This is a genomic window from Pseudomonas sp. PICF6 (assembly GCF_009831705.1).
Lineage (GTDB): Bacteria > Pseudomonadota > Gammaproteobacteria > Pseudomonadales > Pseudomonadaceae > Aquipseudomonas > Aquipseudomonas rhizophila.
In genome coordinates, this window is record NZ_WUUD01000017.1 from 88,638 (window position 1) to 137,404 (window position 48,767).

Consider the following 48,767-nt stretch of genomic DNA (forward strand, 5'->3'; position numbering starts at 1 on the left):
TCTGATCCGCCTGCTGGTACAGCAGGGCGTGTTGAAGCAGGACCAGGCCGATGGCCTGATCGCCCAGGCCGAACGGGAAGCCGTGCAGGCCCGTCAGGCGGCCACGGCGGTCGTCGCAACGCCGGCTGGCGCACCGGGGGATGTGCGGGTGCAATACGTGCCAAACATCGTGCGCGAGCAGATCCGCGATCAGGTCAAGGCTGAAGTCATGGCCACCGCCAAGCAGGAAAACTGGGCTCAGCCCAACACCTTTCCGGATTGGGTCTCGCGGATCAGTTTTGATGGCGACATTCGTCTGCGCGATGAGTCGCGCTACTACTCGGGTACCAACAGCAACGAAATCGTCGACTTCGCCCGGCTCAATGACCGAGGACCGTACGACGTCAACCCTAACAGCAGCTCCAGTCTGCCGCCGTTGCTCAATACGCGCGAAGACCGGGAAAACCTGTTCCGCCTGCGCGCACGTCTGGGCATGAAGGCGGTGATCGCTCCGCAATGGACCGCCGGCATTCGCATCGGCACCGGCTCGGACAACAACCCGGTGTCCACCACCCAGACCCTGGGAGGCGGTTTCGGCAAGAAGGACATCTGGCTCGACCAGGGTTACCTGACCTGGAAACCCTCGGACGACTTGACCCTGACCGGCGGGCGAATCGCCAATCCGTTTTACTCCACCGACCTGTTGTATTCCGGTGACCTGAACTTCGACGGCGTGGCGGCGATTTTCAACCGCAAGCTCAATCAGGACTGGGGCCTGTTCGGCACCGTCGGTGCGTTCCCGGTGGAGTACACCAACGACACCAGCACCAGCAACGGTTCCGACAAAGAGGAGAGCGACAACAAGTGGTTGTACGGGGCGCAGCTGGGGGCCAATTGGGCGATCAACGACAGCAACCGCGTCAAGGGCGCGCTGGCCTATTACCGCTTCGACGATATCGAAGGCCAGCGCTCCTCGCCGTGCGAGCCGTGGGCCGGTGACCCGGGTTGCGACAGCGATGGCTCGCGCGTGGCGTTCATGCAGAAGGGCAACACGGTGTTCCTGCTGCGGGACATCACGCCCAATCCTCTCAACCCGTCCACCACGCCACAGCCGCAGTATGTCGGTCTGGCCTCGGAGTTCAACCTGCTGGACCTGAATCTGCAGTGGGACACCGATCTGCCGCAAGACCTGAAACTGCGCAGCCAGGCCAACTACGTGCATAACCTGGGCTACGACGAAGGCGAGATGCGCAAGCGCTCCGAAGGGCAGTTCGCCAACAACCTGGACGAAAACGGTGAGGTGGAAAGCGGCGCCAACGCCTGGATGCTCCAGTTCACCTTGGGCAACTCACTGGAACTCAAGCGCCAGGGCGACTGGAACCTGTTCGCCGGCTACAAGTACATCCAGCCGGATGCCTTGCCGGACGGTTTCAACGATTCGTCGTTTCACCTGGGTGGCACCAATGCCAAAGGTTACTTCCTGGGCGGCAACTACGGTCTGGCGAGCAACGTCTTCGCCACCGGTCGCTGGCTGAGTTCCGAAGCGGTGTACGGCGCGCCGTATGACATCGATGTCTTGCAGCTTGAAATCAACACGCGCTTCTAAGCGCAGGGAGGCCTCATGAAAAGGCGAGCCATGAACCATTGTCCGGTAGCGTTGCTGGTGCTGGGCCTGCTGTTAAGCGGCACGGCCCACGGCGAAGGAATGGAAGAACGCCTGCGGGCGCAATTGCGCAGCACCACCGCGCAGTTGCAAACCTTGCAGAGTGAACAGGCCCAGGCCAGCGCCGCCCGGCAGGCGGCGCAAGACCAGGCCCGGCAAGCCCAGGAGCAGATCAAGCAATTGACCGCGCAGTTGAGCAAGGCCCAGGCCCTGAACGAGCAATTGGCCGGGCACGAGCAGAGCCTGCGCAGCCAGGCCCAGGCCCAGGTGGCGGCCAGCAATGACCAGATCGGCAAGTTCAAGAAAGCCTATGACGAGTTGCTGGTCCTGGCCCGTGGCAAGGAAGCCGAACGTGCTCGTCTGGAAGCTCAACTGAGTGAGCGTGACACACAAGTGCAGCAATGTTCGGTCAAGAATCAGCAGATGTACGAAGTCGCCAAGACGCTGCTCCACGCCTACGAAACCATTGACGTCACCGACGTCATGAAAATCCGCCAGCCCTTCGCCGCCAAGACCCGGGTGCGTTTCGAAGAGCTGGCCCAGGGCTTTGGCGATGACCTCTACAAGAACCGTTTCGATGCGCCCCAGGCCTCGATCACCCATTGATAGCGCAAGGAAGAGTCGACCATGACTTCATTGATTGAACACGTCAGCCCAACGTCCCTGACCGAGCTGTTGCAAGCCGCCGGGTACCGGGTCAACGAAACGGAACAGAACGGCATCGTGCAACTGCTTAGCGCCAGCCAGGGCATCGGTTATGCGGTGCGCTTCGGCAACCTGTCGGCCGCGCCTGATCAGTATCTGGACTTCACCTTCAGCTGCGCCTTGCGGGTACAGGGTGAGTTGCCGGCCGGTCTGGCCGAGCTATGGAACGCTTCGCGGCGTTTTGCAAGGTTGTCGGTGCAGGGCGAGTTCCTGGTGATGGAAATGGATGTCGTGGTCGCCGCAGGTGTCAGCGCAGATCACTTGCGCAGCAACCTGGAGTTGTGGGATCGCCTGTTGCAGGAGTTCATCGTTTATCTGCGCGAGTACAGCCAGAACGCGGCACGGATGCAGCCCCAGGTTGAACCCGCCGAGCCGCCGTTGGAGGAGGCCACCGCATCGTGAAAAAACCGACTTTTGTTATCAGCGCCGCCGCGTTGGGCCTGGTCGCCGTGGCTGTTGTGCTTGGCCTGAGGCCGGGCAGCGATCCGGTAGCGGCGGTGCAGACCGTCAGCGTTGCCTCGGCCGATTCGCCGAGTCTGGCCCGCTTGGGCAACCAGCAAGTCAGCCCGCAAGAGCTCAAAGTGTTGCTGTCAGCGCTGGCGCCGGAAGTTCGTCAGCAGATGCTCGGTGACCGAGCGGTCCTGGAGGGTTGGATCCGTACGCGGCTGGCGGAAAAAGCCGTGCTGGAACAGGCCGATGCCCAGGGCTGGCGTCAGCGCCCGGAGGTGGAACGCCAGACCCGGGCGGCGGCCGAGCAGATCGTGTTTCGTGATTACTTGCAGTCGGTTAGTCAGGTGCCGGCCGAGTATCCCAGTGAGGAGGAATTGCAGCAGGCTTACGAGGCAGGGAAAGCCAACTGGGCAGTGCCGGCGCTGTACCGGGTCAGCCAGATATTCCTGGCCGCGACCGAGCCGCAAACAATGGAGGCGACGCGCCGCAGAGCCGTCGAGTTGAGCCAGAAAGCCCAGGCGTCGCCCGCAGAGTTCGCCGCCCTGGCGACCCGGTTTTCCCAGGATCGCACCAGTGCCGAGCGCGGTGGCGACAGTGGCCTGCAACCGTTGCAGCAATTGGTGCCGCCAGTGCGTGAGGCTGTGGCGCGTTTGAAGCTCGGCGCCGTATCGGGCCCGGTGCAGAGCGCGGCGGGCTTCCATGTGATCAAACTCACTGAACAACAGCCGCCCCGGGAAGCAACCCTGGAGGAAGTACGCGAGCGCCTGACCCAGGCCTTGCGTGCCCAGCGCCAGGAACAGATTGCCAAGGCTTACCTGGACGGCATGCTTGACACCGCGACCCTGAGCATTGATGGCGCGCAGTTGAGCAAGGTGCTGGAGGAGGCTCGCTAGCCAAGCCCGCACCAAGCTTTTGTGGCGAGGGAGCTTGCTCCCGCTGGGCTGCGAAGCGGCCCCAAAAAGCTATATCCAGATTCCCGCTGGAGGACCGCGGCAACCTCATTGGGGCTGCTGCGCAGCCCAGCGGGAGCAAGCTCCCTCGCCACGGGAATTATGCTTGGCTGGAATGTGCATCAACGCTTATCCCGTACAACCGACAGGGAGTCACCTATGTCATTCATCGAGCCCGCAGGACGCCAGGCTGTCACCGAGTATCGCTCACCGTCGCGCATCGCTGAGCCCTGGCTGGTCCAGGCATCCGGCATTTCGCCTCAGGTGGCGCAGTGTTTTTTGGTCAGTGCTCGTTGCGGCTGTTTCATGCAGGCGGCTCGCAGCCTGAACGTCAAAGCGACCTGGCTGCGCAAGCAGTTGGCGCAGCTGGAGGCGACGCTGCAACGCTCGTTGTTCAGTTTCCAGGGCAGCGCCTTGACCCTCAGTCGCGAGGGCCGGCAGCTACAGGCGCGATTGATTGCACAGGTCCACGAAAGCTCAGTGCCGCACAATGATCAACCACGGGTCCGCCTGGCCGTGGCCGAGTCGATTCTGCACGACATCCTGGGCCGTGACCTGATCTCTTTGCTGCGGCGCAACGCCAGTGTGCGGTTGCAGATTATCACCCTGGACAGTGAGCTGGCGCTGCAAGCCATCAGTGCCGACCTGGTGCTGTGGTTGAGTGATTCGCACGCCTTGGGACCGGGGCCGAGTTTCCCCACACAATCACCCGAACGACTGGCACGGCTGGACTATGTGCCACACATCGCCAAGCGCTACTCACGCCCGGCTACCCGCCCCGAGTGCCTGGACGACCTGAGCGACTACATGCTTGTGCAATGGCAGCCAGACGGTCAGGTGGACAGCTTCGCGCCGTGGAACGCTCTGATGGAGCAACGCCGCGCGGGCGTGGTGCAGGTGCAATCCTACGCGTTGATGCTGGAAATGATTCGTTGCAGCGCCTGCATCGGTCTGTTGCCTCAGTACATGAGTGGCTTGGACCGTGGCCTGATCGCGTTGCCGAGGGTATTCGAGCACCCGATGCAGCGTCAGTTATGGATGGCCGTGGGCAGTCACGCCCTGGACATGCCGCAAGTGCAGATGCTTGTCGAATTGATTCGGCACACGCTGGATGAGCGCAAAGAGTGGTTTCAAGTCATCCAGAACGATGCCCTATAACCACCTGGGTGTTGTAAAGAACGAGGCCATTTCCGAGCGGGCCAGGGCCGAGCCGAAGTAGGGGCCTTGTACGTGGTCGCAGGCCACGCTGCGCAATTGGCTGAATTGCCGGGCGTTTTCGATGCCTTCGGCGGTGACCATGAGACCCACGCTGCGGCTGAGTCGGATCATCGCCAGCACGCCTTCGCGATCGTGTTCCAGGCCCAGCTGTGACAGGATGTTGCGATCAAAGCGTATGCCATCGAACGGTTGGTTCAGTACCTCGCGAAGGGAGGCGATGCTGGTGCCGAACTTGTCGATATTGATGCGTACGCCCAGGTCCTTGAGCGCATGAAGGGTACTGGCGACCGCTTTGTGGTCGATCAGCAGAACCCCTTCGGCCACTTCCAGGGTCAGGCGCTGGGGGACCAGGCCACTTGTCTCAAGGGCCGTTCGCACCTGATTGAGCAAGAAGCTGCTGCTGAACCACTTGGGCGAAACCGCGACGGAAACGTTGACAGCGGTGGGCCAGGTCACTGCTTCTTCGCAGACGTTGATCAACATCCAGGTCCCCAGCTCTTCCAGTTGGCCAGACGCTTCGGCGATCGGGATGAAGTCCGCTCCACCCAGTTCACCTTTCTCGGGATGGTGCCAGAAAGTCTGGGCCTCGAAGCCGTGCAGTTGTTCGGCACACACATCGAAGCGAGGCAAGTAACGCAGCTCCAGTTGTTCGCGTTGCATGGCGTCGCGCAGTTGCTGCTCATAGCGCCGACGGTCGCGGGCCATGTTGCCCATGGCCTCCTCATAGACCCGCCAGGTGTTGCGGCCCGCCGCCTTGGCTGCATACAAAGCGATGTCCGCGTGACGCAACAATTCAGTGGCGCGCTCGTCACCGGGTTGCGACCAGGCCACACCGATGCTCACGCCCAGGTACAAGGTGTTGCCGTCCAGGTGCATGGGGCGCTGCATGCAATCGATCAGGCGCTCACAGAGTTGTTCCAGGTCCCGGGGACTGCCGGGATCGGGCATGACGATGACAAACTCATCACCGCCCAGACGGGCCACCAGGTCGGAACTGCGCACGTTCTGCTGAAGGATATGGGCCACTTCCCGCAGCACTTTGTCGCCTACGGCATGCCCCAGGGAATCGTTGACCGGCTTGAACCGGTCCATGTCCAGGTTCAGCACCGCCAGCGGTGCCCCGTCGGCCGGGTCCAGGTGTTCGCTGAGGCAATCGAACAAGCGGTTTCGATTGGCCAGCCCGGTCAGCGGGTCGTGCAGCGAGAGGTGCTTGATCTGGGCCAGCGCCCGCAGCTCCTCGGTAATGTCGGTGGCGGTGCCCCGAAAGCCCAAGGTGCCGGCTTCGATGGCGCGGACCGAAAGTTTGCACGTGCGGATACGCTGATTGCGCGCGGTGTACTCGCATAACAACGGTGCCGACGAATCGCTGTTGGCCCCGCCGAGCAGCCATTGGGCAATCGAAATCGAGCCACCGTGGGGATGGAGCAACCGATGCAGGGGCTTGCCCAGCCATTGTGTGGGGTTGAAGCCGGTCACTTGTTCAAAACGTTCCGACAGGTAGGTCAGCGTCCCGGTCGAATCCACTTCCCATAACCAGTCGGAGGACACTTCGGCAATATCCCGAAAACGTTCTTCGCTACGTTCCAGTGCCTTGCGGTGGGCCAACAGGCTGGCGTATTGACGTTCCTGGGCGCGAAGCATGACCAGGGCATGGCGCAGCACCGCCAGCGCGAGGATGGCCAACACCAGCAGCGCCAGGACCAGCAAGGGCAGCAGGGCCTTGCGCAGGTCGTTGCCGGGGGTCTCCGGACGCCACGCCAAAGCCTCGCCGGTCTGGCCGTCAAGGGATATCCGGGCCGTGCCCATCTGCTCCGGCGCATGGGTGATGTGGGCATCTGGCAGGGCAAAGTCTCGCGCCAGGTTTTGCAAAGAGGCGGCATCAAGGACTTTCACGAACAGCAGCAAACTGGGCGGCCCCGGGATTTCGGGCACGCTGTCGTCGGTGCCGACGGTGATGGCCGAGGCGGCGACGAACGCAGGTGCGCCGTCGTGATGCAGCAGCTCGACGATGACTTCATCGCGGTTCTGCGGGTCGCTGGCTTTCTTCGCCAGCCCTTGCAGGTCACCGGCCAGCCACGTGTCGGCGTCGACCTCACTCATATCGCCATTGATCACCGAATAGACGGTTTTGCCGGTCGGGGAAATGACAAACACCGCCTGGTAGCCGTAGAGCCCGAAAACGCTGCTGCCGACGTTTTCCTGGTCATAGGCCCAGTCTTTGTCCATTTCGACATGCAGATGCCGGTAGGCGTCGCTCCACTTGGAATAGTCACTCAGGTCCCGCCCGATGCCGGCGCGGATACCGTCGATGGCGCGCTGGGCGAAAAACAGGCTCTGTTCACGGGCGCGCCTATCCTGGGCCCCGGTAATGCTGAGCAACAATGCGATAGCCAGTGCTGACATGACGAACAGCAAAAGCATGATGGCCGGGAAGGTGCGACGGGTGAAGCTCTGGCTGGGCAGGCCTGGGGGCGAAACGGTGGAGTCGTTGCCAGCATCTTCAGTCATAAACAAGCCATCAGCTAAACGCGAAATATCCCGCACGTCCCTGTATCGGCTGTCGGCTCAATTAACTTAACCGTTCCGACAGTTGACACGGCGCAGAGGCGCTTGGCTATTGGCCTTCAGGCAAAACGGTCGTCGCAGAGGCCTGGCTCATTCCTTGTCCTGGCGATTCCCCGGCAGCTGTTTGGCGATCTGCATAACGATGCCGCGCTCGTTCGGATCGACCGGCCACGCGCGCATGGGCGTGTATCCCAGTGTGTAGCAGGGCGGCCTGGATACATTTGCTTGTTTTCACCTCGGCTGGCGACACAGCCCGGATACACATCGACGGTTAACTACGCCTGCCAGCCGACACCGATCCCCGGTGCCGGTGACTGGCGTATCTGAACTTTCGAGGAACACCCCCATGCTCAACTTCTCCAGCAGTTCGTCTCTTGCACTCGGTCTGGCCCTGGTCGGCGGCCTTGGCCTTTCCACCGCAGCCTCGGCCCTGACCATGAACGATCTGGCCCAGGGCTACACCCTGGCGGCGGCCGATACGGTGAAGAAACCCGCTGAGGGCAAGTGCGGCGAAGATAAATTCGCCAAGACCGATACCAACCACGACGGCAAGGTTTCACGCGAGGAGTTCATTGCGGCGGCGCCGGAGCGCGCGGCTGAATACGACAAGATCGACGCCAACCATGATGGCGGCATCTCGTTGCCTGAGGCCGAGAAATACCTGGCGGGCCAGGCCAAGAGCGCCGAAGGCAAATGCGGCGAGGGCAAGTGCGGGGCGGCTATCGAGTCCTGACTTTCACCGGTGGGAAGCCTGACGGGGCAGGCGCCAGTGATGCCCTGTCGAGCGAACAACTGTGGCCAGGGAGCCGCTCCCTGGCCACAGGGTTTGGTTTTTACAGACTGATTGGCAATCGCCCTTCATGGCTTCCCATCTCTTACCCCAAGGAGATGTGCCATGCCTCAACATTCAGGCCTGAAAGGCCCCGCCGTACAGGTCACCCCCTCAATTACCAAACCCTCAGTAGGCCTGGGTCTGCGCCGCGCCTTGCTCGATGAACTGCGCAAGGCGCCCGCCGGGGATTTCGACTTTCTCGAAGTGGCCCCGGAGAACTGGATCGGCATTGGCGGCGCTCACGGCGCCGCTTTGCATGGGCTGGCCGAACGCTATCCGTTGTCGTGTCATGGCCTGTCGCTGTCTTTGGGCGGACCGGCGCCGCTGGACCTGGCGTTTCTGGCGCAGGTGCGCGACTTCCTGGAGCGCTTCAATGTACCGATGTACAGCGAGCATCTGAGTTACTGCGGCGATGAAGGGCACTTGTATGACTTGCTGCCGTTGCCCTTTACTGAGGAAGCGGTGCATCACGTAGCGGCACGGATTCGGCAGGCCCAGGACGTACTGGGGCGCCGCCTGGCCGTGGAGAACGTTTCCTATTACGCCGCCCCGCAGCAAGACATGACGGAGCTGGAATTCACCCGCGCGGTATTGCACGAAGCCGATTGCGACCTGCTGCTGGACGTCAACAATGTCTACGTCAACTCGGTCAATCATGGCTTCGATCCCCAGGCATTCCTGGCTGGCCTTGCGCCTGAGCGGGTGGTGGGCATGCACGTGGCCGGGCACTACGACGAGTCCGATACCTTGAAAATCGACAGTCATGGCGCGCCGGTCAAACCGCTGGTCTGGGCTTTGCTGGCTCAGGCCTACGCGCGTTTCGGCGTCCAGCCGACCTTGCTCGAGCGGGACTTCAATTTCCCGCCCTACGCCGTGCTGGTCGCCGAACTGCAAACTATTCGCCGATTGCAGGATCAGGCCGAGCCGGGGCAGGCGGTGGCCCATGGCTGAAATCATGCAGACACTGCAGCAACAGCAGCAGGCGTTGACCCGCTACCTGCGCGATCCTGATCACTGCCCGATTCCGCCGGGCATGGACGTGGCTCGGGCGCAGGTGTATCGGGACCTGATTTTCGAAAACATGCGTGCGTTGCTCAGCGGCACATTCCCGGTACTGGTGAGCGTGCTGGGGCAGGAGGCGTGGCGGGCCTGCGTACGCCGTTTCTTGCGTGAGCATCGTTGCCTCGCCCCCCGGTTCGCAGACATTGCCGGGGAGTTCGTGGGGTATCTCGCGGCCCGGCAGTCGCCTGAGGAACCGGCGTTCATGGCCGAGCTGGCTCACTACGAGTGGGTCGAAATGGCGCTGCTGCAAGCGCAAGCCGAGTCGCTGCCGGCCAGTGACGAGGCAGCATTGCTCGATCAGCCTTTGCGTGTTTCACCTTTGGCCTGGCCGCTGGCGTACCTCTGGCCGGTGCATCGCTTGGCGCCGGGCCACCAGCCCACGACGCCACCGCCGCAACCGACGCTGCTGCTGGTGCGGCGAACGCCTGGGTTTGCGGTGCGCTTTTCCGAACTCAGTCCGTTGGCCTGGCGGCTGTTGCAGCGTATCGAGCAGTTTCCCGGGTTGGCTGGGCGCGACCAGTTGTTTGCGCTGGCGCGGGAGGCGGGGGTGGATTCAAACGAATTCATGGATAACGCGGTGATGTTGTTGCGCCAGATGCACAGGGAAGGGGTGGTCGGCGTGCAAGCGCAATCCGGCGGTTAAGCGCAGAACCTCCTTGTGGGAGCGAGCCTGCTCGCGATAGCGGTATTCCAGCCAACTTCGATGTGACTGGTCCACCTCTATCGCGAGCAGGCTCGCTCCCACAGGAGTAGGGATCAGGCGATGTTATCGGCGGTATCCCCGAGTGAGCAGCGCATCGACACTCAACTTCCCGGCCCCCTGCAACAGCAGCGGCAACAACGCCACCAGATAGATCAACGGCAGTTTGAAGTTGCCGTGACCTTTGTTGGTGATGGCGTACCCCTGGGCCAGTTCACTCAAGGTTGACCAATCCGCCGGCCAGTGCACGGCGGCGGTGGCGACGACCGTGACGACCATCAACACCAGCGCCGAAAGGCGAGTGCCCAGGCCCATCAGCAGGGCGAGGGCGCAGAGCAGTTCGGCCCACATCGACAGTTCCCAGTTCCAACTGGCCGGCAAGTGGTTGAAGGGGAAGGGGAACGCGGCCTGGATTTGGGCAAACCAGTTGTCGCCCTGCCATTTCTCCCAACCGGATTCGAAAAACTCCCAGGCCAGGAACAGGCGCAGGCCCAATGGCCCGAGCCACGTTCCGGTCTGATCGAGTGTTGTGCGCAGGCCTTTCAAAACATCTGCAGACATGATCGATCTCCCAGGGGCTCAATTCGAGCTGTCAGTGGCAACCAGAGGGGCGGCTGCGCGGCCCGACGGGGATGAACTCCTTCGGCGCGCGTTGGCCTGGGCGAGCTTGCCTACCAGACGAATCGCGATGGCGGCGCAGGTCAGGCCGAAGGGCAGCACGTACCAGGTACTCATGGGAATGCGCTTGAAGTTGGAGTAGGCAAAGATCGCCACCAGCACCCACATGCCGCTGACGTGCAGGCGTTTCCAGGCTTTGCCGCCAATCAGGCGCGCGGTGCTTTTGAAGGAGGTCAGGGCCAGCAGCAGGATGAATACGTATCCGACGGAGCCGGGGATATTGCCAACGGTGGTGCGACCCGGCCAGAACTCGGGGTTGAGCTGCCCATAGCTGTAGATCAGCACGGCGTGCACCAGATGGGAAAACGCGAAGGCCAATCCGATGAAACGTCGCTCGCGGACCAGGGACCGGCTCAGGGGCGACGGCACCAGCACGGCGAACGCCGAGGCGGTAAAGGCCAGCAGAAACAAGGCGAAGGATGAGCGGGCTGTGGCGCGGATGGCGCTGCGCACGCCCTCGGTCAGGTCCGGGTTGAGCGCCAGGGTCAGTGCGGTCATCAACAGCACCAGGGCGGCAAGCAGGCTGAACAGCGACCAGCCCTGGAAACGAAACGTGGAAGCAGGCATGAGAAGGCTCCTTGGGTGTGGGGCCCGGTCGTGAATAGCGACCGGGAACACGAGGGAGTTTTTCAAACGGGTGTAAGTGGGGTGTGTCTGGAATTCGGGCGTTTGCAAGCCTGTGTAACCGTGCCTGTGGCGGACACATTGGCATACAAAGCCCGAGTACATTAAAGCCTGGGGCTGAACCTTTGTGGGAGCGAGCCTGCTCGCGATAGCAGTGGTGCAGCTTGCACAGATGTCGGCTATACCGACGCCATCGCGAGCAGGCTCGCTCCCACAGGTGGATCGGGGTTAAATTTCCCGGCTGAGCCGCAACTCGGCACACAACCCGCCGCCGTCACGATTGCTCAAGGTCAGCGAACCGCCCATGGCGATCGCCAGTTGCTGGGCGATGGCCAGCCCTAACCCGGTACCACCGGTTTCCCGGTTGCGCGAGCTTTCCACCCGGTAGAACGGTTTGAGCACCTCGGCCAGCTCCTGCTCATTGATGCCGGGGCCACGGTCCAGCACTTGAATCGCCAGTTGTCCGTTGTCAGTGCGCTGCACCTGGATCTGCGCCGCACCGCCGAACTTCAAGGCGTTGTCCACCAGATTGACCAGCACCCGGCGCAGGGCATGGGGCCGGGTGTCGATGACCGCGGCGTTTTTCCCGGATAGCTGTACGTCCTGGCCGATGTCCTGATAGTCGAACACCAGGCTGTCGAGAAACGCATCCAGGTTGATGCGACAGCTGGCTTCGGTGGCGCCATGGATGCTGCGGGCATAGGCCACACCTTCGCGCACCAAGTGCTCCATTTCGCTCAGGTCGCTCCACAGCTTGTCCTTTTCGATGCCGTCGTCCATGAACTCGGCGCGCAGCTTCATGCGCGTGATGGGGGTTTGCAAGTCATGGGAAATCGCCGCCAGCAACTGCATGCGCTCCTTGAGGTAGGCGGCGATACGGTCTTGCATGGCATTGAATGCCTTGGCGGCATGCACCACTTCGGTCGGGCCTTTTTCGTCGAGGCGGACGCTGTGGGCATTGGGGTCCAGGGTTTCCACCGCCTGGGCCAGTCGGGTCAGCGGACTGACGGCGATGCGCACGGCCAGCCAGGTGCAGCCGATCAACAGCGCCAGTTGCCCCAGCAACACCACCGGGAGCCAGGGGGAGAGGGGCATCATCGCCGGGCGCACGTCGATGGTCAGCGGGCTGCCGTCGGCCAGGCGCAGGTGCGCCTGGTAGTGCTGCTTGGGTCCGGGAATGTCGGTGAACGTCAGGGCGTAGGCCTGACCGATCGCCTCCTGGATTGAAGTCACCGACACCGGGGCGTTGTCAGGAAGCATTCGCTGGCCTGGCTGACCTTCATCGAGCAGGTAGCCATAGTTGCGTCGGGCGAGTTTCGGCAGCCAGGCCTGGCGCTCGGCAGCCGGCAGGCGGTCGAGAATGGCGACCGAGGTCGAGACGTCGGTTTCCAGGTTGCCGAGCATGGTGGTCTTGGCACTCTGGTAGCGCTCGTAGTACTGGGCGCCGAACGACAGGCCCTGGGCCAGGATCAGGCCGATCAGGAAGATCAGCGACAGGCGCGAGGCGAGGGTGCGCGGCCAGCGCAGCGGCAGGGTCATACCGACGCCTCAAGGATCTCCACCGGCAACGAGAACACATAGCCTTCGCTGCGCACGGTCTTGATGTAGGCCGGCTCCCGGGCATCATCCAGCAACCGTTGACGCAGGCGGCTGACCAGCAGATCGATGGAACGATCGAACAGATCGGCGTCCCGGCCCTGGGTCAGGTTCAGCAACTGATCGCGATTGAGCACCCGCTGCGGGTGGTCGAGGAACACCCGCAACAGGCGATATTCGGCGCCGCTCAAGGCGACCATGGTGCCGTCAGTGTCCAGCAGGTGCCGTGCAGTGGTGTCCAGGCGCCAGCGGCCGAACGCCAGCAGGCGACCGCTTTCGGTGACCACCAGGTTGGGCGGCAGCATGCGGGTACGCCGTAGCACCGCGTTGATCCGCGCCAGTAACTCCCGGGCGGCGAAGGGTTTGACCAGGTAATCGTCGGCGCCCATTTCCAGGCCGATGATGCGGTCGGTTTCATCGTTGCGGGCGGTGAGCATCAGCACCGGTGTGGCCTTGTGTTTGCCTGCGCGCAGTTCCCGGCACAGCACCAGGCCATCATCGCCCGGCATCATGATGTCCAGCACGATCAGGTCCACCGGGGTCGTTTCCAGAAAGGCACGCATCTGCCGGCCATCGGCAACCACGGTGGTACGCAGGCCGTTCTTTTTCAGGTAGTTGCCCACCAGTTCTCTGATTTCGCGATCGTCATCCACGATCAACACATGATCGACGTGATCCATGGTGTTCTGCCCCTTGGCGTTTCGTTGTGATCAGTCTACAGGCGCCGGCCAGCCCGGCTCGCGGCGGTTTGTATTGCAGTGTATCTGGCGCGCGGCGGATACACAGGGATTCAAAAAGCCGCGTTGCCCGATACAGACGCGATACCTCACGGGCATTCAATGGCATCCATCGAGGCGGCACAACACGCCCCGGCCGAAAAACACACCCATTGAATGCATCGAGGATACCGCCATGAACACCAAAGCCGTCTACGCCGCCTGCCTTTTCGCCGCGCTGAACATCTGCACCTTGTCGGCTCGGGCCGAGAGTCACGTCCAGGCTCAGACCTACGCCTATGGCACCCACCTGGATATCCAGAAGGTCCTGTCCCTCAGCGAGGATCCGACCCCGGCCTGCGGCGTGGTGAATGCCCGCATGACCTACCTCGACTCAGCGGGCCACAAGCAGGCGCTGGACTATCGCAAGCTGGCTGACAACTGCAGCAACCAGAACTGACTCGCCGTGGCAGCCAACCTGTGGCAGTAAATCTGTGGGAGCAAAGCTTGCTCGCGATGCAGGCGCCTCGATTCCTGGCAATACCGCGTCATCGTTTATCGCGAGCAAGCTTTGCTCCCACAGAGGCGCCGCCCGATTTGGTGTGTTCAGTCTATCTACCTACCGTTGAGGTGTTGCCATGCTTTTGATCGCTTTTCTGGGCGGGATCCTGACGATCCTCAGTCCCTGCATCCTTCCGGTGGTGCCGTTTCTGTTTGCCCGGGCCAATCGCTCGCGGGGCTCGGTACTGCTGACGCTGGCCGGCATGGTGCTGACGTTTGCCCTGGTTTCGAGTCTGGCGGTGGTCAGCAGCGAGTGGGTGGTGCGAGCCAGCAGCGTTGGCCGGCAAATCGCTCTGTGGGTGATGGTGCTGTTCGCCTTGTCGCTGATGTTCAGCCGGGTCGGTATATGGCTGGCGCGGCCGCTGGTGAGCCTGGGCAACCGTATCGATAACGGTGCCGGACGGATGGCCGGGCCTGTGGGCTCGGTGCTGATCGGGGTCGCCACCGGGCTGCTCTGGGCGCCGTGTGCCGGGCCGATACTCGGGGTGATTCTGACCGGGGCCATGCTGCAAGGCGCGAGTGCTGAAACCAGTCTGCTGCTGCTCGCTTACGGGCTGGGCAGTGCCTTGTCGCTGGGTGTGCTGATCCTGGCCGGGCGCGGATTGGCCGACCGCCTCAAGCTGTCATTGCCGATCACCACCTGGCTGCGCCGGGGTACCGGTGTCGTGGTATTGCTGGCAGCCGTGGCGATTGGCACGGGTGCCGATGATCGCCTGTTGGCCAGTACCTCCTCCCAAGGGGCTGCGACCCTGGAGCAGGGGGTACTGAAGAATGTGCCCAAGGCCATCGATTACCTGGTCGAAAAGGCGAGCGCGGCCCCCCTGGAATCGCTTCAGCCTCAGGGCGAGATGCCGTCCCTGGAGGGCGCCGTGCAATGGTTGAACTCGCCACCCTTGAGCAGCGAGTCACTGCGGGGCAAGGTGGTGCTGGTGGATTTCTGGACTTATGACTGCATCAACTGCCAGCGCACGCTGCCCTATGTGAACGATTGGGCGCGCAAGTACGAGAAGGAGGGGCTGGTGGTGATCGGCGTGCACACACCTGAGTACGGCTACGAGAAAATCATCGACAACGTGCGCGAGCAGGTACGCAAGTTGGGGATCAACTACCCGGTGGCCATCGATAACCAATATGCAATCTGGCGCGCCTTCAACAATCAGTACTGGCCAGCCCACTACTTCATCGATGCCAAGGGTCAGGTGCGCTACAGCCACTTTGGCGAAGGGCGGTATGCCGAGCAGGAACGGGTGATTGAGCAATTGTTGGAGGAAGCCAAGGCCAGCCAGTAACCCGTGGCAAGGGAGCTTGCTTGTGGCGAAGGGATCTGTGGGAGCAAGGCTTGCCCGCGATAGCCGCACCGCGGTCGAACAATTGAACCGCGTTATCGTTCATCGCGGGCAAGCCTTGCTCCCACAGATGAATCCCTCCCTACTAGGAATTGCGTAGCCGTGCTGGCCCCTTGCTCTTTCCAAGGTTGTCAAACTTCTTTTATTTCAGAAAGTTGGGCGACAAACCTATGCGGATTTCTATGTGGGTCGTGGTGACGTGTCTCCTGGTCGCCGTTTCGCTTGAGGCTCAGGCAAAGGCCCTGACGAAAAACCAGCAGTCGGTGTGCCGCTGGGGTTCGGACATTGCCGCCGGCGCCCAGGCGTCGAAGCTTTCCGGGATCACCTTGTACGGCGCGCGCAAAAGGTTGCAGGTGCGCAAGTTTCCCCGGCCGTGGATGCGCATGACCGCCCTGGGCATCACCGAACAGACCTATAACAGCGCTTCGCGTCTCAAGCCCGCGGCCATCAAGCAGACCTACTACGAACAGTGCGTGCGGCATGCGCTGGCGCGAAGATAAGCGTTGGTTCACGCCGGGCTTCTGCCGGGCATTTCGATGCCATGCAGGTGAACCCTTCGATACAGGGTCGCTCGGGAAATGCCCAGCGCCCGTGCAGCGGCGGTGGGCTTCCAGCGATGCCGCACCAGCGCATCGAGCAGCATCTGACGCTCCGGGCTGGCGCTGGGTTGTGGTGCGTCGACAGGCGCTTGTGTGCAGTGCAATGACTCGGGCAGGTGACTGAGCTGGATCACACTCGCCTCGCTCACCGCGCAGGCGTAGCGCAGCACATGACGCAACTGACGGATATTGCCCGGCCAGTGATAACCAAGCAGGCATTCCAGGGCTGCGCCGCTCAATTGCGCCATCCCCCCGCACTGCGCCGATTCCTCATCCAGAATGCGGTTGATCAACGCCAGCCGGTCACTGCGCTCACGCAGCGGTGGAAGTTGGAAGCGGGCGCCGCCGAGGCGAAAGTACAGATCCTCGCGAAACCCGCTGGCGGCAACCAATGTCTCCAGGTCGCGGTGGGTGGCGCAGATCACCTGAATGTCCACGGCCCTGCGCCGTGACGCCCCCAGTGGCGCCACTTCACCTTCGGCCAATACTCTTAGCAGGCGCGTTTGCAAAGCCAGCGGCATGTCACCGATTTCATCCAGAAACAGTGTGCCGCCATCGGCTTGTTGCAGCAGGCCCTGCATACCTTTGGCCGAGGCCCCGGTGAAGGCCCCGGCAACGTAGCCGAACAACTCGCTTTCGATCAGGCTTTCGGGAATCGCCGCGCAGTTCAATGCCACGAACGGCCGGTCACGGCGCTGGCTGGCCTGATGCAGTTGGCGGGCAAATACCTCCTTGCCAGAGCCGGTTTCGCCTTGGATCAGCACCGGCAAGTTGCGATCCTTGACCCGTACCGCCAGACGCAGGCTGTCGGCCAATCGAGGATCCAGCTCCACCGGGGCCATGGCAACCCGGGGGCGCGGATTGGCCCGCTGTCGCGGCGCACTCAGACGACCATGCAAAGGCGACTCGATGCCGGGGCTGGACAGCGGATACAGACGCTCGTCGCGGGCTCGGTGCAGCAGTTGCTGGTCGAACACCTGGCTGATGTGTTGCGGCAGTTGGCCGTAGTGTTGCAGCAGGTACTGGCGGGCTGCGGGGTTCAGGGCTTGCAGGCAACCGTCGTCGTCCCAGGCGAACAGCAAGTCTGGCTGGCTGTCGACGTAGCCGGCGTTGCGATGGGCCCGCAGCACCCAGTAGCCCTGGGCGCTGCTCATGAAAAACGCCTGTTCGATTTCCCGAGCGCTCTGGACCACCATCTGCCGGATCAGGTGCTGTGAGCGTCGATCATCCGGTGAACGCACCGCCGAGACATCCAGAACCCCGAGCAACTGCCCTTGCGGGTCGAAAACCGGCGCGGCGGAGCAGGTCAGGCCGATGAACGCCGCCCGGAAATGATCGCGCTTGTGCACCGTCACCGGGGCTTTGGCCGTGAGCACCGCCGCCACGCCGCAGGTGCCTTCTTCCCCCTCCGACCAGCAGGTGCCCAAGTACAGCCCGGCCTTGCGGCAGTCATTGCGAATGGTGGTTTCCACCCGGTAATCGATGGTCTGGCCCTGGGCATCGGTGAGCAGCACGCAGTAGTCGGCATCCCGCACCCGACCATGCAGCCGGGCGACTTCTTCGCTGGCGATATTAAGGAACAGTTCCGAGCGCTCGCGGCATTGCTTGAGCACGTCCTGGGACAGGATGCGCGGGCCCTGCAGCGAACCGGGGTCCAGATGATGTTGCTCCATGGAGCGACGCCAGGAGTCGAGGATCAGGTCCGGGACGGGCAGCTGTGGCAGTTGCGCGGCGTTTTTCAGTACGCGGCTGACGCAATCCACATGCGCCCGGGAGTGAGCGGAAAGCATACGGGCCTCCGTTTCAGCTTCTTATCGTTGTGCGCTCATTAAGCGCCGTTCGTTGTGCGCAGACAAGCTCGGCGAGCCGCACCGGCAAGTGTGAGACGCCACGTCTCACGGTCTCGCCAGAGCCTCGTGCAGGCTGACATGTCGCGTCTCACAGCGCGTGGGTGGATTCCCTCGGAGGAGGCGCTGCGATGGCTCTGTTCCGGGCCTTTCGCCGGTTCTATCGGTATCTGGCACCGCCCTTGCTCTAGCGTCTGCAGCCGACCCGTTCGGACTGCCAATAATAAAAAACGAGGTGTCCCATGTCTCTGCACCGAGGGTTTTGCTGCCCAGGTCGTCCATCTACTCAACTGCCGGTGGCGCCATGAGTCGCCGTCCACTGACCGTGGGCATCATTGCCAACCCGGCGTCGGGGCGCGATGTGCGACGCCTGACCGCCAACGCCGGGTTGTTTTCCAGCACCGACAAGGTTTCGGTGATCCAGCGGCTGCTGGCCGCCTTTGGTGCCACCGGTATCGAGCAGGTCCTGATGCCGACCGACATGACCGGCATTGCCGCCGCCGTGCTGAAGAACAGCCACAGCCGCCAGGCGCGCAGCAGCCATTGGCCGGCCCTGGAATTTCTCGACCTGACGCTGCGCCAGACCGTCGAAGATACGCGTCAGGCCGCGCGCCTGATGGCAGAACGCGAGGTGAGCCTGATCGCCGTGCTGGGCGGCGACGGCACCCACAAGGCCGTGGCCGCCGAAGTCGGTGATATCCCGCTGCTGACCCTCTCCACGGGCACCAATAACGCCTTTCCCGAACTGCGCGAAGCCACCAGTGCCGGATTGGCCGGTGGGTTGTACGCCAGCGGCCGGATACCTGCGCAGATCGGCCTGCGTCGCAACAAACGCCTGTTGGTCTGCGATGCCGGACGCGGTTTGCGCGAAGTCGCCCTGGTGGACGTCGCCGTGTCGCCGCTGCGCTTTGTCGGCGCCCGGGCCATCAGTCGGGCGCAGGACCTGGTCGAGGTGTTCGTGACCTTCGCCGAGCCGCAATCCATCGGCCTGTCGGCGCTGTGTGGCTTGTGGTTCCCGGTGTCACGTCAGGCAGCGGGTGGTGCCTGGATGCGCCTGGACCCGCAATCGCCCGAAGCGTTGCTGGTGCCGCTGGCCCCTGGTCTGTTGCAAGGCTGTGGCGTGCTCGCCGCCGGGCCCCTGGAGCCTGGCATTGCCCATGGCCTGTCGCTCTCCAGAGGCACCCTGGCCCTGGACGGCGAACGGGAAATCGAATTCAACGCGCAGGACCGGCCCACGGTCACCCTCGATGCCGGCGGCCCGCTGAGCATCGATGTCAATGCGGTGCTGGCCTACGCCGCGCAACAGCGTTTGCTGGCCATCGGCCGCGAACACCCGCAACACCCTCTGAATCTTCAAGAAGACACCCCAGGAGAATAAAAATGTCGACACCGCTCACCCACGATCAACTGCTGCACGCCTATCAGGTGATGCGCACCATCCGCGCTTTCGAAGAGCGCCTGCACGTGGAGTTCGCCACTGGCGAGATTCCCGGTTTCGTCCACCTGTATGCCGGCGAAGAGGCGTCGGCCGCCGGCGTCATGGCCCATTTGGGCGATGACGATTGCATCGCCTCCAACCACCGAGGCCACGGTCATTGCATCGCCAAGGGCGTGGACGTGTACGGGATGATGGCCGAGATCTACGGCAAGAAGACCGGCGTCTGCCAAGGCAAGGGCGGCTCCATGCACATTGCCGATTTCGAGAAAGGCATGCTCGGCGCCAATGGCATTGTCGGGGCGGGCGCGCCCCTGGTGGTGGGCGCCGCGCTGGCCGCCCGGCTCAAGGGCACCGACAGCGTCGCCGTGGTGTTTTTCGGTGATGGTGGCTCCAACGAAGGCGCGGTATTCGAAGCCATGAACATGGCCTCGGTGTGGAACCTGCCGTGCCTGTTCATCGCTGAAAACAATGGCTACGCCGAAGCCACCGCGTCCAATTGGTCGGTGGCCTGCGATCACATTGCCGACCGCGCCGCCGGTTTCGGCATGCCCGGGGTGACTGTAGATGGCTTTGACTTCTTTGCCGTGCATGAAGCCGCCGGGGCCGCCGTCGAACGCGCCCGTGCCGGGGAGGGGCCTTCGCTGATCGAGGTCAAGCTGACCCGTTACTACGGCCACTTCGAGGGCGATGCCCAGACTTATCGGGCACCCGACGAGGTCAAGCATTTTCGCGAGAACCAGGATTGCCTGATGCAGTTTCGCGAGCGCACCACGCGGGCCGGATTGCTCACCGTCGAGCAGTTGGACCAGATCGACAAGGAGATCGAGTTGCTGATCGAAAACGCCGTGTACAAAGCCAAGTCCGATCCCAAGCCCACCGCGGCGGACCTGCTGACCGACGTCTACGTCTCCTATCCCTGAACGCTCTTCATAAAACAAGAACAGAGAATCCCATCATGACGAGAAAAATCAGCTATCAGCAGGCAATCAACGAAGCCTTGGCCCAGGAGATGCGCCGCGACTCCAGCGTCTTCATCATGGGCGAAGACGTCGCCGGTGGTGCCGGCGCGCCCGGTGAAAACGACGCCTGGGGCGGTGTGCTCGGTGTCACCAAGGGGCTTTACGACCAGTTTCCCGGGCGTGTGCTGGATACGCCGCTGTCGGAAATCGGTTACGTCGGCGCGGCGGTCGGGGCGGCGACCTGTGGCGTGCGCCCGGTGTGCGAACTGATGTTCGTCGACTTCGCCGGGTGCTGCCTGGACCAGATCCTCAACCAGGCGGCGAAGTTTCGCTACATGTTCGGCGGCAAGGCCTCCACGCCGCTGGTGATCCGCACCATGGTCGGCGCCGGCTTGCGTGCCGCCGCCCAGCATTCCCAAATGCTCACCTCCTTGTGGACGCACATTCCGGGGCTGAAAGTGGTGTGCCCGTCATCGCCTTACGACGCCAAGGGCCTGCTGATCCAGGCGATCCGCGACAACGACCCGGTGATCTTCTGCGAGCACAAATTGCTCTACAGCATGCAGGGCGAGGTGCCGGAAGAGCTCTACACCATTCCCTTCGGCGAGGCCAATTTTCTGCGCGACGGCAAAGACGTGACCCTGGTGTCGTACGGGCGCATGGTCAATACCGCGATGGACGCGGCCCGCAGCCTGGCCGGGCGCGGCATCGATTGCGAGGTCATCGACCTGCGCACCACCAGCCCGATGGACGAGGACAGCATCCTGGAAAGCGTCGAGAAAACCGGGCGCCTGGTGGTCATCGATGAGGCCAACCCACGCTGCTCAATGGCCACCGACATTTCCGCGCTGGTGGCGCAAAAAGCCTTTGGCGCGCTCAAGGCGCCGATTGAAATGGTCACCGCGCCCCATACCCCGGTGCCGTTCTCCGATGCCCTGGAAGACCTGTACATCCCTGACGCGGCGAAGATCGAACAAGCCGTGCTCAACGTGATCGAGTGGAGCAAGCGCTGATGAGCCAGATTCATACCCTGACCATGCCCAAGTGGGGCCTGTCGATGACCGAAGGCCGGGTCGATGCCTGGCTCAAGGAGGAGGGCCAGGCCATCACCAAGGGTGATGAAGTGATGGACGTGGAAACCGACAAGATTTCCAGCAGCGTCGAAGCGCCGTTCTCCGGGATCTTGCGGCGGCAGGTTGCCCGACAGGACGAAACCCTGGCGGTCGGCGCCTTGCTCGGGATTGTCGTCGACGGTGAAGCGAGCGATGCCGAGATCGATGCGGTCATCGAGCAGTTCCAGTCGTCCTTTGTGCCCGGCGACGCTGCCGACGAAGACAGCGGCCCGAAACCGCAGAAAGTCGAACTGGATGGCCGGGTGATCCGCTTTTTCGAGCGTGGCGAAGGCGGCACGCCGCTGCTGCTGGTGCATGGTTTCGGCGGCGACCTGAACAATTGGCTGTTCAACCACGAAGCACTGGCGGCCGGGCGTCGGGTCATCGCCCTGGACCTGCCGGGCCATGGCGAATCCGCCAAGACACTGCAACGCGGTGACCTGGACGAACTGAGCGGCGTGGTGCTGGCCTTACTCGATCACCTGGACATCAACGCTGTGCATCTGGTGGGGCATTCCATGGGTGGGGCGGTGTCGCTGAACGCCGCGCGCCTGATGCCCCAGCGAGTGCGGTCGCTGACCTTGATCGGCAGTGCCGGGCTGGGCGCGCAGATCAATGGCAGCTACCTCAAAGGTTTTGTCGAAGCGGCCAACCGCAACGCCCTCAAGCCGCAACTGGTGCAACTGTTCTCCAATGCCGAGCTGGTCACCCGGCAGATGCTCGATGACATGCTCAAGTACAAGCGCCTGGAGGGTGTGGACGCTGCGCTGTTGCAACTGTCAGCGACGCTGTTCGCCGACGGCCGCCAGCAGGTGGATTTACGCGAAGTGGTGCAGGCCGGCCACGTCCCGACGCTGGTGATCTGGGGCAGCGACGACGCGATCATCCCGGCGGTCCACAGCGATGGGCTGAGTGCCCAGGTCGAGGTGCTGCCCGGCCAGGGGCACATGGTGCAAATGGAAGCGGCCGAGCAGGTCAACCGGTTGATCCTCGGGTTCATTGAGCAGCACTGATCAAGCGGGCGGCGCGGTGATTCGTCGCCCCTACAAAATTCTGGAGGCAACGCTATGAACGTTTCAATCAAGCCTACCCGCAGCATGCGCGCCGCTGTCTGGCATGGCCGCAACGACATCCGCGTCGAAGACGTGCCGCTGCCCGTAGCGCCGCCCGCCGGCTGGGTGCAGATCCGCGTGCAGTGGTGCGGCATCTGTGGTTCTGACCTGCATGAATATGTGGCCGGGCCGGTATTCATTCCGGTGGACGCGCCGCATCCGCTGACCGGCATCAAGGGCCAGTGCATCCTCGGCCATGAGTTCTGCGGTGAAATCGTCGAATTGGGGGCTGGTGTCGAGGGCTTCAGCGTCGGCGAGCCGGTGGCGGCCGATGCCTGTCAGCACTGTGGCACCTGCTATTACTGCACCCACGGGCTCTACAACATCTGCGAAAACCTGGCGTTCACCGGGCTGATGAACAACGGTGCGTTCGCGGAGCTGGTCAATGTGCCGGCCAATCTGCTTTACAAACTGCCTGCCGATTTTCCCGCCGAAGCCGGCGCGCTGATCGAGCCGTTGGCGGTGGGCATGCATGCGGTGAAAAAGGCCGGCAGCCTGTTGGGCCAGAACGTAGTGGTGGTCGGCGCCGGTACGATCGGCCTGTGCACCATCATGTGCGCCAAGGCCGCCGGCGCGGCGCAGGTGATCGCCCTGGAAATGTCCGGTGCGCGCAAGGCCAAGGCCCTGGAAGTCGGGGCCAGTCATGTGATCGATCCGAACGAGTGCGACGCCCTGGCCGAAGTCCGTCGTTTGACCGCTGGTCTGGGGGCCGACGTCAGTTTCGAGTGCATCGGCAACAAGCACACCGCCAAACTCGCCATCGACCTGATCCGCAAGGCGGGCAAATGTGTGCTGGTGGGGATTTTCGAGGAACCGAGCGAGTTCAACTTCTTTGAACTGGTCTCCACCGAGAAGCAGGTACTTGGCGCGCTGGCCTACAACGGTGAATTCGCCGACGTGATTGCCTTCATCGCCGATGGGCGCCTGGACATCTCGCCGCTGGTGACCGGGCGCATCCAGCTGGAGCAGATCGTTGGCCAGGGGTTCGAGGAACTGGTCAACAACAAGGAGCACAACGTGAAAATCATCGTGTCACCCGCACGGATCTGAGCGCGCCTGAGGTGGGCGATTGGCGATGGCCGGCAAGGCCATCGCACTTTTTATCTCAGGTATAGGCCAGCAAGCGCCCACACAACACCACCGTGAACCATATCGCCACGGACAGCACCGCCTGCGCTTTTGCAAGTCCTGGTGCCGCGCTGGCGGTGTTCCATTGGCTGACCGTGCGATAAATCCCGAGGTGAAACGCCAGGGCGTTGAGGCCCGCCGCCGCAATCAGGCACAGCTTGAGGATAAACACGCCATTGCCGGCGAAGTCATGGGGATGGGCGCTGAACATCATCAAACCGGCGGGTACGATCAACAGCAGGGCCGCAAGGGCCCAGGGCAGTAGATGGCGGGCCAGCGCCGTCACGGCAATGTCCTTGGACACCCCAAGCACCCGCAAATCGAACATCACCACCGCGCCCACCAACAGCGAAAACCCGATGATGTGCACCACCTCCACCAACGGGTAGAGCCACAGTTCGCCGCGCATGGCCAGCGCCAGGGACGAACCTTCCAGTTGGTCCAGCCAGCCCTGCGGGTCGTTGCCTGCCTCGATGGCCTGCATCAGCGCAACTCGACGGTCTTGTTGTCGACGGTGATGCGTTCTGCGCGCAACTCATCGGGTTTGTTGCGGTTTGCATAGCCGACCACGCCCACCTGGTTGCCAGGCTTGAGCATGTCCTTGCTCAGGCCTCGGTTCTCCATGCGTGACGGCGGGGCGAGCACCACGGTCCAGGTTTTGTCCGCCGTTTTCAGGCGCACGAAGCCATGGGGATGCGAATAGCCGGATTCTTCTATCGTTCCGTTGAGTTGCAGGGTGTTGTCAGTGTCGTACTCGCTCCAGCCGTGATGGGCCAGGGCTGTCGTTGCCATCAGCATCAACGATAAGCCGATGCAACCGAGTATGTGTTTCATGGCAGGTCTCCTGTTGGATCATCGGTTCAGCCCGGCAGGTAGTTGCGCCAGACGCGGTCTTCGCCGAGCTGCAGTGACTGCTCGTCTTCTTCGCGAAACCTGTGGTCGCAGTCGAGGAAGAACTCATCGAGTTGCGGCGGCTTGACGTGGGTGGCACTGAGCATGGTGTGGACCTGTCCGCGATGATGGATCTGATGTTCGAACAGGTGCAACAGCAGTCGGTCGATTCGTTCGCGCACCACCTCGTCGACACGCACCAGATCGACGGAGCGGGCGAGGTCGGTTTCCCGCAGGGCTTCGCAGAATGCCACCAGTCGCTGGTCGGTTTGAGTTTGATTGTGCCGTAGTTGGGCAAAGGCCAGCGTCTCGGAAAAATCCTTTATCTGGCCGTCACGGTCGCCTTCCAGGGCGGTGAGGTAATAGCGGTCCACTTCCAGGATGTGGCAAAGCGTGGCCTGGATGGACGGGAAGAACCCCGTGCGCGGTGCCTGGTATTGGGCCTCGCTCAACGGCGCGCAGGCAGTGAGTAGTCGGTGATTGGCCCACTGATTGTTCAGGGCCTGGGCCAGGAAATAGTTCATGGGGCACCTTGTGTGCGAGCTGGCTCACGATGAGGGCGGCACATCCAGCATAGTCGATTCAGACAGACCGCTATCGCGAGCAGGCTCGCTCCCACAGGGGATTTGTGGTGAATGTGGGAGCGAGCCTGCTCGCGATGGCGGCGGCGCTATCACCGCCGGTCAGCGCCATGTCCTGCGGTCAAAGCCCCACATCCGGCAACACCGGCCGATTGGCCAGGGCCTTGGCCATGATCTGCTCGACGTACACGCGATCTTCCTCCGGCAGCGCCAGGCGTGGTGGGCGGGTGAGGGCGCTGCCGCGACCGGCGATGGCTTCGCACAGTTTGATGCACTGCACCAGGTCGGCGCGGGCGTCCAGGTGCAGGATCGGCATCAGCCATTCATAGATCGGCATCGCTTCGGCAAAACGCCCGGCGCGGGCCAGGCGGAAAATGGTTTCGCCTTCTTGGGGGAACACGTTGGACATCCCCGAGACCCAGCCTTCGGCACCCACGGCCAAGCTTTCCAGCACCACGTCGTCCAGGCCTGCAAACAACACAAAGCGGTCGCCCACTTCATTGCGCACGTCGATGAAGCGCCGGGTGTCGCCGGACGAATCCTTGAAACACACCACGTTGTCGCAGTCGGCCAGGGAAATCAGGATGTCCGGGGTCACGTCATTCTTGTAGATCGGCGGGTTGTTGTAGACCATCAACGGCACGTCGGCATGCCGGGCCACGTAGCGGAAATGCTCGGCGGTCTCGAACGGCTTGGAGCCATAGACCAGTGCCGGCATCAGCATCACGCCGTCGACGCCAACCCGGCGCACCGCGTTGGCGACCTTGGCCGCCTGCACGCTGGTGAACTCGGCCACGCCGCAGATCACCGGCACCCGGCCCCGGGCAGCATCCACCGCCACTTCGGTCACGGCGATTTTCTCCTCGGCGCTCAGGGAGGTGTTTTCCCCCACCGAGCCGCAGACCACCAGGCCTGACACGCCATCGCGGATGACGTTGGAAATCACTTGATGGGTTTTTTCCAGGTTGATGGAAAAGTCATCGTTGAACTGCGTGGTGACGGCGGGGAATACGCCGCTCCAGTTGATGCGTTTGCTCATGGTTGTCTCCGGTTATGGTGTTTCGTATGCGCAAAAATTTAATTCACTACAAATCCCCTGTGGCGAGGGAGCTTGCTCCCGCTGGGGCGCGAAGCGGCCCCAACAATGACCTGACAACTCGATGTGTCAGGCAATCCAAGAGGGCTGCTGCGCAGCCCAGCGGGAGCAAGCTCCCTCGCCACAGGGAGATGTGCAAAGTTCGAAAGTCATGCGCCAGGCCAGGTATCCGAAAGCCGATACCCCTGTGGCCAGGGATCTGCCGGGTCGAGCAGCAACTGATGCGTGCCGGTGATCCACGCGCGCCCGGCGATGCACGGATAAATCGCCGGACGCCCGGCCACTTCGGTCAATGAATCGATACGGCAGTGGAACTCGGAGCCGATGATCGAGCGGCCGATGAAACGCTCTCCCACTTGCATCAACCCCTTGGCGTGCAACACCGCCATGCGCGCCGAGCAACCGGTGCCGGTGGGGGAGCGATCGATCTTGCCGGGCTGGATCACCACGGCGTTGGCACCGCTGGCGATGCCGTTCTCCAGGACGATGGGCGCGGCAATCTGGCAAAACGAGATATGCGACCAGTCCGGGTTCAACGGATGGACAAAGCCCAGTTGCTCGTTGGCGGCCCGGGTGATTTTCAACCCCACGGCCACCAATTCGGCCGCTTCATCAGGACGGATAGCAAAACCCAGGCGCTGGGCGTCGACGATGACGAAACTGTCGCCGCCGTAGGCAGTGTCCACCTGCAGCGACCCCAGCCCCTCGACTTCGATCCAGGCATCGAGGCGGTCGGCGAAGGAGGGCACGTTCTTGATTTCCACCCGCTGGACTTTACCGTCGCGGCAGTCGGCCACCGCTTCGATCAGCCCGCCGGGCGCTTCGAGGACCAAGCGCGTCTGGGGCTCGGTCATGGGCAGGATGCCGCTATCGAGCAACACAGTGGCGACGCACAACGAGTTGGAACCGGACATCGGCGGTGTGTCGGCCGGTTCCATGATGATCCAGGCCATCTGCGCCCGCGGGTCCTTGGCCGGCACCAGCAGGTTGACGTGACGGAACACGCCGCCACGGGGCTCGTTGAGGACGAAGTTGCGCAGGGTCTGGTCCTGGGCGATCCAGCGTGACTGTTCCCATACGGTGGCGCCGGGCGGTGGTGCGACGCCGCCGACGATCACATCGCCGACTTCGCCTTCGGCGTGGCAGCTGACGATATGGATGATTTTTGATGAGCGCATTGGCTGCTCCTTGGGTTGTCTGGTCGGGCCTCATCGCGAGCAGGCTCGCTCCCACACTGTTTTGCGTACGCCACAGAACCTGTGGGAGCGAGCCTGCTCGCGAAAGGGCCGTCCGCTATTTCACCGACTTGAGAAAAGCCGCCGTCTCCGGCTGCACAGGATTACCAATCACCTGATCCGGCGGCCCGATCTCATGGACCCGCCCGTCGCAGAAAAACGCCACGCGGTCGGACACATCCCGGGCGAAGCGGATCTCGTGGGTCACCAGCACCATGGTCATGCCGTCTTCGGCGAGCATGCGCATGGTGTCCAGCACTTCGCCCACCAATTGCGGGTCCAGGGCCGAGGTGGCTTCGTCGAAGAGCATGTAGTCCGGCGACATCGCCAGGGCCCGGGCGATCGCCATGCGCTGTTGTTGACCACCGGAAAGCTTGCCGGGGAAGGCCTTGAGTTTGTCTCCCAGGCCCACATGTTCCAGCTGTTGCAGCGCCAGCGCTTCGGCCTCCTGCTTGCTTTTGCCCAGCACTTTGCGAGGCGCCAGCATCACGTTTTCCAGCACGGTCAGATGGGGGAAAGCGTTCCATTGCTGGAACACGATGCCGATCTTTTGCCGCAAGCGGTTGAGGTCGGTGGCGCGGTCGTGAACCTCGATGCCGTCCACGCGGATGCTGCCTTTGTGGATCGGCTCAAGGCCGTTGATGCACATCAGCAGGGTCGATTTGCCGGAGCCGGAGCCGCCGATGATCGACACCACTTCCCCTTTGTCCACCGTCAGGCTCACGCCCTTGACCACTTCCAGCTCGCCAAAGGATTTGTGTACGTTCTCGATCTCAATCATTTTCCTGCCACCTTCTTTCCAGACGTGCGCCAAGGCGGGCGACCACCAGGCTCATGACGTAGTAAATGAGGCCCGCGATGCACAGCACCAGCAACGGTTCCTGGATGCGGGTGACGATGGTTTGCGAGGCGCGCAGCAGTTCGACGATGCCGATCCACATCACCAGCGCGGTGTCTTTCATCACGCCCAACACCAGGTTCAGCCAGCCAGGGAATGCGACCCGCGTGGCAATCGGCAGGACGATGTAGCGCAGATCCTGCAGGTAACTCAGGCCCAGGGAGCGACTGGCCCGCCGGGTACTCAACGGCACCGCCAGCACGCCACCGCGCACGATCTCGGTGAAGTAGGCGGCGGCGTAGACGCCGAGCACGATGCAACCGACCGCGAAGGCGCTCAGGTTCAGGCCGACGATGCTCTTGAGGGCGTTGAACAGCACGAACTGGATCAGCAGCGGAACGCTGCGAAACACGTCCAGTACCCAGGCCAGTGGCAGGCTGGCCCGCGGCAGCAATGCCCGCAGCAGGCCGAACAGCAAGCCGGCCAGGGAGCCCAGCAGGATCGACCACGCGGTCAGTTGCAGCGTGACCCAGGCCCCGTCGAGCAAGAACAGCAGATCGTTAAGGGTGAGGCTGGTGGTAAACATGACGCGCCCTCAGTAGCGAAACAATCGCCAGGACAACAGCCGGGCCAGCCCGACGATCAGCTTGGCGATCAGGTAATACAGCACCGCCGCGAGGGCGAAGTATTCGAAGGTGCGGAAGGTCTTGACGTTGTATTCCTGGGTGACGCCGGTCAGGTCGTTGTTCAGGCCAACCACCACACCCAGGGAGGTCATCAGCACCGCCCAGACCATCTGGTTGGTCAGCGGGTAGAACACGATGCGCAGCAGTTGCGGCACGATGATCATCCGGTAGGCTTGCCAGGCGCTCATGCCCAGGGAGCGGGCGGCGCGCATCTGGGTACTCGGCACGGCCTTGAGGCCGCCGCGAAAGTTTTCCGCCAGGTAACCGGCGTTGTTGAAGGTGATCCCGGCCAGCAACGCCAGCCAGGAACTGACGTGCAGCCCGAGAGAGCCGAGGCCGAAGTAGAGGATGTAGATCTGGAACAGCGAGGGCGTGTTGCGGGCGATCGACACCCAGCCATTGCCCACGCCGCGCAGCAGCGGATGGCGGGCCTGGCGCATCACCGTCAGCACCAGGGCGATCAGCACGCCGAAGATCATCGACAGCGCCGCGGTCTCGAAGGTGACCCAGGCCCCGGCGAGCATGTCGGGCAGGGCACGCAAGGCCGGGCGCCACTGGAAACTGTAGTCAAACATCGGTCAGGCCCCCATATGGACAGTCGGTTGCAGCCACGTCGGCGGTTGACCGCTGGCCGTTGCGCTGCACGCAGCTTCAACGCACTGCGCAAGGCTGGCGAAGTGCACGCCGCGACCGACCAGACCCGGTGCGTAATGGGCGTATTTGCCGGAGTTGGTCATCAGGGTGGTGGCGCCGGGCGGAATAACCGGCTCGCCCAACATGCACCAGCAGGTGTCGGTGACCAGGAGCGCGCCGAAGGCTTCGATAGCCTGCAGATGGCCCGCTTCGCGAGCCTGTTCCAGTACCGCTCGGCCACAGGTGATCGCCAGCACCACCTCCGGATGTTTGTGGCGGCCTGCGCACAGGGCCGACAGGGCGGCGAATTCGCTGAGGGAAAAATGCGGATTGCCCAGGGAGACCACGTCCACCTGGCGGTGCCGGGCGCTGTTGAGTTCGCGCCAACTGGCGAGCAGGCCGGCAACGCTGACAGTGTCCTGCGGCAAACTGACTCCCGGCTCCAGGACATCGACCGGGTCGAGGGCCTCGGGCGTCACCCCGGCGATGTGGAACAGCGGCGCGGCGCTGGTGGTGGCGAACGCGGCGCCGAAGGCTTTCAAGTCGTCCCGCGTGGGGGCGGCGTGCTCCAGGCCGCGGATCAGTGGAATGCGTCGGCCCGTCAGGCTGCCGATGTGATAACCCAGCAGCGGATAGAAACTGTCGTCCACGGGCCCCAGCGGCGGCACATCGATAATCAGCGCGGCTTTGCGCTGCGCGTCAAGATGGCAGCCGGTCAATGGCGCGCGGCCGCAGAGGGCGATGCAGATGTCCAGGAAGTCCGGGTACTTCTGCGTGCGGGCACCGAGCACGCTGTTGGCGTAGACCACGGCGTTGGATTCGGCCCAGACGATCTGTTCGCCAGCCTTGGGCGCGCTGTCGAGCAGGTAGGGGGCACAGGTGAAACTCAACTGCGCACCCATTGCCATGTAGGCATCCCCCAAGGCGCTGGCTGGCTCACCCAGAGCAGGGTCGACGCCCAGCTCCCGCCAGCGCCGCTGGTCTACGGAAATCGAATTGAGCGTGGTGGGCACGCGCACCTTCGCGCCCCATTGCACCAGTTGTTCGGCAAAACGCAGGCTGGCCGGGCCGGTATAGATGCAGCCATCGATGTGGGCCTGGGTCACATCCAGCAGTTGTGTGGCGCCCTGGATATCGGCCATGCGCAATACAATCTGCATCGCGACCTGGGCCGCCTTGCCGTGGCTGCCGTCCAGCAGCGCCTGGTCCTGTTGGCTGAGGCTGATGGTTGAACCGCTGAGCGCGGGGGTTGGAAAGTCCAGCCCATGCCAGCCATCGTTGGGGCGGCGACCCGACAAGGTCAGGCAAGCGCCTTCAATGCGCACAAACCCCTGGCCGCGCAACCGCTTGAAGGCCTCGTGCCCGACACACACCACCGGCAGGGAACGCTGGAAAATCACCTGCGCCACCAGCACGCCCAGGGTCAGGATTTCATCGGCCTCGGCCAGCACCAGGGCCGCAGGGGCGTGGCCGTTGCTGATCAGCTCCATCAGCACGCTGCTGCCGGTGCAGGAGCCACGCCCGCTGGGAATCGCCAGCACGCGCCCGGCCAGGCGTTCGCCGCTCAACGGATGATGGCGGTCAATCACCTCGCCGCTGGCCGGGTCGACCCCGCCCCAGAAACTCAGGCCCACATCGGCGTACAGCAGGGCGCCCTGGGCGGCACCCTCCACCAGACTTCGGCCCGTCACACGGGTAGGCGTGCTTGGCATGCTCCAATCCTCAGTAGTAAACCTGCGGCACCACCAGGTCGGCCGGCGGGATATCGGTGCCCACCCATTTGACGAACAGCTCCTTGTAACGGCCAGTGCGCACCTGCTGGTTGACGAAGAGATTGAGGTAGTTGATCAACCCGTACTCGTTGCGCTTGGCGCCAAGGGACACGTAGTCGATGACATAGGGCGCGTTGCCTGCGATTTTCAGGTTCTTGTACTTGCCCGACTTGATGGTCGCGGCCGCCACGGTGTTGGTCACCACGGTCGCATCGATGTGGCCCTGGGCGACGGCCAGCAGCGTGTCGTTCTGCGACTGGTAGGCGCGGAAACTGCCGCTGCCCCAACTCTTCTGGTCTTTTTCCAGGGCGATGGCTTCGTAGGTGCCGCTGGTGTTACCCAGAGGTTTGCCCTTGAGGTCGTCGTAGCTGTTGATGCCGGTATCGTCGCGGGTCAGCACCACCATCTGAAACGCGAAGTAGGGCACGGTCAGGCCCACGGTCTTGGCCCGCTCCAGGGTGTCGGAGGTGGAGGCGACGATCACGTCCGCACGGCCGGAAACCAGCGCCGGGATCCGGTCCGGGAACGGTGTTTCCACCACTTCGGGTTCCACGCCGAGGACTTTCGCCAGGTCGTGGCAATAGTCCACGTCAAAACCAGCGGGTTTATTGCCAGCGTCACGAAAACCCATGGGCGGGAAGTCCAGGGTCACGGCGCAGCGCAGTTTGCCGGAGCCGATGATGTCGTCGAGTTTGTCGGCGTGAGCGGGGGCGATGAAAAGGGGCGTGAGGGCAACGCTCAGGGCTACAGCCAATGCAGGGTTTTTCATAAATGCCTCGCTGTCGAATAAATGCGGATGAAATATCGTATTGAGGATTTCGTATACGATATTAAATAAAGCAAGCAGCGTGCCGGTTTGAGGTTGAGTCAGTGGTCATTGGTAAGGCTTTGATGTGCATGCATTAAAAGACGTGGAGCTGCGTCAGACGCCGAACAACGCTTGCGTGCGGTGTTACAGATAGGAGCAATCGCAGTCCCCATGCCCCACCAGGGAACACAGGTCAGCGCTGATTTTCGCGATACTGACTGGGTGAAAGGCTGGTCAAGGCGCGGAACTGCCGGCTGAACGCGCTGTGATCGGTGTAGCCGCAGCGCAGGGCGATTTCGGTGATGGGCAGGTCGTGGTCCAGTAACAACCGCGAGGCTTCTTCCAGCCGCGCCTTGTGAATCATCTGCCGGGGCGTGAGCTGGAAGATGCGCTTGCAGTGGCGCTCCAACTGCGCCACCGACAACCCGGCGATAGCGGTCAGGTCGGCAAGGCTGATGGGGTGGGCGAAGTGCTGTTTGATATGGGCATCCACCGCCGCCAGTTTGTGGAACGCAGGGTGACTCGACTGGGGCAGTTGCAAGTCCCGGGAAATCCCGGCCAGGCCGACGATCTGGCCGTTGGGCGCATGCAGGGCGAGTTTATGGGTCAGGCACCACACCGGCTGGTTGCCGTAGTACAGGTGCAGTTCGAGCTGGTCGGCCAGTTCCCGGCCGCTGGCCAGCACCCGTCGGTCCTGCTCGGTGTACAGCGGGCCGAAACGCTCGGGAAAAACCTGCTCGGCAGTGAGGCCCAGCAGGTCAGCGCTTTGTTTGAAGCCGCAACGCCGGGCCAGGGTCTGGTTGACGAAGGCATAGCGGGCTTGCCTGTCCTTGATGAAAAACACCACGTCCGACAGGGTGTCGAGCAACGGCGCGATGGGTTGCAGGCTGTTGAGCAGGGTCGGTAAATCGCAGGGGGCGAAGGAAGTGAGCGTGGGGTACATGGTCCAGCATCGCCTTTTGATGGGAGCGAGCGTGCTCGCGGTAGCGCAGTGTCGATCGAAAATACGGGACCTGTCACCTCGCAATCGCACGCTGGTTCGCACAGTTCTTTATGAATGACCCGAAGCAACTGTGGGAGCGAGCCTGCTCGCGATAGCGGAGTGTCAGTCAACATCAATGCTGCTGAACCGGCGCTATCGCGAGCAGGCTCGCTCCCACAGGTTGGGCTTGCACGGGCTCAAGTGGGCGGGGTTTCTTCCAGGTGCAGCAAAGTCTCGATCCGCGCCGGGCTGAAGGGCGGGCGCGGCGTGGGTGAGGGCCAGCCGAACAGATGTTCCAGCGCGGCAGCGCAGACCCGCCCCTGGCAGGCCCCCATGCCGCACCGGCTCGCCAGTTTCGCTGCGCGCCAGTCCTGGTGGTCGACCAGCTCGCCATACGGCACGTCTTCGCAGCGGCACACCAGTGTGTCGTCCCGAGCGAGGGTCTTGAGTCGCGCGTCCAAGGCGAAGGCCTTGTTCAACGCCCGGGCGAAACCTTGCCAGCGTGCCCGGCGAGGCCACAAGCGTTGAGCGGCGACACTATTGCCAACGGCGCTGTGGCCGGCGATGGCGCCTTCCACCAGCGCCAGTTCGCTGCCACCGAACCCGGTGCATTCACCGGCGGCGTAATGGTCGTGGCGGGTAGTCGCTTGCCAGGCGTCAACAGCTAGCGCCTGGCCTTCAAGACCACAGCCCAAGGCCTGGCCGAGCTGAGTATTGGGAATGAGCCCGAACCCACAGGCAAGACGGTCGCAGGCCAGTTCAAGTGTCTTGCCCTGTTGTAGCAGGCGCACGCCCTCAAGCCGCTCGCGACCCAGGGCCTCCAGCACATGCGTGCCGGTGCGGTAGTGGGGATCGAAAAGGCTGAACGACTGCAAAAACTTGCCCGGCCAGCGCGGCAACTGCGCGGCGAAACCGGCGACGGCGCGATGATTGGCCTGCTCGGCGATCCGCAATACCTGCGCCCCTTGATGTTTGGCGGTGGCGGCGCTGGCCAGCAACAACGGACCGCTGCCGGCGATCACCAGCCGTTCGCCGCGCACTGGCAGGCCACTCTTGATCAATGCTTGTAAACCACCGACGGCGGTCACCCCCGGCAGCGTCCAGCCGGGGAAGGGCAGCAGCAGTTCGCGCGCGCCGGTGCACAAGATCAAGCGCTGGTAGGTGATCTGCCAGCCGCGTTCGGCATCTTCCACCAGCAAGGTTTTATCGGCGGCGCAGGCGATGACGCGGGTGCCGGCGTGGCAGCGCACATTGGCGCAGGCCTGTAATGAGTTGCGCAGACGTCGGGCCTCGGCGGGGAGGTGAGCTTGGGGGCCGTCGCGCCAGATCTGCCCGCCCGGAAATGGATTATCGTCCAGCAGCACAATGCGCATGCCGCTGCTTGCCGCGGCCAGGGCGGCAGCCATGCCGGCGGGGCCGGCGCCGATGATCAACAGGTCGGTGGTTTCGTTCATGGTCGTGTTTGCACTTGCATGCCATCGCGACACAGTGTCTGGCAGGCCAGGCGTCGATGGCCATCGATCATCACCCGGCATTCCTGGCAAATGCCCATGCCGCACAGAGGCGCGCGGCGCTGGCCGCTGACCGAAGTGCGGCCGCAACCGTCGGCTCCCAGGGCAAGGGCGGCGGCGACGCTGGTGCCGCTGACGACAGTGAGCGGGCGACCATCGAGAAACAGATCAGGCATGGGCCGGTTCTCCCAGAAAACGCTGTGGCAGGTACGGTTGCGTCGCCAGCGGCGAGGTTTCGTTGAACAGTTGCGCGGCCAACAGATCGGCCGTTGCGGGTGCCGTCGTCACGCCCAGGCCTTCGTGACCCACCGCCAGCCACAGGCCAGGGCGTTGCGGATGTTGCCCCACCAGCGGCAGGCCGTCGGGGCTGGCGGCGCGAAAACCGGTCCAGGCGCGGATGCCGTTGAGGTGTGCCAGGCCTGGCATGTAGTCGACAGCACGTTTGAGCATCTTTGCCAGCATCCAGCCTTCCACCTGCGGGTCGACGGTGCCGAACTGTCGCGAGGCACCGATGAACAGCTGCCCGGTCGGACGCGGCTGGATATTGCACGCCACCGATGGACCGCTGGCGTTGTGAGCGCTGGTGACATACCCCAGCTCCACCAGGGTGTGGGAGACGGTGGCGGGGTAACGATCGGTGATCAACAAATGGCCCTTCTTGGCTTCGATCGGCAACTCCGGGCACAGCTCGGTGGCCTGGATGCCATTGGCGAGAATCACCGCTTCTGCGTTCAACCAGCGACCATCCTCAAGACGCACTCGATGGCCATCCACTTCAACGACCTGGGCGCGTTGCTGAGCAATATTGGCCTCCTCCAGCATCCAGCGCGCGGCAGCCGGGGCGTACAGGATCCCGTCGCCCTTGATCAGCAGGCCGCCCTCCAGGCCTTCGCGCAGTTGCGGCTCACGCTGCTGCAGGGCCGCACGCCCGATCAGCTCGCAGTCTTCGCCATGAGCCAGCAGGTTCAGGTACTTGCTATGGGCAACGGCCATTTCCTCGGCATTGGCCGCCAGCCACAGGGTGCCGTTGTTGCGCCAGGCACAGGCGTCGGGCAGGGCCGGGGCCAACTGGCGCCAGCGCTGCAGGGAATATTGACTGAGGGCCAGTTCCGCCGGGTTGTCGTCCAGCACCAGCAAGTGGCCCATGCCGGCAGCCGTGGCGCCGTGCCAACCGGCATCGAGTACCAGGACCTTCAAGCCTCGCCGGGCCAACGTCCGGGCGCAGGCGGCGCCGATGATGCCGGCACCGATGATGATCACATCGGCGACGTGGCCGGCGTTCACGGGACGATGCCCCAGGCGAACGGATCATCCGGCTCAATGACCAGCGTGGTTTCGGCGCTGATGTAGGCGCGACCGCGAATGGTCGGCACGATGCGCTCGCCGTCGAACTCATAGGAGCCTTCGAATTCACTGCCAATGACACTGGCCTGGCGCCAGATCTGCCCGGGTTGCAGTTTTCCGTCAGCGGCCAGGCACGCCAGTTTGGCGCTGGTGCCGGTGCCGCATGGGGAGCGGTCATACGCCTTGCCGGGGCAGAGCACGAAGTTGCGGCTGTCGGCGTGCGGGTCATCGGCGAACAGTTCGATGTGATCGATCAGGCCCCCGTCCTCACCCCGCAGACCTTGCTGTTCCAAGGCCTGCTGCACGGCGTAGGTATAGGCGGTCAACGCGTCGAGGTTGTCGCCCGCCACGCGCTGGCCATGGTCAGCGATCAGGAAAAACCAGTTGCCGCCCCAGGCCACATCGCCCACCACCGGGCCGATACCGGGCACCTCCAGGCTCAGGGCCTTGCGGTAACGGTAGGCCGGCACATTGCGTACGCTGACCGAACGGTCCTCATGCAAGGTCGCTTGCACCGTGCCCACCGGGGTTTCGACGGTGTGCACGCCAGGGCCGATCTTGCCCAGGTGTGCCAGTGACGTCACCAGGCCGATGGTGCCGTGGCCGCACATGCCCAGGTAGCCGCTGTTGTTGAAGAAGATCACCCCGGCACAGGCGCTCGGGTCCTGCGGCTCACAGAGCAGCGCCCCCACCAGCACATCGCTGCCCCGTGGTTCCAGCACGCAGGCGGTGCGCCAGGCGTCATGCTGTGTCGCTAGACGCTGGCGGCGCTCGGCCATGCTGCCTTGGCCCAGGTCGGGAAAACCGTCGGTGACCAGACGGGTCGGTTCGCCGCCGGTATGGGAATCGATCACGGTGATGCGTTTCATGGGGGGCCACGTCCGTTCAGATGAGTGACGGCAAGCGTGGCCCGCGCAGGGGGGTGACGGCTTGATGGATTTATCTGTCACTCATGACGAAATCGGCACAGCAGCGGCGCATCAATGGCTCGAAGGCAGGAACTCGAACAGCGTCTTGCAAACGCCGGCGATGTGTTCGTCCAGTAACTTCACCGCCCGCTCCACATCACCGGCGCGGCAGGCCGCAAGAATTTCCCGGTGTTCGTGGTCGGCGCGTTCCTTGCCGGCCGAAAGGCTCATCTGCATGCGCAGGTAGCGCTCCAGCTTGTCGTGCACCGAGCGGATCAAACCCACCAGAAAGGGGCGTTGCGCCGGCTCGTAGAGACAGGCATGCAATTGCCAGTTCAGTTCAGCCCAACGACCCACGTCGTCTTCACCGATGAACTCACGGCAGATGCTCTCGGCGCGGACGAAGGTCTCTTCGGTCATGTTGGGAATCGCCAGACGCAGCACTTTGTCTTCCAGCAGCATCCGCACCTCGAACATCTGCGCCAGCTCCGCCTCGGAAATGCGCGTGACCATCGCCCCGCGATTGCGCTGGAACATCACCAGCCCCTCGGCTTCCAGGCGCTTGAGAGCTTCGCGCACGGGAATCTTGCTGACGTTGAACTGCCGGGCGATGTCGTCCTGGCGAATGGGCTCGTCCTCGGCAAAATGCCCGGCCACGATGGCTTCGCGCAGATGACGGGTGATGATTTCCGAAGTGGAAGGGGTGTTGCCTAGATCAGGCAGATTGAACTTGGATAAGGTCACGGCGGCGGTCGTTTGGCTTGGTTGGGGATATGGTATACGACTTTGCCAGCAGTCGCGTTGTGCAGTTGGCACGTGCCAGGAAGAGGTATTTTGCTGGGTTGTGAATGGGAATTTATGTCAAACAAGAATGAGTTGCTGTATCTTTCGCGATACATTCTTGTCGGCCTCTGGGGGGCTGACGTATTTTCGTTAGGATTGTGCATCGATGCGTCGGATTCTCGTTTCACTGTGTGTGCTCCAGGCTTATTCCGTATCCACGTGGGCAGACGAGCCCATGGCCGCAACCTCCGCACCGGTGGAACTGCAAGCCACGGACATCGTGGGTCTTTCGGATATCGAGTCCGCGCAGGGGCCCGTCAAGGGATACCACGCGACCCGTTCGGCCAGCGCGACACGTACCGACACCGCGATTCATGAAACCCCACAGTCGATTTCCGTGGTTTCGCGCGACGTGGTGGAAGACCTCAGCGCCACCCGGCTGCAAGACGCGCTCGATTACGCCGGCGGGGTCGGCAGGGCGAACAACTTCGGTGGCCAGGGCCTGACCACGTTCACGGTCCGCGGCTTTACCACGGGCGAGTTCTACCGCAACGGTTTCCCGATCAACCGCGGTTACCCGAACATGCCAGATGCCAACACCATCGAGCGCCTGGAAGTGCTGCGCGGCCCGGCGACGATGTTGTACGGTCGCGGCGATCCAGGCGGCACCTTCAACGTGGTGTCCAAGCAGCCATTGGCCGAACGCACGGTGACCCTGGGCAGCCAGGTCAGCGACCAGGGCATGCGTCGCGGGACCCTGGATGCCTCAGGCCCGCTGGACGAAGAAGGGCGCCTGGCGTATCGCCTGAACGTGATCGGCGAGGGCGGCGATACGTTCCGTGACCACGTCGAGACCGAACGCTACGGCATTGCGCCGGTGGTGACCTGGCAGGTCAACGACACCACGCGCCTGACCTTCGAAGGCGACTTCATGCGCAACAATGCGCCGCTGGACCGTGGCCTGACCCATTACGCCGGTCAGCGCGGCACCGCCTCGCGCGATACGTTCTTCGGCGAAAAAGACGCCGGCAAGTTGCACAACGACAACAACATGCTGCAGGTGCGTTTCGAGCACATGCTCAACGACGACTGGACCTTGGCCGGCGGTACCCAATGGCTGGACGGCACCCTGCAGGGCAACGCGGTGGAAGGCAACGGTATCGCCGCCGACGGGCGTACCCTGGGGCGCAATTTCAACTATCGCAAGCTGGAGTGGACTGACCGGGACACCCAACTCAACCTCACCGGGCATTTTTCCACTGGCGGGTTCGAGCACACGCTGTTGACCGGCATCGAGTATGAAGATTACGACTACCAGTCCATCATCAAACGTTCCGCCGCGGGGAGCAGTGCTTATCCGATCGATATCTTCGATCCGGTGTATGGCCAGCCACGCCCGGCGCTGACACGCACGCCCACCGATGATCAGGAAAACCTCAAGACGTTTGGCGTATTCGTGCAGGATCAGGTGGCGCTGACTGAGCGCTTGAAGCTGTTGGCCGGGGCACGTTTTGAGCGGTTCGAGCATCAGTACGAGAGTTTCGTCCCTCAGACCCCGCCTGGTAGTCGGAACTGGGACGTCACCGACAGCGCGGTCACCCCGCGCCTGGGTGTGATCTACGATTTGACCGACACCGTGGCTGTCTATGCCAATACCGCGCGCTCGTTCAAACCCAACAACGGTGCCAGTCGCGAAGGCGGCGGGTTCAAGCCGGAAGAGGGCAAGTCTTATGAGATGGGGATCAAGTGGGAAGCCTTGGATCGTCAGTTGAGTGTCGATGCGGCGGTGTACCAGATCGAAAAACGTAATGTGCTCACCACTGACCCAGTGGATTCCACCTTCAGCGTGGCCGCTGGCGAAGTGCGCAGCCGTGGTTTTGACCTGAACGTGGCGGGCAATTTGACGCCGGAGTGGCGCGTGATTGGTGGTTACGCGTATGTGGATGCCGAAGTGACCAAGGACATCAATATCCCGTCCGGCACCCGCTTGCTCAACGTGCCCAAAAACACCTTCAGCCTGTTGAACGTCTATGAGTTCCAGGATGGCGGCCTCAAAGGGCTGGGCCTGGGACTAGGCGCCAAGTATGTGGATGAACGGGCCGGCCAGACGGCGGCGAATGCGTTCTCCATGGACAGCTACACGGTGGTGGACCTGCTCGGCTACTACAAGGTCAACGAGCGGATCCGCCTCAACCTGGACCTGAAGAACCTGTTCGACGCCGACTACGAAGAAGGCGCTTTCGGTAACGTCTACGCCTACCCAGGCGCACCGCGAACCGTGCAGGCCGGCATCTCCTATACGCTCTGAACTCCAGGCGTCATGAAAACCCCGGAGGTTGTGCCTCCGGGGTTTTTCTTTTTACCACTTGCCTGTTTACCACTTGCCCGTGCTCATCCCGCCGTCTACCGGCAGTATCGCGCCGGTCGTGAAATCAGCGCCCGCCAGGTACAACACGGCCTCGGCAATTTCCTCGATGGTACCCACGCGACCGGCCGGGGCCAGGTTGTTGAGGAAGTCGCGGTGCGCCGGGTCATGCATGGGCGTGTCGATGATGCCGGGGGCGACCGCGTTGACCTTGATGTTGTGGGGCGAAAGCTCCAGCGCCAGGGCACGGGTCATCTGGTTGACCCCGCCTTTGATCAACACCGGCAGCGCCGCCGGCACCTGGATGTTCGGTTGCAGGGCCACGGCGGCGGAGATGTTGATGATGAAACCCTGCTGACGACCGATCATGTGTGCGGCAGCCGCCTGGCTGGCGTAGACCAGACCCTTGAGGTTGGTGCCCAGCAGCGCTTCCAGGTCCTGGGGGCTGTATTCGATGAAAGGTTTTGGCAGGAAGAAGCCGGCGTTGTTCACCAGCCCGTCCACGGCCCCGAAGGTTTCGATGGCTTTGTTGATGAGACGGGTTGAAGTCGCCGGGTCAGCGATATCACCGGCCACGCCAATGAAGTTCGCCGGATGGCCGAGCTGTTGCGCCGCGCTGTCCAGGCCGGACTGAGAGCGGGCATTGCCCACCAAGTTGTAGCCCCGATCCAGGAACGCCTGGACCAGACCCAGGCCGATGCCACTGGAGGCGCCGGTGATGATGACGGTTTTGTTGAGGCTCATGATTGAACTCCTGATCAATTGAATTGAAACCGTTGCGCCGATGTTGGCGGTGGTTGAGATCAGGGTATTGATGCGCTTGGGTTTGATAAATACGGGGGCTGGTACTTGAGTTGATACGTCATGTAATTAATTCAATGTGGGAGCGAGCCTGCTCGCGATGACGGTATCCCAGCCAACATCAATGTAACCGGTCCACCGTCATCGCGAGCAGGCTCGCTCCCACAGGGATATTCGTTGGCAGGCATAAAAAAGCCCGGTCAGTTGGACCGGGCTCGGGAAGGTAGAACCGTCACTCTTTGGGCAAGCTTCGGTATTGCGTCGTCGTCATACCCGCGTAACCCCAGTTATCGGTGTCGACTTCCTCGATCACGATGTGGGTCAAGTGCGGGTCCTTGCCCAGCACCCGTTGCAGGGTTTCGGTGATCTCGGAAATGACCTGGGCTTTCTGTTCGCGAGTGACGCCGTCGCGGGTTATACGCACATTGACGAAAGGCATGATGCACTCCTGCTGATGAGAAATGAGCGCAGGAGGTTCCCGCGCCACGGGGGCCACTATATTTATACGCCTGCGGCTGATAAACAGGTGTCTGGAAACTTCAGTTGATACGCGGTGTAACGAATCATGAAGCGTCATTTCGAAGACTTGCAGTTGGGCAGCATAGAACTGTTCTGCCTGGCGGCGGAGGCAGGGAGTTTCACCGCGGCGGCCCAGCTTGCCGGTGTGACTCCGGCGGCGGTGAGTCGCTCGATTTTCCGTCTGGAGGAGCGCCTGGGTTCGCGTCTTTTCGTGCGCACCACACGCAGCATTCGGCTGACGGAAGCCGGCAAGACCTATTTCGAGCAATGCCGGCAAGCGCTGACGCAACTGGTGGAGGCGCAACAGGAGATGATGGGCGCGCAATCGGTGCCGTCCGGGCAACTGCGCATCAGCCTGCCCACCACCTATGGTCATCACCGCATCCTGCCCTTGCTGCCGGCCTTTCGGGCGCTGTACCCGCAAGTGACGGTGGACCTGCACCTGAGCAACCGAAACATCGACTTCGTTGCCGAAGGTTATGACCTCGCCATCCGGGTGCGAGCACAACCCGACTCATCGATGATCGCCCGACTGCTGGAAGACGCGAAATTGGTGGTGGTCGCGTCCCCGGATTACTTGCGCAAGGCCGGCACGCCGCAGGTCCTTGAAGATCTGGACGACCATGAGTGCATCCAGTTCGAATTGCCCAGCAGCGGCCGGCGGATTTCCTGGTTGTTCAATGTCGACGGCAAGGAAAAGGAGGTGTTCGGCGAAGGAGGGTATTGCTGTTCGGACGATGTGCTCGGCGGCGTGACGCTGGCCAAACATGGCGCCGGCTTGTTCCAGACCTACAAATTCATCGTGGAGCAGGAGCTGGCCAACGGGCAATTGGTGGAGGTACTTGCGCCTTTCGCGGGGCGCTCACGTCCGTTCACCTTGCTGTATCCCCACGGTCGGTACGTGCCGCAGCGGGTGCGCGCCTTTGTCGATTTCCTGCTGCAGTACCGGGAGCAGTGGGCGGCGGATTGAAGTAACGGTGACCTGTGGCGAGGGGATAAATCCCCTCGCCACATTGAATCCCTGCCGCTTCAAGTTAACTAACGGCGCCCACGGAGATTTTTAGCTCAGAACCGAAACGCCTGCCGCCCAATCAGCAGCCACTTGCCATTCTTCTGCTTCTGCCAGATCTGAAAGTTCTCAATTTCCGTCGGAACCACTTCGGTGCCTTTGAGCGCTTGCGCGGAGAAGTGGTGACGCACCAGGGCCACATCGCCTGACAGGGTGATTTTCTGATCCTTCATCTCCAGGGTCTTGAACGCGCTCTTGCCGGTTTCGATGTCGGCAATGAAGGCTTTCTTGTCCTGAATCTTCCCGCTGGAGTGCCCGTAGGTCAGGTTTTCGGCGGCCAGTGCCTGGAGTTGTGGGATGTCTTTGTGCAGCATGGCTTGGGTCAGATGGTCGACGGCCTGGGCCACTTCCTGCTCGGCCGATGAAGAGGCAGCCGCGACGTAGCCGCTGAACAGGCACAGAAAGCTGATGACCAATGTGGCTTTTTTCATGGGTATTTCCTTATTTTTGTAGGTATCGGAGCGGATTAGCGTTTTCGGCTGATCTCGTCTGTCATCGTACAACTTGTTTGGGGTGACGGGAATAGGTCGTCAAGTTTGGTCACTGCGGAGGGCGACATCGGTGGGCTTCAGATTCAGAGACCCTCGCGAACGGCCCCGCGAATGCCCTCCAGCAACATGGCAAACGCCGGGTTGTCATTGTTCTGGCGCCATACCAGGTGCAACTCGCTTTGTACCCCTTCACCCAGATCGATCTCACGAAACACCACCTGCCTGAACACCACGCTGGTGGCACACCGGGGCACCAGTGCCAGACCCATGCCGGCGTTAACCAGCGCCAGGATCGTCAGTGAGGAACCCAGCCATTGCACGAACTGCGGTGCAACGCGGGCCGAGCGCAGCATGCCGGTGAGCAGTTCGTTGAAAGGTGGGTAGGCGGAGTGGGAGTACATCAGGAAGGGTTCACCGTCGAGATCTTCGACGCCCACCGAATCGGCGCTGGCCAGCGGATGCCCGACGGGCACGGCCAGGACGAACGGTTCGCGCACGAGGCACTCGGTGGCGTAGCCGGTTTCCAGCAGTGGCGAGCGGACGATCCCCAGGTCGATGCGGCGAGCGCGCAGGGCCTCGTGTTGCTGGTAGGTGTTCATCTCCGACAGAACGATTTTTACCTGGGGTTGCTTCAAGCGGGCTTCGGCGATGACTTTGGGTAGAAACTCATACACCGCGCTGCCGACGAAGCTGATGGTGACTGAGCCGATGTCGCCCTGGGCAAACCGCTTGGCGGCCACGGCGGCTTGTTGCGCCTGCTCCAGCAGGTTCTGCGCTTCGATGAAAAACGCCCGTCCGGCGGCGGTGAGCGCCACGCTGCGAGTGCTGCGGGTGAACAGTTCGACACCCAGGTGATGTTCCAGCAACTGGATCTGCCGACTCAGCGGAGGCTGGGTCATGTTCAGACGTTCGGCGGCGCGACGGAAGTTGAGTTCGGTCGCCACCGTGGTGAAGCAGCGTAGTTGGGCCAGTTCAAACATTGATTCAATCCAGGTATCAATCAAGTGCCAAGTTAGATTAGACGGGAACAATACCCACCGTCCATCATCGACCCGTCCTCTACAAAAACAATGATCGGAGCCGCTGCATGAAGATCACCCGCGTCACCGTCACACCCATCGCCTTTCGCGATCCGCCGCTGCTCAACGCCAGCGGCATTCATGAGCCCTACGCGTTGCGTTCGATCATCGAGATCGAGAGCGACAACGGGTACATCGGCCTGGGCGAGAGTTACGGCGATGCGCCGGCCCTGGCGATCCAGCAGCAATTGCAAAGCCAGTTGATCGGGCTCGACCCGTTCAACCTCAACCAGTTGCGGGCCATCGTCCAGGCCACCGTGGCCGCCCACCGGCCCGCCAGCGTTGCCGGTGCGGAACTGGCGCCGGGTTCCCATGCGAGCAAGGCGGTGAGCAATGCTTACTCAGCGTTTGAAGTGGCCTGCCTGGACCTGCAAGCCCATTACCTGAACGTGCCGCTGGTGGATCTGCTGGGCGGGGCGATTCGGGATGAGATCCCGTTCAGCGCCTATCTGTTTTTCAAGTACGCCGAGCACGTCGATTCGCCGTATCCGCCGGACAGCTGGGGCGAGGCGCTCAACGAACAGCAGATCGTCGCCCAGGCCCGGCGCATGATCCAGGACTACGGCTTCAAGAGTATCAAGCTCAAGGCTGGCACCCTGGAGCCGGAACACGAGGTTTCCTGCATCAAGGCGTTGAAGCAGGCGTTTCCCGGCTACCCGCTGCGCATCGATCCCAATGGTAACTGGTCGCTGGAAACCTCCATTCGCATGGCCGAGCTGCTGGGCGATGACCTGCAATATTACGAAGACCCTACACCAGGGCTCGAAGGCATGGCCGAACTGCACAAGCGCACGGGCCTGCCGCTGGCGACCAATATGGTGGTCACCGATTTCGACGAGTTCCGTCGCAGCGTGGCGCTGAACAGCGTGCAGATCGTCTTGGCCGACCATCATTACTGGGGCGGGCTGCGAGACACCCAGGCGCTGGCGAAAATGTGCGACACCTTTGGCCTGGGCGTGTCGATGCATTCGAACTCCCACCTGGGCATCAGCCTGATGGCCATGGCCCACGTCGCGGCTTCGGTGCCGAACCTGGATTACGCCTGTGACACCCATTACCCGTGGCAGGAACCGGATGAAGAGGTGATCAAGGGCGGCAAGCTGCCGATTGTCGATGGTTGCGTGAAAATCACCCGTGCGCCGGGGCTTGGACTGGAGCTGGACCGCGATCAACTGGGCAAGCTGCATGAGCAGTTCCTCAGTTGCGGCATCCGCCAGCGCGACGATGTGCGGCAGATGCAGCGCTACAAGCCGGACTGGAAAGCCGTCAAACCGAGGTTCTGAGTCAAGGATCCTGTGGGAGCGAGCCTGCTCGCGACGGCGTTGGGTCAGCAGCATTTAGGGTGGCTGACACACCGCCATCGCGAGCAGGCTCGCTCCCACCTTAGTTTCAGGGTTAGGCCCTAAGTATTGCCCCTCCGTCACATCGCAGTCTTACACCCAAACTGCCGCGCCGGGCCGGCGCCTCCAAAGCATCCGCCAATTGCCTCCAAGGCAGCGTATGACGCGGCCTGTCGCCTTTCGATAATCGCCTCCGACATCCCGTCTCATGTTGCGGAGCGCGCCATGCACAACAATAAAAATACTCGCCACCGTTTTTTGCCTGCGGTCATCGCCGGCCTTTCGAGCCTTGGCCTGACGTCGTGGGCCCAGGCTGAAATCATGCTGTACGACAAGGACCAGACCACCTTTTCCACCGACGGCTATATCAACGCCTTTTACGTCAACAGCGATGTTGACCGGGCAGGGGAGCAGTTCGACCGTCGGCAGGCGCGGGTCAAGATGGGCTTCTTGCCCAACTACCTGGGCTTCAACATGGGCAAGCAGGTCGATGACCTCAAGCTTGGCGCCCGTGCCTCGTTCTGGGTGACCATCAACGACAGCGAAACCAACGGCACCGACACCGCCATCGACGTGCGGCAGTTCTACGGCACCGTCGCCAATCCGCAGTGGGGTGAAGTGCTGGTCGGCAAGGACTTCGGTCTGTTCGCCCGTTCCAACATTCTGCTGGACGAGTTGCTGGCCGGTTACGGGCAGGTCAGCGATACCCTCGGGTTGGTGGACGGCGGCGGGGTGTCGTTCGGCAACATCGGCAGCGGCTACCCATATCCGTTCCCGACTTCGCAGATCACTTACCGCACGCCGGTGATGGATGGGCTGCGGGTGGCGGTGGGCATCATGGACCCGGTAGACACCAACGACAGCAGCGCCACCGGCAAGGCCTACCAGGAAAATCCGCGTACTGAAAGTGAGGTGACCTACCAGTTCGACCTGGGTGGGGCGAAGATCTACAGCTGGCTCAACGGCAGCTACCAGACCTCGGACAACACCGACACCACGGTCGATTCAGTGACCTCCAAAGGCCTGGGCTATGGCGTACAGGCGAAGATGGGCGGCCTGTCGCTCACCGGTTCCGGGTTCCAGGCCAAGGGTATCAACCCGTTCTTCACCAACAACGCCGGCGAAGCGACGTTGCGCAATGTCGACAGTACCGGCTACCTGTTGCAGGGCTCCTACAAACTGGGCAAGAACCGCCTGGCGCTGTCCTACGGCAAGACCGAGGACGACGGCAATGGCGTGGTGGGCAGCGGCGCCGACTATGAAACCCGTGGCATAGCGCTGTTCCATGACGTCAACGACAACCTCAAGCTCGTGGCCGAATACAACCAGTTCGAAATCAACGGCCATGACACCAGCGCCCAGAACGAAGACACCGACACCTTTGCGGTGGGGGCGGTGTTGACCTGGTAAAGAGGATCCATCGGGAGCAATGCACAACCCTGTGGTGAGGGGATAAATCCCCTCACCACAGGAGCATTCCAGCCGAAGCCCGGGGTTTTTTGTGGTGGTCCCTGCCGTGCGCATCGCGGCAGGGGCCGCCACTGTTCTCCTCCCATGGAAGCGTCTACCCGCTACCCAAGTAGCATTCGTGAGTCGGGCGCCGCTTCGTACACTCAAGGTTCCTGTCACGCACCCGTCGGAGGCGAAGATGCTAAAGGCCCAGAGCGAAGGTGTGATAAGCGCCATGTCCCAGGCAACGAACGTCCAGCAAGTTGCCCAGGAGCTGGCGCGGCAGTTGTTGCACCCGCACTTGGGTTTCGTGCTGTTTTTCTGCTCCGCCGAATACGACTTGCCGGCTCTTGGCCAGGCACTCTCCCAGAGCTTCGGCGGGATTCGCCTGGTGGGCTGCACCAGCGCCGGAGAAATCACCAGTCAAGGCTATGGCCGCAACTGCGTCACAGCGGTGGGTTTCGATCATCGGCATTTTTCCATTGCCGCCGAGCTGATCGGGGAAATGGAGCACTTCAGCCTGATCGACGCCCAGCAAATGGTCGAACGACTGGCCAGCGGTTGCCGCAGCAATGCGCTGGCGCCGATCAAGGGCCACAGCTTTGCCCTGACCTTGCTCGATGGGTTGTCCAGTCGCGAGGAGATGGTGCTGGCGGCGTTGAGCGCGGCGCTGGGGGACATTCCGCATTTCGGCGGTTCGGCCGGCGACGACAACTACCTGACTCACACCCACGTGTACTACGAAGGTCAGTTCCACAGCGGCGCGGCCGTGGTGGTGCTGATCAACACCTGGCTGGATTTCGAGGTGTTCACCACCCATCACATCCTGCCTCGGGAGGAGAAGTTGGTCGTGACCGGGGCCGACAGCACCTCACGGCGTGTCTACGAGCTCAATGCCGAGCCCGCCGCCGAGGAATATGCCCGGCACATCGGTGTGCCGGTGAACGCGTTGAACTACCGGGTCTTCGCCGCCCATCCGCTGGCGGTGCGCATCAACGACCAGTATTACGTGCGGGCGATCCAGCAGGTGCACCCAGACCTGAGCCTGAGTTTTTACTGTGCGGTGGAGAACGGCATCGTGCTCACGGCGATGACCCCGGGCCCTTTGCTGCACAACCTGCAAGAACTGTTCAGCGGCTTGCAGGGGCGCCTGGGTGACTTGCTGCTGACCATCGGCTGTGACTGTTTTCTCAGGCGCATGGAACTGGAAGATCGCGGTGGCCTGGAGCAGATCGGCCAGTTCCTGCGCGACCATCGCGTGATGGGCTTCAACACCTACGGAGAGCAGTTCAATGGCATGCACATCAACCAGACCTTCACCGGAGTTGCCATTGCCCGCCATCGCGTCCCCGGCCACCGCTGACCTGCAGGCGCAGATCGCCAGCCTGCAGCACGAAAACCGCAAACTGCGGCGGATCAACGACGCACTGATCGAACGGGTGGAGTCCGGCGTGACCCGGGGCAACGACCCGTATGCGGCGTTCCAGCATTCAGTGGTGCTGGCTGAGCAGGTTCGCGAGCGCACCGACGCCCTGAACCAGGCCATGGCCGAACTCAAGGCCGGCAATCACCTGCTGGGCGAAGCGCGGCTGCGCGCGGAAACCGCCCACCGGCACCTGATCGATGCCATTGAGAGCATTTCCGATGCGTTTGTGCTGTTTGACGAACAACAGCGCATCGTCCTGTTCAACAGCCGCTTCAAGGCGTTTTGGGCCCACAGTCGCGTGCGCATCATCGCCGGGATGC

Annotated in this window: 47 protein-coding genes and 1 pseudogene; 22 read left to right on the forward strand and 26 right to left on the reverse strand. The window is 62.6% G+C overall.

The window, feature by feature from the left end; all coding sequences use genetic code 11:
* From GSM73_RS10645 to GSM73_RS10665, 5 genes are all read left to right on the forward strand, one after another.
* Window positions 1-1,585, forward strand: a 1,585-nt coding sequence (locus GSM73_RS10645; protein ID WP_256676822.1) for a putative porin, incomplete at its 5' end; no start/stop codon positions are given.
* A 15-nt stretch (window positions 1,586-1,600) separates the two neighbouring features.
* Window positions 1,601-2,248 carry a hypothetical protein gene (locus tag GSM73_RS10650; protein WP_047228949.1) on the forward strand — a complete coding sequence of 216 codons (648 nt, stop codon included), beginning with the start codon at window positions 1,601-1,603 and terminating at the stop codon, window positions 2,246-2,248.
* A gap of 21 nt (window positions 2,249-2,269) precedes the next feature.
* Window positions 2,270-2,749, forward strand: coding sequence for a YbjN domain-containing protein (locus GSM73_RS10655; protein WP_076385216.1), 480 nt, complete (start codon window positions 2,270-2,272; stop codon window positions 2,747-2,749).
* Window positions 2,746-3,690 (forward strand): peptidylprolyl isomerase, encoded by a 945-nt coding sequence (locus GSM73_RS10660; RefSeq protein WP_160892472.1) that lies wholly within the window; start codon window positions 2,746-2,748, stop codon window positions 3,688-3,690. Before GSM73_RS10655 ends, GSM73_RS10660 begins: the two co-directional genes overlap by 4 nt.
* Window positions 3,691-3,906: 216 nt before the next feature.
* The gene (locus GSM73_RS10665) at window positions 3,907-4,905 is read left to right on the forward strand and encodes a LysR family transcriptional regulator (protein WP_047228952.1); all 999 of its coding nucleotides are present in this window, start codon (window positions 3,907-3,909) and stop codon (window positions 4,903-4,905) included.
* Here GSM73_RS10665 and GSM73_RS10670 read toward each other — a convergent pair.
* Window positions 4,900-7,473, reverse strand: a complete 2,574-nt coding sequence (locus tag GSM73_RS10670) for an EAL domain-containing protein (RefSeq protein ID WP_047228953.1) — start codon at window positions 7,471-7,473, stop codon at window positions 4,900-4,902. The two genes, GSM73_RS10665 and GSM73_RS10670, sit on opposite strands and share 6 nt — an antisense overlap.
* Window positions 7,474-7,876: 403 nt before the next feature.
* Between GSM73_RS10670 and GSM73_RS10675 the strand changes: the two genes are divergently transcribed.
* The 3 genes from GSM73_RS10675 to GSM73_RS10685 all read left to right on the forward strand — a co-directional run bounded on the left by GSM73_RS10675 (window position 7,877) and on the right by GSM73_RS10685 (window position 10,067).
* Window positions 7,877-8,263, forward strand: coding sequence for an EF-hand domain-containing protein (locus tag GSM73_RS10675; protein ID WP_047228954.1), 387 nt, complete (start codon window positions 7,877-7,879; stop codon window positions 8,261-8,263).
* A gap of 162 nt (window positions 8,264-8,425) precedes the next feature.
* Window positions 8,426-9,313, forward strand: coding sequence for a DUF692 domain-containing protein (locus tag GSM73_RS10680; protein ID WP_047228955.1), 888 nt, complete (start codon window positions 8,426-8,428; stop codon window positions 9,311-9,313).
* A complete protein-coding gene (locus GSM73_RS10685; protein WP_080962911.1) occupies window positions 9,306-10,067 on the forward strand; it encodes a DUF2063 domain-containing protein in 762 nt (253 codons plus the stop codon). Before GSM73_RS10680 ends, GSM73_RS10685 begins: the two co-directional genes overlap by 8 nt.
* Before the next feature lie 123 nt (window positions 10,068-10,190).
* Here GSM73_RS10685 and GSM73_RS10690 read toward each other — a convergent pair whose 3' ends face one another.
* From GSM73_RS10690 to GSM73_RS10705, 4 genes are all read right to left on the reverse strand, one after another.
* The gene (locus tag GSM73_RS10690; protein ID WP_047228956.1) at window positions 10,191-10,685 is read right to left on the reverse strand and encodes a DoxX family protein; all 495 of its coding nucleotides are present in this window, start codon (window positions 10,683-10,685) and stop codon (window positions 10,191-10,193) included.
* Between the two features lie 18 nt (window positions 10,686-10,703).
* Entirely contained in the window at window positions 10,704-11,369 is a 666-nt protein-coding gene (locus GSM73_RS10695) for a ferric reductase-like transmembrane domain-containing protein (RefSeq protein ID WP_160892474.1), read from the reverse strand.
* A gap of 285 nt (window positions 11,370-11,654) precedes the next feature.
* Window positions 11,655-12,965: an ATP-binding protein gene (locus GSM73_RS10700; protein ID WP_160892476.1), complete on the reverse strand. Its 1,311-nt coding sequence runs from the start codon at window positions 12,963-12,965 to the stop codon at window positions 11,655-11,657.
* Window positions 12,962-13,702: a response regulator gene (locus GSM73_RS10705; protein WP_003202589.1), complete on the reverse strand. Its 741-nt coding sequence runs from the start codon at window positions 13,700-13,702 to the stop codon at window positions 12,962-12,964. The genes GSM73_RS10700 and GSM73_RS10705 overlap by 4 nt, the downstream gene beginning before the upstream one ends.
* A 232-nt stretch (window positions 13,703-13,934) precedes the next feature.
* On the opposite strand from GSM73_RS10705, the gene GSM73_RS10710 reads away from it, so the two are divergent.
* The 3 genes from GSM73_RS10710 (at window position 13,935) to GSM73_RS10720 (ending at window position 16,145) form a co-directional block, all read left to right on the forward strand.
* The gene (locus tag GSM73_RS10710) at window positions 13,935-14,198 is read left to right on the forward strand and encodes a DUF2790 domain-containing protein (RefSeq protein ID WP_047228959.1); all 264 of its coding nucleotides are present in this window, start codon (window positions 13,935-13,937) and stop codon (window positions 14,196-14,198) included.
* A 178-nt stretch (window positions 14,199-14,376) separates the two neighbouring features.
* Window positions 14,377-15,588: a cytochrome c biogenesis protein DipZ gene (locus tag GSM73_RS10715; protein WP_047228960.1), complete on the forward strand. Its 1,212-nt coding sequence runs from the start codon at window positions 14,377-14,379 to the stop codon at window positions 15,586-15,588.
* Between the two features lie 227 nt (window positions 15,589-15,815).
* Window positions 15,816-16,145 carry a hypothetical protein gene (locus tag GSM73_RS10720; RefSeq protein ID WP_047229012.1) on the forward strand — a complete coding sequence of 110 codons (330 nt, stop codon included), beginning with the start codon at window positions 15,816-15,818 and terminating at the stop codon, window positions 16,143-16,145.
* Between the two features lie 8 nt (window positions 16,146-16,153).
* Here the strand turns inward: GSM73_RS10720 and GSM73_RS10725 are convergent, their stop codons facing one another.
* A complete protein-coding gene (locus tag GSM73_RS10725) occupies window positions 16,154-18,034 on the reverse strand; it encodes a sigma-54-dependent Fis family transcriptional regulator (protein ID WP_160892478.1) in 1,881 nt (626 codons plus the stop codon).
* A gap of 361 nt (window positions 18,035-18,395) precedes the next feature.
* Here GSM73_RS10725 and GSM73_RS10730 point away from each other — a divergent pair, with 361 nt between their 5' ends.
* The 5 genes from GSM73_RS10730 (at window position 18,396) to GSM73_RS10750 (ending at window position 23,762) form a co-directional block, all read left to right on the forward strand.
* Window positions 18,396-19,469, forward strand: coding sequence for an ATP-NAD kinase family protein (locus GSM73_RS10730; RefSeq protein WP_160892480.1), 1,074 nt, complete (start codon window positions 18,396-18,398; stop codon window positions 19,467-19,469).
* Window positions 19,470-19,471: 2 nt separating this feature from the next.
* Entirely contained in the window at window positions 19,472-20,449 is a 978-nt protein-coding gene (locus GSM73_RS10735) for a thiamine pyrophosphate-dependent dehydrogenase E1 component subunit alpha (RefSeq protein WP_047228963.1), read from the forward strand.
* 35 nt (window positions 20,450-20,484) lie between these two features.
* Window positions 20,485-21,501 (forward strand): alpha-ketoacid dehydrogenase subunit beta, encoded by a 1,017-nt coding sequence (locus GSM73_RS10740; RefSeq protein WP_160892482.1) that lies wholly within the window; start codon window positions 20,485-20,487, stop codon window positions 21,499-21,501.
* Window positions 21,501-22,613 carry an acetoin dehydrogenase dihydrolipoyllysine-residue acetyltransferase subunit gene (locus tag GSM73_RS10745; protein ID WP_047228965.1) on the forward strand — a complete coding sequence of 371 codons (1,113 nt, stop codon included), beginning with the start codon at window positions 21,501-21,503 and terminating at the stop codon, window positions 22,611-22,613. The genes GSM73_RS10740 and GSM73_RS10745 overlap by 1 nt, the downstream gene beginning before the upstream one ends.
* An 84-nt stretch (window positions 22,614-22,697) precedes the next feature.
* Complete coding sequence (locus GSM73_RS10750) at window positions 22,698-23,762, forward strand: 2,3-butanediol dehydrogenase (RefSeq protein ID WP_230682633.1); 1,065 nt, start codon at window positions 22,698-22,700, stop codon at window positions 23,760-23,762.
* A 55-nt stretch (window positions 23,763-23,817) separates the two neighbouring features.
* Here GSM73_RS10750 and GSM73_RS10755 read toward each other — a convergent pair whose 3' ends face one another.
* The 16 genes from GSM73_RS10755 to GSM73_RS10830 form a co-directional block, all read right to left on the reverse strand.
* A complete protein-coding gene (locus GSM73_RS10755; protein ID WP_047228967.1) occupies window positions 23,818-24,324 on the reverse strand; it encodes a DUF6644 family protein in 507 nt (168 codons plus the stop codon).
* Window positions 24,324-24,674 carry a DUF6152 family protein gene (locus tag GSM73_RS10760; RefSeq protein WP_076385202.1) on the reverse strand — a complete coding sequence of 117 codons (351 nt, stop codon included), beginning with the start codon at window positions 24,672-24,674 and terminating at the stop codon, window positions 24,324-24,326. Before GSM73_RS10760 ends, GSM73_RS10755 begins: the two co-directional genes overlap by 1 nt.
* A gap of 26 nt (window positions 24,675-24,700) precedes the next feature.
* Window positions 24,701-25,255, reverse strand: a complete 555-nt coding sequence (locus GSM73_RS10765) for a DinB family protein (protein WP_160892484.1) — start codon at window positions 25,253-25,255, stop codon at window positions 24,701-24,703.
* Between the two features lie 178 nt (window positions 25,256-25,433).
* Window positions 25,434-26,351, reverse strand: coding sequence for a dihydrodipicolinate synthase family protein (locus GSM73_RS10770; protein ID WP_047228970.1), 918 nt, complete (start codon window positions 26,349-26,351; stop codon window positions 25,434-25,436).
* Window positions 26,352-26,557: 206 nt separating this feature from the next.
* Window positions 26,558-27,586 (reverse strand): proline racemase family protein, encoded by a 1,029-nt coding sequence (locus tag GSM73_RS10775; protein WP_076385197.1) that lies wholly within the window; start codon window positions 27,584-27,586, stop codon window positions 26,558-26,560.
* Between the two features lie 115 nt (window positions 27,587-27,701).
* Entirely contained in the window at window positions 27,702-28,424 is a 723-nt protein-coding gene (locus GSM73_RS10780) for an amino acid ABC transporter ATP-binding protein (protein WP_047228972.1), read from the reverse strand.
* A complete protein-coding gene (locus GSM73_RS10785) occupies window positions 28,417-29,067 on the reverse strand; it encodes an amino acid ABC transporter permease (RefSeq protein WP_076385195.1) in 651 nt (216 codons plus the stop codon). The genes GSM73_RS10780 and GSM73_RS10785 overlap by 8 nt, the downstream gene beginning before the upstream one ends.
* A gap of 9 nt (window positions 29,068-29,076) precedes the next feature.
* Window positions 29,077-29,742, reverse strand: coding sequence for an amino acid ABC transporter permease (locus tag GSM73_RS10790; protein ID WP_047228974.1), 666 nt, complete (start codon window positions 29,740-29,742; stop codon window positions 29,077-29,079).
* Window positions 29,743-29,745: 3 nt separating this feature from the next.
* Window positions 29,746-31,512, reverse strand: coding sequence for an aconitase X (locus GSM73_RS10795; RefSeq protein ID WP_160892486.1), 1,767 nt, complete (start codon window positions 31,510-31,512; stop codon window positions 29,746-29,748).
* 10 nt (window positions 31,513-31,522) lie between these two features.
* Window positions 31,523-32,341: a transporter substrate-binding domain-containing protein gene (locus GSM73_RS10800; protein WP_047228976.1), complete on the reverse strand. Its 819-nt coding sequence runs from the start codon at window positions 32,339-32,341 to the stop codon at window positions 31,523-31,525.
* A gap of 232 nt (window positions 32,342-32,573) precedes the next feature.
* Window positions 32,574-33,323 carry an AraC family transcriptional regulator gene (locus GSM73_RS10805; protein ID WP_076385191.1) on the reverse strand — a complete coding sequence of 250 codons (750 nt, stop codon included), beginning with the start codon at window positions 33,321-33,323 and terminating at the stop codon, window positions 32,574-32,576.
* A gap of 236 nt (window positions 33,324-33,559) precedes the next feature.
* Entirely contained in the window at window positions 33,560-34,816 is a 1,257-nt protein-coding gene (locus GSM73_RS10810; protein ID WP_076385189.1) for an FAD/NAD(P)-binding oxidoreductase, read from the reverse strand.
* Window positions 34,813-35,049: a 2Fe-2S iron-sulfur cluster-binding protein gene (locus GSM73_RS10815; RefSeq protein WP_076385187.1), complete on the reverse strand. Its 237-nt coding sequence runs from the start codon at window positions 35,047-35,049 to the stop codon at window positions 34,813-34,815. Before GSM73_RS10815 ends, GSM73_RS10810 begins: the two co-directional genes overlap by 4 nt.
* Window positions 35,042-36,157 (reverse strand): FAD-binding oxidoreductase, encoded by a 1,116-nt coding sequence (locus GSM73_RS10820; protein WP_047228980.1) that lies wholly within the window; start codon window positions 36,155-36,157, stop codon window positions 35,042-35,044. Before GSM73_RS10820 ends, GSM73_RS10815 begins: the two co-directional genes overlap by 8 nt.
* Window positions 36,154-37,086, reverse strand: a complete 933-nt coding sequence (locus GSM73_RS10825; RefSeq protein ID WP_047228981.1) for a 4-hydroxyproline epimerase — start codon at window positions 37,084-37,086, stop codon at window positions 36,154-36,156. The genes GSM73_RS10820 and GSM73_RS10825 overlap by 4 nt, the downstream gene beginning before the upstream one ends.
* 111 nt (window positions 37,087-37,197) lie before the next feature.
* Window positions 37,198-37,869, reverse strand: a complete 672-nt coding sequence (locus GSM73_RS10830; protein ID WP_047228982.1) for a GntR family transcriptional regulator — start codon at window positions 37,867-37,869, stop codon at window positions 37,198-37,200.
* A 205-nt stretch (window positions 37,870-38,074) separates the two neighbouring features.
* Here GSM73_RS10830 and GSM73_RS10835 point away from each other — a divergent pair, with 205 nt between their 5' ends.
* A complete protein-coding gene (locus GSM73_RS10835) occupies window positions 38,075-40,216 on the forward strand; it encodes a TonB-dependent siderophore receptor (protein WP_160892488.1) in 2,142 nt (713 codons plus the stop codon).
* 66 nt (window positions 40,217-40,282) lie between these two features.
* On the opposite strand, the gene GSM73_RS10840 is transcribed toward GSM73_RS10835, so the two are convergent.
* Together GSM73_RS10840 and GSM73_RS10845 are read right to left on the reverse strand one after the other, a co-directional pair.
* The gene (locus GSM73_RS10840; protein ID WP_160892490.1) at window positions 40,283-41,017 is read right to left on the reverse strand and encodes an SDR family NAD(P)-dependent oxidoreductase; all 735 of its coding nucleotides are present in this window, start codon (window positions 41,015-41,017) and stop codon (window positions 40,283-40,285) included.
* 289 nt (window positions 41,018-41,306) lie between these two features.
* Window positions 41,307-41,513 carry a 4-oxalocrotonate tautomerase family protein gene (locus tag GSM73_RS10845; RefSeq protein ID WP_003202537.1) on the reverse strand — a complete coding sequence of 69 codons (207 nt, stop codon included), beginning with the start codon at window positions 41,511-41,513 and terminating at the stop codon, window positions 41,307-41,309.
* Between the two features lie 126 nt (window positions 41,514-41,639).
* On the opposite strand from GSM73_RS10845, the gene GSM73_RS10850 reads away from it, so the two are divergent.
* Window positions 41,640-42,563 carry a LysR family transcriptional regulator gene (locus GSM73_RS10850; protein ID WP_107321696.1) on the forward strand — a complete coding sequence of 308 codons (924 nt, stop codon included), beginning with the start codon at window positions 41,640-41,642 and terminating at the stop codon, window positions 42,561-42,563.
* Window positions 42,564-42,658: 95 nt separating this feature from the next.
* Here the strand turns inward: GSM73_RS10850 and GSM73_RS10855 are convergent, their stop codons facing one another.
* Entirely contained in the window at window positions 42,659-43,093 is a 435-nt protein-coding gene (locus GSM73_RS10855) for a nuclear transport factor 2 family protein (RefSeq protein ID WP_047228987.1), read from the reverse strand.
* A gap of 143 nt (window positions 43,094-43,236) precedes the next feature.
* A complete protein-coding gene (locus GSM73_RS10860) occupies window positions 43,237-44,133 on the reverse strand; it encodes a LysR substrate-binding domain-containing protein (protein ID WP_160892492.1) in 897 nt (298 codons plus the stop codon).
* A 107-nt stretch (window positions 44,134-44,240) separates the two neighbouring features.
* Here GSM73_RS10860 and GSM73_RS10865 point away from each other — a divergent pair, with 107 nt between their 5' ends.
* The 4 genes and pseudogenes from GSM73_RS10865 to GSM73_RS27185 form a co-directional block, all read left to right on the forward strand.
* A complete protein-coding gene (locus GSM73_RS10865; protein WP_160892494.1) occupies window positions 44,241-45,515 on the forward strand; it encodes a glucarate dehydratase family protein in 1,275 nt (424 codons plus the stop codon).
* Between the two features lie 282 nt (window positions 45,516-45,797).
* The gene (locus GSM73_RS10870) at window positions 45,798-46,982 is read left to right on the forward strand and encodes a porin (RefSeq protein ID WP_076385177.1); all 1,185 of its coding nucleotides are present in this window, start codon (window positions 45,798-45,800) and stop codon (window positions 46,980-46,982) included.
* A gap of 238 nt (window positions 46,983-47,220) precedes the next feature.
* Window positions 47,221-48,384, forward strand: a complete 1,164-nt coding sequence (nosP, locus tag GSM73_RS10875) for a nitric oxide-sensing protein NosP (RefSeq protein WP_047228991.1) — start codon at window positions 47,221-47,223, stop codon at window positions 48,382-48,384.
* Window positions 48,314-48,767 (forward strand): annotated as a pseudogene (locus GSM73_RS27185) (hybrid sensor histidine kinase/response regulator); the annotation flags it as partial. The gene nosP and the pseudogene GSM73_RS27185, both read left to right, overlap by 71 nt.

Coding starts and splice junctions, on each gene's coding strand:
- GSM73_RS10650 (WP_047228949.1), top strand. CDS start 1,601: ATGAAAAGGCGAGCCATGAACCATTGTCCGGTAGCGTTGCTGGTGCTG.
- GSM73_RS10655 (WP_076385216.1), top strand. CDS start 2,270: ATGACTTCATTGATTGAACACGTCAGCCCAACGTCCCTGACCGAGCTG.
- GSM73_RS10665 (WP_047228952.1), top strand. CDS start 3,907: ATGTCATTCATCGAGCCCGCAGGACGCCAGGCTGTCACCGAGTATCGC.
- GSM73_RS10670 (WP_047228953.1), bottom strand. CDS start 7,473: ATGACTGAAGATGCTGGCAACGACTCCACCGTTTCGCCCCCAGGCCTG.
- GSM73_RS10675 (WP_047228954.1), top strand. CDS start 7,877: ATGCTCAACTTCTCCAGCAGTTCGTCTCTTGCACTCGGTCTGGCCCTG.
- GSM73_RS10680 (WP_047228955.1), top strand. CDS start 8,426: ATGCCTCAACATTCAGGCCTGAAAGGCCCCGCCGTACAGGTCACCCCC.
- GSM73_RS10685 (WP_080962911.1), top strand. CDS start 9,306: ATGGCTGAAATCATGCAGACACTGCAGCAACAGCAGCAGGCGTTGACC.
- GSM73_RS10690 (WP_047228956.1), bottom strand. CDS start 10,685: ATGTCTGCAGATGTTTTGAAAGGCCTGCGCACAACACTCGATCAGACC.
- GSM73_RS10695 (WP_160892474.1), bottom strand. CDS start 11,369: ATGCCTGCTTCCACGTTTCGTTTCCAGGGCTGGTCGCTGTTCAGCCTG.
- GSM73_RS10700 (WP_160892476.1), bottom strand. CDS start 12,965: ATGACCCTGCCGCTGCGCTGGCCGCGCACCCTCGCCTCGCGCCTGTCG.
- GSM73_RS10705 (WP_003202589.1), bottom strand. CDS start 13,702: ATGGATCACGTCGATCATGTGTTGATCGTGGATGACGATCGCGAAATC.
- GSM73_RS10710 (WP_047228959.1), top strand. CDS start 13,935: ATGAACACCAAAGCCGTCTACGCCGCCTGCCTTTTCGCCGCGCTGAAC.
- GSM73_RS10715 (WP_047228960.1), top strand. CDS start 14,377: ATGCTTTTGATCGCTTTTCTGGGCGGGATCCTGACGATCCTCAGTCCC.
- GSM73_RS10720 (WP_047229012.1), top strand. CDS start 15,816: ATGCGGATTTCTATGTGGGTCGTGGTGACGTGTCTCCTGGTCGCCGTT.
- GSM73_RS10725 (WP_160892478.1), bottom strand. CDS start 18,034: ATGCTTTCCGCTCACTCCCGGGCGCATGTGGATTGCGTCAGCCGCGTA.
- GSM73_RS10730 (WP_160892480.1), top strand. CDS start 18,396: ATGAGTCGCCGTCCACTGACCGTGGGCATCATTGCCAACCCGGCGTCG.
- GSM73_RS10735 (WP_047228963.1), top strand. CDS start 19,472: ATGTCGACACCGCTCACCCACGATCAACTGCTGCACGCCTATCAGGTG.
- GSM73_RS10740 (WP_160892482.1), top strand. CDS start 20,485: ATGACGAGAAAAATCAGCTATCAGCAGGCAATCAACGAAGCCTTGGCC.
- GSM73_RS10745 (WP_047228965.1), top strand. CDS start 21,501: ATGAGCCAGATTCATACCCTGACCATGCCCAAGTGGGGCCTGTCGATG.
- GSM73_RS10750 (WP_230682633.1), top strand. CDS start 22,698: ATGCGCGCCGCTGTCTGGCATGGCCGCAACGACATCCGCGTCGAAGAC.
- GSM73_RS10755 (WP_047228967.1), bottom strand. CDS start 24,324: ATGCAGGCCATCGAGGCAGGCAACGACCCGCAGGGCTGGCTGGACCAA.
- GSM73_RS10760 (WP_076385202.1), bottom strand. CDS start 24,674: ATGAAACACATACTCGGTTGCATCGGCTTATCGTTGATGCTGATGGCA.
- GSM73_RS10765 (WP_160892484.1), bottom strand. CDS start 25,255: ATGAACTATTTCCTGGCCCAGGCCCTGAACAATCAGTGGGCCAATCAC.
- GSM73_RS10770 (WP_047228970.1), bottom strand. CDS start 26,351: ATGAGCAAACGCATCAACTGGAGCGGCGTATTCCCCGCCGTCACCACG.
- GSM73_RS10775 (WP_076385197.1), bottom strand. CDS start 27,586: ATGCGCTCATCAAAAATCATCCATATCGTCAGCTGCCACGCCGAAGGC.
- GSM73_RS10780 (WP_047228972.1), bottom strand. CDS start 28,424: ATGATTGAGATCGAGAACGTACACAAATCCTTTGGCGAGCTGGAAGTG.
- GSM73_RS10785 (WP_076385195.1), bottom strand. CDS start 29,067: ATGTTTACCACCAGCCTCACCCTTAACGATCTGCTGTTCTTGCTCGAC.
- GSM73_RS10790 (WP_047228974.1), bottom strand. CDS start 29,742: ATGTTTGACTACAGTTTCCAGTGGCGCCCGGCCTTGCGTGCCCTGCCC.
- GSM73_RS10795 (WP_160892486.1), bottom strand. CDS start 31,512: ATGCCAAGCACGCCTACCCGTGTGACGGGCCGAAGTCTGGTGGAGGGT.
- GSM73_RS10800 (WP_047228976.1), bottom strand. CDS start 32,341: ATGAAAAACCCTGCATTGGCTGTAGCCCTGAGCGTTGCCCTCACGCCC.
- GSM73_RS10805 (WP_076385191.1), bottom strand. CDS start 33,323: ATGTACCCCACGCTCACTTCCTTCGCCCCCTGCGATTTACCGACCCTG.
- GSM73_RS10810 (WP_076385189.1), bottom strand. CDS start 34,816: ATGAACGAAACCACCGACCTGTTGATCATCGGCGCCGGCCCCGCCGGC.
- GSM73_RS10815 (WP_076385187.1), bottom strand. CDS start 35,049: ATGCCTGATCTGTTTCTCGATGGTCGCCCGCTCACTGTCGTCAGCGGC.
- GSM73_RS10825 (WP_047228981.1), bottom strand. CDS start 37,086: ATGAAACGCATCACCGTGATCGATTCCCATACCGGCGGCGAACCGACC.
- GSM73_RS10835 (WP_160892488.1), top strand. CDS start 38,075: ATGCGTCGGATTCTCGTTTCACTGTGTGTGCTCCAGGCTTATTCCGTA.
- GSM73_RS10840 (WP_160892490.1), bottom strand. CDS start 41,017: ATGAGCCTCAACAAAACCGTCATCATCACCGGCGCCTCCAGTGGCATC.
- GSM73_RS10845 (WP_003202537.1), bottom strand. CDS start 41,513: ATGCCTTTCGTCAATGTGCGTATAACCCGCGACGGCGTCACTCGCGAA.
- GSM73_RS10850 (WP_107321696.1), top strand. CDS start 41,640: ATGAAGCGTCATTTCGAAGACTTGCAGTTGGGCAGCATAGAACTGTTC.
- GSM73_RS10855 (WP_047228987.1), bottom strand. CDS start 43,093: ATGAAAAAAGCCACATTGGTCATCAGCTTTCTGTGCCTGTTCAGCGGC.
- GSM73_RS10860 (WP_160892492.1), bottom strand. CDS start 44,133: ATGTTTGAACTGGCCCAACTACGCTGCTTCACCACGGTGGCGACCGAA.
- GSM73_RS10865 (WP_160892494.1), top strand. CDS start 44,241: ATGAAGATCACCCGCGTCACCGTCACACCCATCGCCTTTCGCGATCCG.
- GSM73_RS10870 (WP_076385177.1), top strand. CDS start 45,798: ATGCACAACAATAAAAATACTCGCCACCGTTTTTTGCCTGCGGTCATC.
- nosP (WP_047228991.1), top strand. CDS start 47,221: ATGCTAAAGGCCCAGAGCGAAGGTGTGATAAGCGCCATGTCCCAGGCA.